The 57671-nt window shown below is 30.7% G+C and carries 47 protein-coding genes, 2 pseudogenes and 1 other annotated feature (2 of these 50 running past the window's edge); of the genes and pseudogenes, 6 read left to right on the top strand and 43 right to left on the bottom strand.

Features of this window, described 5'->3' with window-relative positions:
• Nucleotides 1–264, top strand: the final stretch of a protein-coding gene (locus J2Z76_RS12210) for a GerMN domain-containing protein (RefSeq protein ID WP_209512340.1). Its footprint begins 795 nt before the window's first position; only the last 264 of its 1059 coding nucleotides appear in the window; its start codon lies off the left edge, out of view; it ends in the stop codon at nucleotides 262–264.
• 61 nt (nucleotides 265–325) lie between these two features.
• Here the strand turns inward: J2Z76_RS12210 and epsC are convergent, their stop codons facing one another.
• From epsC to J2Z76_RS12175, 7 genes are all read right to left on the bottom strand, one after another.
• Nucleotides 326–883, bottom strand: a complete 558-nt coding sequence (gene epsC, locus J2Z76_RS12205; protein WP_209512339.1) for a serine O-acetyltransferase EpsC — start codon at nucleotides 881–883, stop codon at nucleotides 326–328.
• A gap of 104 nt (nucleotides 884–987) precedes the next feature.
• Entirely contained in the window at nucleotides 988–1881 is an 894-nt protein-coding gene (gene cysK, locus J2Z76_RS12200; protein ID WP_209512338.1) for a cysteine synthase A, read from the bottom strand.
• Nucleotides 1882–1966: 85 nt separating this feature from the next.
• Nucleotides 1967–2200 (bottom strand) — a binding site (T-box leader).
• A gap of 77 nt (nucleotides 2201–2277) precedes the next feature.
• Nucleotides 2278–2835 carry a DUF2238 domain-containing protein gene (locus J2Z76_RS12195; protein WP_209512337.1) on the bottom strand — a complete coding sequence of 186 codons (558 nt, stop codon included), beginning with the start codon at nucleotides 2833–2835 and terminating at the stop codon, nucleotides 2278–2280.
• Nucleotides 2836–3045: 210 nt separating this feature from the next.
• A complete protein-coding gene (gene hypD / locus J2Z76_RS12190) occupies nucleotides 3046–5418 on the bottom strand; it encodes a trans-4-hydroxy-L-proline dehydratase (protein WP_209512336.1) in 2373 nt (790 codons plus the stop codon).
• A 6-nt stretch (nucleotides 5419–5424) separates the two neighbouring features.
• On the bottom strand, nucleotides 5425–6327 hold the full coding sequence (locus J2Z76_RS12185) for a trans-4-hydroxy-L-proline dehydratase activase (protein ID WP_209512335.1): 903 nt from the start codon (nucleotides 6325–6327) through the stop codon (nucleotides 5425–5427).
• 218 nt (nucleotides 6328–6545) lie between these two features.
• Nucleotides 6546–7160, bottom strand: coding sequence for an NUDIX hydrolase (locus J2Z76_RS12180; RefSeq protein ID WP_209512334.1), 615 nt, complete (start codon nucleotides 7158–7160; stop codon nucleotides 6546–6548).
• 5 nt (nucleotides 7161–7165) lie between these two features.
• A complete protein-coding gene (locus J2Z76_RS12175) occupies nucleotides 7166–7843 on the bottom strand; it encodes a TMEM165/GDT1 family protein (RefSeq protein ID WP_209512333.1) in 678 nt (225 codons plus the stop codon).
• Nucleotides 7844–7990: 147 nt separating this feature from the next.
• Between J2Z76_RS12175 and J2Z76_RS12170 the strand changes: the two genes are divergently transcribed.
• On the top strand, nucleotides 7991–9091 hold the full coding sequence (locus J2Z76_RS12170; protein ID WP_209512332.1) for an MGDG synthase family glycosyltransferase: 1101 nt from the start codon (nucleotides 7991–7993) through the stop codon (nucleotides 9089–9091).
• Nucleotides 9092–9110: 19 nt separating this feature from the next.
• On the opposite strand, the gene J2Z76_RS12165 is transcribed toward J2Z76_RS12170, so the two are convergent.
• Nucleotides 9111–9587, bottom strand: coding sequence for a YaiI/YqxD family protein (locus J2Z76_RS12165; RefSeq protein WP_209512331.1), 477 nt, complete (start codon nucleotides 9585–9587; stop codon nucleotides 9111–9113).
• 315 nt (nucleotides 9588–9902) lie between these two features.
• Here J2Z76_RS12165 and J2Z76_RS12160 point away from each other — a divergent pair, with 315 nt between their 5' ends.
• A complete protein-coding gene (locus tag J2Z76_RS12160) occupies nucleotides 9903–10235 on the top strand; it encodes a hypothetical protein (RefSeq protein ID WP_209512330.1) in 333 nt (110 codons plus the stop codon).
• A gap of 154 nt (nucleotides 10236–10389) precedes the next feature.
• Here the strand turns inward: J2Z76_RS12160 and J2Z76_RS12155 are convergent, their stop codons facing one another.
• The 11 genes from J2Z76_RS12155 to J2Z76_RS12105 form a co-directional block, all read right to left on the bottom strand.
• Entirely contained in the window at nucleotides 10390–13821 is a 3432-nt protein-coding gene (locus J2Z76_RS12155) for a pyruvate carboxylase (RefSeq protein WP_209512329.1), read from the bottom strand.
• Nucleotides 13822–14086: 265 nt separating this feature from the next.
• Nucleotides 14087–15124 carry a tRNA 2-selenouridine(34) synthase MnmH gene (gene mnmH / locus J2Z76_RS12150; protein WP_209512328.1) on the bottom strand — a complete coding sequence of 346 codons (1038 nt, stop codon included), beginning with the start codon at nucleotides 15122–15124 and terminating at the stop codon, nucleotides 14087–14089.
• Nucleotides 15125–15142: 18 nt separating this feature from the next.
• Nucleotides 15143–15775, bottom strand: coding sequence for a histidine phosphatase family protein (locus J2Z76_RS12145; protein ID WP_209512327.1), 633 nt, complete (start codon nucleotides 15773–15775; stop codon nucleotides 15143–15145).
• Nucleotides 15776–15871: 96 nt separating this feature from the next.
• Complete coding sequence (locus J2Z76_RS12140) at nucleotides 15872–16468, bottom strand: LysO family transporter (RefSeq protein ID WP_209512326.1); 597 nt, start codon at nucleotides 16466–16468, stop codon at nucleotides 15872–15874.
• Entirely contained in the window at nucleotides 16469–16771 is a 303-nt protein-coding gene (locus J2Z76_RS12135; RefSeq protein WP_209512325.1) for a LysO family transporter, read from the bottom strand. It abuts the gene before it with no gap.
• A gap of 148 nt (nucleotides 16772–16919) precedes the next feature.
• Entirely contained in the window at nucleotides 16920–18764 is a 1845-nt protein-coding gene (locus J2Z76_RS12130; protein ID WP_209512324.1) for a heavy metal translocating P-type ATPase, read from the bottom strand.
• A 15-nt stretch (nucleotides 18765–18779) separates the two neighbouring features.
• The gene (locus tag J2Z76_RS12125; RefSeq protein WP_209512323.1) at nucleotides 18780–19001 is read right to left on the bottom strand and encodes a heavy-metal-associated domain-containing protein; all 222 of its coding nucleotides are present in this window, start codon (nucleotides 18999–19001) and stop codon (nucleotides 18780–18782) included.
• A 23-nt stretch (nucleotides 19002–19024) separates the two neighbouring features.
• Nucleotides 19025–19387, bottom strand: a complete 363-nt coding sequence (locus tag J2Z76_RS12120) for an ArsR/SmtB family transcription factor (protein ID WP_245210443.1) — start codon at nucleotides 19385–19387, stop codon at nucleotides 19025–19027.
• A 158-nt stretch (nucleotides 19388–19545) separates the two neighbouring features.
• The gene (locus J2Z76_RS12115; RefSeq protein WP_209512322.1) at nucleotides 19546–20121 is read right to left on the bottom strand and encodes a xanthine phosphoribosyltransferase; all 576 of its coding nucleotides are present in this window, start codon (nucleotides 20119–20121) and stop codon (nucleotides 19546–19548) included.
• Between the two features lie 61 nt (nucleotides 20122–20182).
• The gene (ligA, locus tag J2Z76_RS12110) at nucleotides 20183–22138 is read right to left on the bottom strand and encodes an NAD-dependent DNA ligase LigA (RefSeq protein WP_209512321.1); all 1956 of its coding nucleotides are present in this window, start codon (nucleotides 22136–22138) and stop codon (nucleotides 20183–20185) included.
• A 12-nt stretch (nucleotides 22139–22150) separates the two neighbouring features.
• On the bottom strand, nucleotides 22151–24502 hold the full coding sequence (locus tag J2Z76_RS12105) for an ATP-dependent helicase (RefSeq protein WP_245210442.1): 2352 nt from the start codon (nucleotides 24500–24502) through the stop codon (nucleotides 22151–22153).
• Nucleotides 24503–24927: 425 nt separating this feature from the next.
• Here J2Z76_RS12105 and J2Z76_RS12100 point away from each other — a divergent pair, with 425 nt between their 5' ends.
• Together J2Z76_RS12100 and J2Z76_RS12095 are read left to right on the top strand one after the other, a co-directional pair.
• The gene (locus J2Z76_RS12100; RefSeq protein ID WP_209512320.1) at nucleotides 24928–27168 is read left to right on the top strand and encodes a putative bifunctional diguanylate cyclase/phosphodiesterase; all 2241 of its coding nucleotides are present in this window, start codon (nucleotides 24928–24930) and stop codon (nucleotides 27166–27168) included.
• A 253-nt stretch (nucleotides 27169–27421) separates the two neighbouring features.
• Nucleotides 27422–27874: a universal stress protein gene (locus J2Z76_RS12095; protein ID WP_209512319.1), complete on the top strand. Its 453-nt coding sequence runs from the start codon at nucleotides 27422–27424 to the stop codon at nucleotides 27872–27874.
• A 78-nt stretch (nucleotides 27875–27952) separates the two neighbouring features.
• Here the strand turns inward: J2Z76_RS12095 and larC are convergent.
• The 20 genes and pseudogenes from larC to J2Z76_RS11995 form a co-directional block, all read right to left on the bottom strand.
• A pseudogene (larC, locus tag J2Z76_RS12090) lies at nucleotides 27953–29199 on the bottom strand (nickel pincer cofactor biosynthesis protein LarC).
• A gap of 45 nt (nucleotides 29200–29244) precedes the next feature.
• Entirely contained in the window at nucleotides 29245–30009 is a 765-nt protein-coding gene (gene larB, locus J2Z76_RS12085) for a nickel pincer cofactor biosynthesis protein LarB (RefSeq protein WP_209512318.1), read from the bottom strand.
• 1 nt (nucleotide 30010) lies between these two features.
• Nucleotides 30011–30838, bottom strand: coding sequence for an ATP-dependent sacrificial sulfur transferase LarE (larE, locus tag J2Z76_RS12080; protein ID WP_209512317.1), 828 nt, complete (start codon nucleotides 30836–30838; stop codon nucleotides 30011–30013).
• Nucleotides 30839–30932: 94 nt separating this feature from the next.
• Nucleotides 30933–31685 (bottom strand): energy-coupling factor ABC transporter ATP-binding protein, encoded by a 753-nt coding sequence (locus J2Z76_RS12075; RefSeq protein ID WP_209512316.1) that lies wholly within the window; start codon nucleotides 31683–31685, stop codon nucleotides 30933–30935.
• 2 nt (nucleotides 31686–31687) lie between these two features.
• A complete protein-coding gene (gene cbiQ / locus J2Z76_RS12070) occupies nucleotides 31688–32494 on the bottom strand; it encodes a cobalt ECF transporter T component CbiQ (protein ID WP_209512315.1) in 807 nt (268 codons plus the stop codon).
• 17 nt (nucleotides 32495–32511) lie between these two features.
• Nucleotides 32512–33564 (bottom strand): energy-coupling factor ABC transporter permease, encoded by a 1053-nt coding sequence (locus J2Z76_RS12065; protein WP_209512314.1) that lies wholly within the window; start codon nucleotides 33562–33564, stop codon nucleotides 32512–32514.
• A gap of 234 nt (nucleotides 33565–33798) precedes the next feature.
• Nucleotides 33799–33948, bottom strand: a complete 150-nt coding sequence (locus J2Z76_RS16700; RefSeq protein ID WP_342455047.1) for a DUF3842 family protein — start codon at nucleotides 33946–33948, stop codon at nucleotides 33799–33801.
• 305 nt (nucleotides 33949–34253) lie between these two features.
• The gene (gene bioB, locus J2Z76_RS12055; RefSeq protein ID WP_209512409.1) at nucleotides 34254–35210 is read right to left on the bottom strand and encodes a biotin synthase BioB; all 957 of its coding nucleotides are present in this window, start codon (nucleotides 35208–35210) and stop codon (nucleotides 34254–34256) included.
• Between the two features lie 56 nt (nucleotides 35211–35266).
• Nucleotides 35267–35770 carry a biotin transporter BioY gene (locus J2Z76_RS12050; RefSeq protein WP_342455043.1) on the bottom strand — a complete coding sequence of 168 codons (504 nt, stop codon included), beginning with the start codon at nucleotides 35768–35770 and terminating at the stop codon, nucleotides 35267–35269.
• Nucleotides 35771–36249: 479 nt separating this feature from the next.
• Nucleotides 36250–36680, bottom strand: a pseudogene (locus J2Z76_RS12045) (YolD-like family protein).
• Nucleotides 36677–38251 carry a Y-family DNA polymerase gene (locus tag J2Z76_RS12040; RefSeq protein WP_209512312.1) on the bottom strand — a complete coding sequence of 525 codons (1575 nt, stop codon included), beginning with the start codon at nucleotides 38249–38251 and terminating at the stop codon, nucleotides 36677–36679. The pseudogene J2Z76_RS12045 and the gene J2Z76_RS12040 overlap by 4 nt, the downstream one beginning before the upstream one ends.
• Nucleotides 38252–38263: 12 nt before the next feature.
• A complete protein-coding gene (locus tag J2Z76_RS12035) occupies nucleotides 38264–39700 on the bottom strand; it encodes a restriction endonuclease subunit S (protein WP_209512311.1) in 1437 nt (478 codons plus the stop codon).
• Between the two features lies 1 nt (nucleotide 39701).
• On the bottom strand, nucleotides 39702–41117 hold the full coding sequence (locus J2Z76_RS12030; protein WP_209512310.1) for a class I SAM-dependent DNA methyltransferase: 1416 nt from the start codon (nucleotides 41115–41117) through the stop codon (nucleotides 39702–39704).
• Nucleotides 41118–44384, bottom strand: a complete 3267-nt coding sequence (gene hsdR / locus J2Z76_RS12025) for a type I restriction-modification system endonuclease (RefSeq protein WP_209512309.1) — start codon at nucleotides 44382–44384, stop codon at nucleotides 41118–41120. It abuts the gene before it with no gap.
• Nucleotides 44385–44458: 74 nt separating this feature from the next.
• Nucleotides 44459–46675 (bottom strand): S8 family peptidase, encoded by a 2217-nt coding sequence (locus J2Z76_RS12020; RefSeq protein ID WP_209512308.1) that lies wholly within the window; start codon nucleotides 46673–46675, stop codon nucleotides 44459–44461.
• The gene (locus tag J2Z76_RS12015) at nucleotides 46668–47717 is read right to left on the bottom strand and encodes an ATP-binding protein (protein ID WP_209512307.1); all 1050 of its coding nucleotides are present in this window, start codon (nucleotides 47715–47717) and stop codon (nucleotides 46668–46670) included. The genes J2Z76_RS12020 and J2Z76_RS12015 overlap by 8 nt, the downstream gene beginning before the upstream one ends.
• Nucleotides 47718–48041: 324 nt before the next feature.
• A complete protein-coding gene (gene guaA / locus J2Z76_RS12010; protein ID WP_209512306.1) occupies nucleotides 48042–49574 on the bottom strand; it encodes a glutamine-hydrolyzing GMP synthase in 1533 nt (510 codons plus the stop codon).
• A 151-nt stretch (nucleotides 49575–49725) separates the two neighbouring features.
• Entirely contained in the window at nucleotides 49726–51039 is a 1314-nt protein-coding gene (locus J2Z76_RS12005; RefSeq protein WP_209512305.1) for a DEAD/DEAH box helicase, read from the bottom strand.
• A gap of 193 nt (nucleotides 51040–51232) precedes the next feature.
• A complete protein-coding gene (locus J2Z76_RS12000) occupies nucleotides 51233–52138 on the bottom strand; it encodes an MBL fold metallo-hydrolase (protein ID WP_209512304.1) in 906 nt (301 codons plus the stop codon).
• 185 nt (nucleotides 52139–52323) lie between these two features.
• Nucleotides 52324–54045: a methyl-accepting chemotaxis protein gene (locus J2Z76_RS11995; protein ID WP_209512303.1), complete on the bottom strand. Its 1722-nt coding sequence runs from the start codon at nucleotides 54043–54045 to the stop codon at nucleotides 52324–52326.
• A 336-nt stretch (nucleotides 54046–54381) separates the two neighbouring features.
• On the opposite strand from J2Z76_RS11995, the gene J2Z76_RS11990 reads away from it, so the two are divergent.
• Nucleotides 54382–54861: a flavodoxin domain-containing protein gene (locus J2Z76_RS11990; RefSeq protein ID WP_209512302.1), complete on the top strand. Its 480-nt coding sequence runs from the start codon at nucleotides 54382–54384 to the stop codon at nucleotides 54859–54861.
• A gap of 92 nt (nucleotides 54862–54953) precedes the next feature.
• Here the strand turns inward: J2Z76_RS11990 and J2Z76_RS11985 are convergent, their stop codons facing one another.
• The 4 genes from J2Z76_RS11985 to J2Z76_RS11970 form a co-directional block, all read right to left on the bottom strand.
• The gene (locus tag J2Z76_RS11985) at nucleotides 54954–56144 is read right to left on the bottom strand and encodes a sodium ion-translocating decarboxylase subunit beta (protein WP_209512301.1); all 1191 of its coding nucleotides are present in this window, start codon (nucleotides 56142–56144) and stop codon (nucleotides 54954–54956) included.
• Nucleotides 56145–56218: 74 nt separating this feature from the next.
• On the bottom strand, nucleotides 56219–56353 hold the full coding sequence (locus J2Z76_RS11980; protein ID WP_209512300.1) for an OadG family protein: 135 nt from the start codon (nucleotides 56351–56353) through the stop codon (nucleotides 56219–56221).
• Nucleotides 56354–56659: 306 nt separating this feature from the next.
• A complete protein-coding gene (locus tag J2Z76_RS11975; RefSeq protein WP_209512299.1) occupies nucleotides 56660–57136 on the bottom strand; it encodes a hypothetical protein in 477 nt (158 codons plus the stop codon).
• A gap of 125 nt (nucleotides 57137–57261) precedes the next feature.
• Nucleotides 57262–57671: the 3' portion of a TrmH family RNA methyltransferase gene (locus J2Z76_RS11970; protein WP_209512298.1), read on the bottom strand. Its footprint extends 313 nt past the window's final position; only the last 410 of its 723 coding nucleotides appear in the window; the start codon falls outside the window, past its right edge; the stop codon is at nucleotides 57262–57264.

Below are 57671 nucleotides of genomic sequence, written 5' to 3'. Positions count from 1 at the left end.
AATGTAAAAATTAACAAACTATATCTAGGTGATGATGGTATTGTTCATATAGATTTCTCTAAAGAACTAATTAGTGAAATGAATGCTGGGGCATACTATGAATCTATGATTTTGCAAAGTATAACAAATACACTTGGCATGTACTATGGAATAGAAAAAATATATATAACTGTAGATAGTAAACCTTATGAATCTGGTCACATTCAAAAAAACGAAGGAGAGCCTTTTACTATAGACTTTGAAAATGTAAAACCTGTTGAATAAGTTTAATAAGCAAAAAAATAAAGAGGACTAACCTCGTACGATTTATGTCCTCTTTATTACTTTATATTACATATTCCCCAAAATTTATTATTTTACTTTTTCTTTTAACTTCTACAGCTGGAATACCAACCACTGTTGAATTTGGATTAGTATCATGCAAGACTACTGAATTTGCTCCAATCTTTGTTCCTGAGGCAATATAAATATTACCTAATATTTTTGCTGAAGCACCAATTGTTACATTATCTCCTACTGTAGGGTGCCTTTTCCCTTTTTCATTTCCAGTTCCTCCTAATGTAACACCATGAAACATTGTAACATTATCTCCTATTACAGCAGTTTCTCCTATAACAACTCCCATACCATGGTCTATAAATAACCCTTTACCAATTGTTGCTCCTGGATGAATTTCTATACCTGACTTATGCCTAGCTATATTAGATATCGCCCTAGCTAAAAAGAAATGCTTCTTTTTATACAATTTATTTGCTATTCTATATGCTATTATTGCCTTCATATGAGGGTATAAAAGGAAAATTTCTAATCTATTTCTTGCTGCTGGATCTCTGTCAAAAACGGAATCTATATCACTTATTATTGATTTTATAAATTTTATCATTATTTACCTCCAATTTGCATAATTTAAGTTATTTAAATAAAATTCAAACTCTATATTTAATGAACTAAAAAAACAAAACACTGACCTTACAACGATTATTTTAGTTAGTTGTAATTTAATACAGACATATACTTTTCCCCACCATCTGGTGATATTGTCAATATTTTTTTGTTAGATCCATATTTCTGTGCAAGTTTTCTAGCTGAAGCTACATTAGCACCTGTAGATATACCTACTAATATACCTGTTTTAGCTGAAACTTCTATTGCAGTGTCCTCTGCTTCTTCATCTGTTACAGTAATAATTTCATCAACATTGTCACCCTTATATATTCCAGGTATAAATCCAGCACCTATCCCTTGTATTCTATGTGGAGAAGCTGTTCCACCTGATAAAACTGGTGATTTATGAGGTTCTACTCCAGCTACGATAATTTTTTTATTAAACTCTTTCAGTTTCCTTGACACTCCCACAAGAGTTCCTCCTGTACCTACAGCTGCTGTAAATATATCTAAGTCATTAAGCTGCATTATTATTTCTTCTGCCGTTGTCATATAATGGAATTCTGGATTGGCTGGATTATTAAACTGGTCAGGCATGAAATATTTTTTATCCTCTTTAACCATTTCTCCTGCCCTCTTTATAGCTCCTGTCATTCCTAATTTTCCTTCTGTTAATATTAAAGTTGCACCATAGGTAGCTATTAACTTACGCCTTTCAACACTCATTGTTTCAGGCATTGTTATAATTACCTTGTATCCCTTTAACCTACCTATTAGAGCCAATCCAATTCCTGTATTACCACTTGTAGGTTCAATTATTATACTGTCTTTTTTTAAATAACCTTTATTTTCTGCATCAAGTATCATCCCAAGAGATGCTCTATCCTTAATACTTCCACCAGGATTAAACTTCTCCATCTTTATATAAATGTTCTCGTTTGGTAGTTTCACTATGGGTGTATTTCCTATTAGTTTTAATGTACTATAATTTCTCATAAATTTTACCATCCTTTATTTTTTTATTAACCACTAAACAAGAAAATAACATTTTTTAATACAAAAAATCCGTCTCTAAAAAACTATTAGAGACGGATAATAATCCGCGGTTCCACTCTTATTGACAATAACTGTCCACTTAAAAGCACTATCATGCTCTCTTATTGTAACGGATAAGCTCCGCAGCAGCCTACTTAAATATTTCGGTGCTGTACTCAAAAGGGCACTTCATATATATTTCCAATAAGTATCCTTTCAGCCTTGAGATACTCTCTCTAAAAATTCTATATATATTACTTTCCTTCATCATGGTATTTCCTACTGTTTTAGTTGGGTTTAATTTCTTTTATTATATTATATAAATTTCAAAAAAGCAACTACTTTTTTAAAACTATTTTATTTTTTATTAGTCACTAAATAATATATGCCTATTCCTACTCCACCTAAAAAATCCATTACTAAATCCCACATTGTATCAGTAATTCCATATCCTTTTGCTAATTGTGTATCTAAGTTAAATAATGAATCAATTGCAAATTCATATATTTCCCATACTACACCTCCAATACATGCAATTCCAACAATAAATAAAAACATTAATAATTTTGTAATTTTAAGTTTCCCTGCATTCTTATTTAATATGACGTTTCCTATATTGCCTAGGATTATACCTGACAAAATATGCATCAGCATATCCCACCATTCAATTTTATCATAAAAATCCCACATGTTACCCATTACTAAACTAAAAATACAATACAAATAAACTGTGGAAGTTATAGTATATTCAATTTTATAAAATTTGTGATTTATATAATCAATAATAAAAGTTAATACCAAAACTATTGACCCACCTGCGGTTCCTACCCAATGTTTTATGAATATAGTATAAACAAGAGAAACAACTATTGAAATTCTTAATAACCATTTTGCAAACAATTCTATTTTTCTCATTCTTCCTCCCAACTTAATTTTCTTGCTCTTGAATATACGTATAAATTTTAAGTAATGCTTATCATATAGTATAGTATTTATTTAAAATTTTATTATAATTATTATATTAGAACAAATATGCTTTACAGCTAATTTTAAAAAAATACCCCAGAATAATGAGAGGGATTATCTGGGGTGTATCAGTGTATAAAATTTATAAACTTAATTAAATTAATTAAATGCTTGTTCTGTTCTATCTATTATTTCATCCTGTAAAGCTTTTTCAAGGTTATTGAAATGGTCTGAATATCCAGCTACCCTTACAATTAAATCTTTATATTCATCAGGATTTTTCTGTGCATCTAAAAGAACATCTCTATCTATAACATTAAATTGAATGTGGTGACCCTTCATATTAAAGTATGCCCTAATCAGTGAAGATACATTCACAAGTCCTTCTTCTCCAGCGATTGACGATGGTGCAAATTTTTGATTTAAAAGTGTTCCACCTGTTGATGTGTGATCCATTTTTGCACAAGATTTAATAACCGCTGTAGGTCCATTAGTATCTGCACCTTTCTCTGGTGAAATACCATCTGTTACAGGTTTATGAGCTAATCTTCCATTTGCAGATGCTGTCATTACAGATCCAAAGTATACATGACATGTTGTAGGTAACATATCTATTTGGTATATTCCACCACAAACAGCTTTTCTACCTTTTATTCTATCTCTAACATTAGTGAAAACATCAAGCATAATATCATCTGCATAATCATCATCATTTCCATACTTAGAAGTGTGATTTAGTACTAGATTTCTTGTCATTTCATGACCAACAAAGTTTGCATCAATTGCAGCTAGCATTTCCTTCATTGAAAATCTATTTTGTTCAAAAACATTATATTTAATAGCTGCTAGGCAGTCGGTTATTGTTCCTATTCCAACTACTTGAATATATCTAGTATTATATTTTGCACCACCAGCATTATAATCCTTTCCACTTTCTTTACAGCCGTTTGTTATAACTGACATAAATGTAGAAGGCATATACTTCTCAAATATTTTTTCTATAACATTGTTTCCTTCTATCTTAACATTTATAAAGTACTCAAGTTGCTTAAAAAATGCTTCTTTTAACTCATCATATGATTTAAAATCTTCTGGATTACCTGTTTCTAGACCAATTTTTTTGTTAGTGTAGTGGTCAAATCCATTATTTATTGTAATTTCAAATATTTTAGGTACATTTAAATAACCTGTCAAAACATATGCTTCCCTACCATGACATCCTGTTTCTACGCATCCGCTTGAACCACCATACCTTGCATCTTCTAATGTTTTACCCGCATTGAGAAGTTCTTGAATTAATTCCTCAGTGTTGTAAAATGCTGGTTGACCCCAACCTTTTCTTGAAATTTCAACAGCCCTTTTAACAAAATCATCAGGATTTTTTTCACTTACCTGTACGTTGGAACTTGGTTGCAAAAGTTTCATTTCATCCATTGTGTCTAAAATAATATACGATACTTCATTAACCCCATTTTCACCAGTAATTGGATCTATCCCACCAGTATTTATATTTGCAAAATCTGTATATGTTGCACTTTCTTTTAGCGTTATACCTACTTTTGGAGGCGCAGGCTGATTATTAAATTTAATCCAGAAACATTCAAGAAGTTCTCTTGCTTTATCATAGTTCATACTACCATCTGCAACTTCATTTTTATAAAATGGATGCAAGTATTGATCTATTTTTCCTGGTGAAAATGCATCCCAGGTATTTAACTCTGTAGTTGTTCCTATGTGTACAAACCAATACATTTGTAGTGCTTGTGCAAATGTTTCAGGTTTATTTGCAGGTACAACATCACAATTGTCCGCAATCCATAAAAGCTCTTCTTTTCTTTGTGGATTTTTTTCCTTCTCAGCTAGTTCTCTCGCATATGCTGCATATCTTTGACCATATATCATTATCGCATCACATGAAATAGCCATACCTTCTAACTGTGCCTTTTTATCGTATGCATCTTTATCATTTAAAAAATCTAATTTGTCAATTTCTTCTTCTATCTCTTTTTTAAAGTCAAGAAATCCTTTTTGATAAATCTTTCCATCTGCAACGGTGTGTCCTGGTGCTCTTTGTTCCATAAACTCAGTAAACATACCTGCAGCATAGCAATCTTTCCATTCAGGAGTCATTGATTCAAGTATTTTATCTCTTGTTGATTTACCCTTCCAATATGGAATGATTTTTTCAGCTTGAACTTCTTTATCTTTGTCATTAACCTTAAAGCTTATATATGTCCTGCTGTCCATGACAGTCATGTCCTCAACCGTGTGAGCGCACAGCTCTGGAAATGTTGGCACTACCTGTGGCCCTTCACTTTTTTCACCTACAATAAGCTCATGTTCACCAATATAAAGCTTTCTTTTTTCCATTAAGTTTTTAAAATTCAAAGCTCTAAGAACTGGAATTTCGATATTACCGTAATTTTTCTGATAAAACTCAGTTTCTAACAAAGCCCTTTCTAAACTTACTGATGGTTGTGTAGTAACACTTTCTTGCCTTAATATTTTAGTTCTTTCAGTATAACCTCTCATATAACACTAACCTCCTATTTTTACAATATAACCATTTTTTTTAAATATTTCTTTAAGATAATTCATTTTAGTTTCAGATGGAACTATCATTTTTTCATCTTCATAAACAAGTCCTAATTTTTCATATTTATGCTTAGCTATGCTGTGATATGGAAGTAAATTTACTTTTTTAATATTTAATTCTTTTAATAACTCTATAGTTTTCTCAATATGTGCTATATTATCGTTTATATTGCCAATAATAGGCATTCTCACATTTATATTAGAATGAATTTTAGATAATTTAACAAGATTGTCTATTATATCTTTATTCGAAGCACCTATATACTCCTTGTGTTTATCATCATCGATTAATTTTAAATCATATAGAAATAAGTCTGTATATTTTGCAGCTCTTTCTAAAATTTCAAAACTTACTGCTCCGCTGGTATCTATTGCAGTATGTACTTTTTCCTCTTTGAGTTTCCTTAATAATTCCTCAACAAATTCTATTTGAATTAAAGGTTCTCCTCCCGATAAAGTCACGCCTCCATTAGACTGATCATAAAAAATTTTATCTTTCATAACCTCTTTCATAACTTCATCAACACTATATCTTCTACCAACAACTTCTCTTGCACCATACATACAGTAAATAACACATTCACCACAGTAATTACACTTATCTTTATCTGTAGTCAACTTACCATCTTCAATTGTTATTGCATCAGTTGGGCATACTTCTTTACATTTTCCACAAAGCACACATTTTTTATTATCATAAAGTATTTCTTTATTTATATCTTGACTTTCAGGATTATGACACCACAAACATCTTAATGGGCATCCTTTTAAAAATACTGTGGTCCTAATACCTGGGCCATCATGAACAGAAAATTTCTGTATGTTAAAAATTAATGCATCATTCATCATCAGTTCTCCAAATTCTATTAGCAATTAATCCGTTTCATTAAATAACTAGCAATATATATGCCAAATATAGTTTATTGAAATTTACTTGTTTTTAAAACATTTTATTGTGTGATGTATAATTTTCCAGACATGTATGCGACAGTTTTTATGACAATTGTTGTATTTTTAATAAAAACAAATAATCCCTTGCGTTGTTATGCACAGCAAGGGATTATTTATGTTTTTATTTTTTTAATAAAATTATATGCAATTTTAGCAGTGAGCCCCCAAATGATATAATCATTATATTTATAAAAATATACAGGATATTTAATTTTATCCCATTTATAATTATTTCCTTGGATAATCATATGAAATGGAAAGTTTTCCTCAGCTTCAGGATGATAATTAACAAAATATCTTTCAGGTTCATTTTCAAGAAAAAATGATAAAGGAACATAAAAAAGTTCAGAAACTTCATCTTTGCTAAACTTAATATTTGTATGAACAATATCTTTTATATAACCTAAATAAGAGTAAACAAATGCTCCTTCTTTATGAGATGCATAATCAAGCTCTGCAATTATTTTAATATTCTCTTTTTCAATACCTATTTCTTCGGTTGTTTCTCTAACTGCTGCCTCAAGTGGGCTTTCTCCATCTTCAATTTTCCCCCCTGGGAATGATATTTCTCCAGGCTGCCTTTTAATTGACATAGATCTTACTTCAAAAATTAAATTCAATTCATTATTAATTTCAATTAGAGGGACTAACACAGAAAAATTCGTACCATCAACTATGGGTTTTGCCTTTATTCCTCTTAATACATTTTCAATTTGTTTTAAATTCATTTAATTTACCTATTATTCATTAAATTTGCTATTAGGAAAAACGAAATAAATCCTAAGACAATTATTAGTATGCCCTGATATAATTCATTTCCTATTAATATATTAGAAGTATTAAAAAGTTTTACTAAACCAAATAATATAAATACTAAACCTGATATTATTTTTATTATATATGAAGGAATTCTTTTAGTCAATGCTGTTCCAATAATTATTCCTACGCATCCTACAAAAATCATACCTGCAATCGACCCCATTAAAACAAAAAACGGATATTCAGATTCCATAGCAATTGTCATTGCAGTCAATTGAGTTTTATCACCTAACTCACCAACAAAAAAAGTTATTGCTACAGCTATTATTGGTCCACATTTTAACGTTGTAGTTTTCTTATCTTCATCAGTGTCATCTTCTAAAGCAAGCAGACCAAAAACAATAAAAATAACTCCAGCAAAAACTTGTAATAAATTAAAGTTTATTATATTTGATATGTAAGTACCTATAACAATTGCCAAGCCATGATTTAGTGCAACTCCAACTACTATTCCCAAAAGTACTTGTACAATAGAATATCTTGCTGCGCATGTCATGAGTAATATCTGAGTTTTATCACCCATTTCAGCTACAAAAATTAGTAAGAACGTCTTAATGAACTCATATATCATCTCTTCACCCCATGTTCCCATAATAAAAATATCAAAATATAAAATTAAACCTTTTTATATTTTGGTTTATATATTATAATATTTACTGTATCTAATTAAAAGAACCTAATTAATAAAATACTTATATATAAATATTAATTTACTATAAAGGTACTACCGGAGGAAAATATGGAATTAAATATTCTAATAACTACCGCACCATTTGGTAATGGTCACAAAATGGTTGCAACGGCTTTAAAGAATGCATTCACAAATAAAGGTTACTATAATGTTTCCGTTGTTGATGTTTTTACAGAAGCTCACCCCCGAATTACAGAAACAATTAAAAAAGCATATATAAAAAGCTATGAATTCGGTGATGCCTATTCACTATTGTATTATGGAACCGAAAAACTTGTAGATAAAAAAGTTATGGATGTTTACAGAAATTTTGGTTTTAGAAAGTTGAATCAAATCGCATTAGAATTTAAACCCGATATAATTATTAATACCTTTCCAATTCTAGCATCATTAAAAATTAAAAACAGTAGTGGAGAAAATATCCCTGTTTTTAATATAGTTACTGATTTTTATGTACATAAGCTTTGGCTAAGTGAAGAAATAGATAAATTTTATATAGCAACAAACGAATTACAAGAAGAACTTAGAAAAATGAATATCCCCATAGAAAAAACTGTTGTTACTGGAATACCTGTAAGAGACGCTTTCGAAGAGATGGAAAATTTAAATAATATATTTAAAAAGTACCGCTTCATAAAATCTAAAAAGATAGTTTTAATTAATGCCGGTGCATTTGGAGTTTTAAAGGATATTAAAAAAGTATGCGTTGATCTTTGTAGTCACAATAATATTCAAGTAGCAGTTGTATGCGGAAATAACAAAGAGCTTAAAGCTCAACTTGATTCATTAGATTATAGAAATCTAAAGGTGTTTGGTTTTACAGAAGATATTCATGAACTTTACAAAATATCAACATGCATGATAACTAAATCTGGTGGAATAACATTAAGTGAAGCACTAGCCGTACAGCTTCCTCTTATAATTTTTAAACCTGTACCTGGACAAGAAAAAGAAAATGCTCTATATTTTGAGAAAAAAGGAGCGGCGTTTATAGCTAATAATTCTAATGAAATAGTTAATCGGACATTAGATTTAATTTGTAACCATACTATATTAAATGCAATGAGGAAAAACATGAAGAAGATTTACAATAAATCTTCATCCGAAATAATTGTAGATGATGTAGTTAAAAATATTGAGTCACTGTAAAAAAAAGAACAGTATAAATTTATACTGTTCTCTTTTTCTTATTTAGTTTTACTCTACCAAATTTCTCACGAAGAACTTTATAAAGGCATTTTTCAAAGTTCTCATCTTGTTCTTTAGTACGCTTAGATGGGCCCTTAGTACGTCCCCCTGCCTTTCTTATTTTTTGTCCAATATGCCTTGATTCCAGAAGGGTATCTATATTATTATTATTAATAAAAAATCCTGCAGTATGAATTACAGCTGAAGCTTTTCCCAATACTAAGCTAGCTAAACCATAATCTTGAGTTACTAAAATATCTTCATTCTGAAAAATTTGTACTATTTTATAATCTACTGAATCTCTCCCTTGTTCAACAACCATAACCGTAAAATCACTTACAATATAATGAGCTATATCTACAACTATAATTAATTCCACATTATATTCATGAGCAGCACGCTCACATATTTCTTTTACTTGCTGAGGACATGCATCTCCATCAATTATTATTCGCATTTTTGCCTCCTATTATTTTATTTTAAATTACATTTATTTATAATTTTTATATTAAATTAAATCGTATTGTATAACATAGTATGTTTCTTAATAGTATTTTGACTATATTTAAAGAATTTAATTAAAGTGAGATCATGGTCAACCTAACAAATATTTATCTCCTGTATATTATACCCTATTTGTATTACACAGTCTATGAGTTAATATAAAGCTTTTTTTCTCTAATAAATTTCAAAGCTACCCTAATTTTTTTTATCATTGTTACGAATATATTTAGAGAAGCACTTTTTATAACAACTTATGGAGGGACAGTATATGAAATATAATTTTTTTCTACGATTGAAAACAAATGAAACCGAATGGATTAACATGGGAGGAAATCATATTATTTCTTGGAATGTACGAGACTTAATTGAAGCATCAAGTGGGTGGTTCATTTATAATGAAGAAAAATTAGGATTAGCATCAGACCTTGTTCCAACACTACAAAAAGGCATTTTTGAATTAAATCAGTCTTCTCAGGTCTATGCCGATTATGAAATATTGCACGGATTTGGTACAATTAAAAGTGTATTGAAATTTTATAAAGAACTATTGTATGACTGTCAACAATACCCATATACTGAACTTTGTGGATCCATTAGTTAAATAAACACAAAATGAGTTTTTATAATATCCCAACCATATTAAGCTACTCCGTAAGCTGCATGGATAATTTTTTTGCTTTTTTTAATATATACAAATAAAAATACCCCCTCCAGAAATCGATGAGGTATTTTCATAATTTTTACCTTGTATTCATTTACTCCAATTCTGCTATTAGCTCTCCTGCAACCACCCTTTGACCTTCTTTAACATGTATTTTATTAACAGTTCCAGCTAAGGGTGATATTACGTTGGTTTCCATCTTCATAGCCTCAAGCACTGCTATTGGCTGACCAGCTTCTACCTTATCCCCTTCTTTTACAAGAATTTTGAATATATTTCCAGGAATATTTGCACCAACTTCATATTGATTGCCCGAATCAGCCATGACTTTTTCTGAATCAATATGCTTTTGAATTACAGCATTTTTATCTTTAACAGTAACAATTCTTCTATTTCCATTTACTTCAAAAGCCAAATCTTTCGTTCCATCATCACTTGTATTCCTTATTTCAATAAGTTTTATAACAAGTTTTTTACCTTCAGCTATCTTTACTTCACAAGTTTCGCCTTCTTCTAGTCCATGAAAAAATATATCACTTCCCATTAGTCTAAGATTTCCATCATTTTTTAAATTGTTAAGATAATCTTCAAACACTTTAGGATATAATGCGTAACTTAGCGCTTCTTCGTCTGTTCCATCTATATCATGTTTTTCTCTAAGCATTTTTTTTATTGCTTCAAAATCTTCTGATGGCAACAATTCACCAGGACGACATTTAATAGGTTCTTTTCCTTTTAATACAAGGTTGCTAAGGTCTTCTGGGAAACCACCTTCCGGCTGACCCATCATACCTTCAAAATAAGAAACTATAGAATCAGGAAAATCCATATCCCTTGCTTTGTCATATATATTTTCTGAATTTAAATCATTTTGAACCATAAATATTGCCATATCACCAACAGCCTTAGAAGAAGGAGTAACCTTTACTATATCCCCCAACATTCCATTTACAGTTTTAAACATTTCTTTTACTTCTTCAAATTTATTACCTAGCCCAAAACTTTCAACCTGTGGCTTTAAGTTTGAATATTGTCCACCAGGTATTTCATATTTATATATTTCTGCTGTTCCAGTTTTTAAACCTGATTCAAATTTTTGATATACAGGCCTTACAGCTTCCCAATAATCAGAAATTTGCTGCATATTATCTAAAGATAACATAGTATCTCTCTCAGAATTATTTAAAGCAGCTATAATCGAATTAAGTGGCGGCTGACTAGTTAAACCAGCCATTGAATTAAATGCTGTATCAACTATATCAACACCTGCATTAGCAGCTGAATAAACTGTTACAACACCATTTCCACTTGTATCATGCGTGTGCAAATGAACAGGAATCGCTAGTTCATTTTTAAGTGCCCTTACAAGTTTATCAGCAGCCATTGGTTTTAAAAGTGCAGACATATCTTTGATTGCAAGAATATGCGCTCCTCTTTTCTCAAGTTTCTTTGCTAGATCAACATAATACTTAAGGGAATACTTGTCTCTAGTTTCATCTAATATATCTCCTGTGTAACAAATGCTTGCCTCAACAATTTTATTTTGATTTAGAACTTCATCTATAGCTATTTCCATACCTTCCATCCAATTTAATGAGTCAAAAATACGAAATACATCTATGCCAGCCTTTGAGGATGTTTTAATAAACTCTTTAATTACATTATCTGGATAATTCTTATATCCTACTGCATTAGCTCCTCTTAGCAACATCTGAAATAGAATATTTGGCATCTTTTCTCTGAGTGTTTTAAGTCTTTCCCAAGGATCTTCTTTTAAAAATCTATAGGAAACATCATAAGTAGCTCCGCCCCACATTTCTACAGAGAACAAATCATTTGCTAAGTGTGACATGGAAGGTGCTATTTTTTCCATATCTATAGTTCTGACACGTGTAGCCATTAAAGATTGATGAGCATCTCTCATAGTTGTATCTGTAAGCAAAAGCCTCTTTTGATTCAAAACCCAATTCGATACTTCTTTAGGACCTTTTTCATCTAACATTTGTTTCAACCCAGGTTTTATTTCATCCTTTTGAAACTGAGGAACTCTTGGAACATCAAATTGCTGCTTGATACCTTTTGTTTCATTAACAACTATATTTCCAATATAATTAAGAACTTTTAGTTCTTTATCCTCTCCACCTCTCACATTTAGCAAAGAAGGATTATCAGCTATAAATCCTGTATCACATTGTCCATTTCTAAATGTTTCATGATTTAATACATTTAACAGAAATCCAATATTAGTTTTTACACCAAGTATTTTTACTTCTCTTAAAGCCCTAGATGATTTACCTATAGCATCTTTGAAACTTCTTGACCAAGAAGAAACTTTAACTAGCAAACTATCGTAATATGGACTTATTACAGCTCCAGTAAAACCATTATCTCCATCCAGTCTTATTCCAAAACCTGAACCAGTCCTATATACATCTATTTTACCAGTATCAGGTGCAAAATTATTAGCTGGATCTTCTGTAGTAACTCTGCATTGAATAGCATAGCCCCTATGCTCTATAGAATTTTGTGATTTTATATTAACTTCTTCAGAATCTAATCTATGTCCCTCTGCTATAAGGATTTGAGATTGAACAATGTCTATACCTGTAGCCATTTCAGTAATAGTATGTTCTACTTGCACTCTTGGATTCATTTCTATAAAGTAGTGATTTCCATTTTTATCTACCAAAAACTCAACAGTACCTGCACTTCTATAATTAACAGACCTTGCAATTTCCAGGGCATCCTCACATATATTTTGTCTTTGCTCGTTTGTTATACATATTGCAGGTGTAAATTCAATAACCTTTTGATGTCTTCTTTGAATTGAACAGTCTCGCTCGTATAAATGTACGATATTTCCATAATTATCTCCAAGTACTTGAACTTCTATATGTTTTGGTCTCTCTAAATACTTTTCTATAAATATGTCATCTATACCAAATGCCTTTTTTGCTTCACTTTGAGCACTATTGAATTCCCTAATTAAATCTTCTTCTCTCCATACTATACGCATACCTCTTCCGCCGCCACCAGCAGAAGCTTTTAGTATTACTGGATAACCGCAAAAATCAGCAAACTTTCTTGCATCATCTTCTGATTTAACTGCTTCTTCAATTCCAGGAATTGTTGGTACCTTAACACTATGAGCAACCTTTTTAGACTTTATTTTATCTCCTAGCTTATCCATCATTATGTGATCAGGCCCTATAAAAACAATTCCTGATTCTTCGCATTTACGTGCAAATTCTACATTTTCTGATAGTAGCCCATATCCAGGGTGTATAGCATCAACACCTTTAGATTTTGCAATGCTTATTATTTCATCTATTCCTAGATATGCATCAACTGGTTTTTTATTTTTACCTATTTGATATGATTCATCTGCCTTTGTTCTAAAGAGAGAATTTTTATCCTCCTCAGAATAAATAGCAACACTTCTAATATCTAATTCACTACAAGCTCTAAAAATCCTTATAGCTATTTCTCCACGATTTGCAACTAAAACCCTTTTAAATTTTTTCATCTAGTCCTCCTATCCACAATGTACATACTGTTGTACTCTATGTGTAAACTTATGAAATTAGTTTAACATTATTTAATTAATTTTACAATCATTAAATTTAATTAAATTAAATTAAATTGTTTTTTACTTTATTTTATAAGTATTGGCTTATTATATGTCTTGTAGAATCGTTTTCTAGTTTATATTGTACTTCGGCTTATTTACAAAACAAAAAAAGACATATTTAATCCAAATAATCAAATATATCTTTTTATTTTTCTTATTATTACTTTAAAACAAATGATTCTAGCCATATTGCTATTTCCCGGGCAATTTCGTCACAATTCGTGTTTGCCTTAAACTTTGCATCATATTCAAATGCATCAGACTTAAATGTATACATAGGATCGTAATATTTTTGCATGAGCTCCCTAGCTACAAAATCAAAATTGCCTATATTTATCTCATTTTTTAATTTATCAAGGTTATCTTTTGAAATGTATTTATTTAATCGTTCAACTGCATTTATAGATTCAACCATCCAATTATCATCTTGTATATAGTCTTTTTTTAAACTTTTTACTCTATAATCTAAGTCTGCATCTATAAATATATGAATACCATTTTGCATTTTTTCACTTATATAATTAGGTATTACAACTTTTCCTATCTTACGACTTTCTGCTTCGACAAATACATACTGAGATTTACTACCGCTTAATTGGTCATATATATTTGTTTCAAATTTTTTTTGAGAATTACAAGCACCTATACCTATGCTACCAAGAAGCGAACCTCTGTGATTAGCTGCCCCCTCTAAATCAAGAATTGAATACCCCGAATTTTTCAAACTATGAAGTATATCAGTTTTTCCAACACCCGTATTACCATGAAGTACTATATATGTTGTTTTTTCATTTAATATAGGAATAGAAGTTATTACTTCTTTTCGATATTCTTTATATCCTCCCTCAAGTTGCGCAATTGGGATACCTATAGAGCTAAACACAGAAGCAAAAAATGTGCTTCGATAACCTCCACGTGCACAAAATGCTGCTATTTGAATATTTTTACTTTTCAGTTCAAGAACTTGTTCAAATAACTTTGGCATTTTAGGAGAAATGAGTTTTACTCCTAGCCTCTTAGCTTCATTTTTACCTATTTGTTTGTAAGTTGTTCCAATAGCCTTTCTTTCCTCATCATCCATCAATGGAATATTAATAGCATTTGGTATAGAGTCTTCTCTATATTCTGACGGGCTTCTAACGTCTATAAAAATATGGCTATTTTTTGCATTATCATATGTTACTTTATTTAAAATCATATTTATTACCTTTGCATATTATTGATTGTATGCAACTTTTCCTTTTAAATGTTCTATATCATTATAAAATAATTCTTTTATATTATTATTTTCATCTATTTCAATGCATGTTAAACTGCAATTACTAACTACATTTCCAATCCAATCTTTTTCGATTTTTATATTTTTATAGTAGCACTCTATACTTTTTATCGTGCCTCCATGTGCAACAACAAGAATATTTTTACCCTTATATTGTTGTATTATATTTTTAAAGGTTTTTTCAACCCTGTTGTAAAATTCAATTAGATTTTCTCCATTTGGATAGCGATTAGCAAATGGGTCTTTTTCTATTTTTTTTAATATATCGCCTCTTGAATTTTTTATTTCATCATATCTCATACCTTCAAATTCACCAAGGCTAATTTCTTGTAGTCCTGACTCCTTAATTATTTCAACATCTTTCATTCCTCTTACTATCTCTGCTGTTTGGTATGCTCTTTTAAGTGGACTAGCAATAATAAAATCTAAATCTAAATTTTCTATTCTCTCCGACAAAAGTTCTGCTGCTAACAAGCCTTTTTCCGTTAATTCAGAATTCAAACTTCCTTGAAATCTGCCTTGTTTATTCCATTCTGTTTCACCATGTCTTGTAATATATATTGTTGTCATTTTTACCCCTTTCATAAGTACTAATCTATAACCATTATCAAAATTTAAATTCTTAATTACTATTGTTTTCTTATTGTTCAATTACAACTATTATCTTTAATAAAACCCTATAAACAAAGTTACTAAAACCGGAACCATTAAAGACATAATAACTCCACTAATAAATGAAATTATAACAACCTCTTGATTTGTGTTTCTAGTTATAATTGGGAGTCCTGTATCCATACTTATTGCACCACCAACAGCTATTGTTTCTAAATAACCTATGTGCTTGGCTATAAATGGAATGAGTATAAAAGCCATTACCTCTCTAAAAATATTTGTTAAAAATGCTATAGCCCCATATTCAGCTGAGTGAGGTGTTATTATTATAGGTGCTAAGGTATACCAGGAAAGACCTGATGCAATTGCTAAGGACCCAAATATATTCATATCAAAAATAAAGCTGCATATAATTCCCCCAAATAAGCTACCTAAAATTGCAGCCACAGGAACAATAAGTGCCTTTAACCCTACACTTTTTAAGTTTTTAAATGTATCTTTATTATTACCTATATCTATCCCTACAAAAAATAAAAGACAACACAAACCAATATCTAATAGTAATCCTGTACTGTTATACATAGATTCAGGTACAATAAAAAAGCCTGATAATATACCACCTATTAATACTAAAATTATTTTTATAGTCACTTAATTGCCTCCTGTTATGTTTTCGTCAGTAATAAATTTCTTTCTAACTAGGAATACAAATACTACACTAAACCCTGCAGTAAGCAAAGTAAAAACAACTGATTTAAAACCTATTTGACCAATTGATGATACAACTTGTTCGTTCATTCCTAATCTAATGCCCATTACAAAAATAAGCAAAAATAAGAATATAGTTTGAATGCTTGATATCTTTGCAATTAATTTTTCATGAATAAAACCTTTGTTACTTAAAACCCATCCAACAGCTAATAAAGCAAAGTACAATAAAATTCTAAATGCCATGGTTCCCTCCAAGTTAAAAACTTATTATTCTATAATATTCTAACATATTTTTAATAAATAGTCACATAATATTTTACTGTACTTGATCCAAAATAAGTATTAATAAAAAAGATAGTGAGATCACTCAATGACCTTCACTATCTGTAAATCAAACATTTTTTACATTCAACGCTCTAAATGAATTAATTATTGCTATGACAGTTACCCCTACATCTGCAAATACTGCCGCCCACATAGAAGCTAATCCAACAGCACTTAAAATAAGCACAAGTACTTTTATGGAAATAGCAAACACTATATTTTGATAAGCAATCCTTAATGTTTTTTTCGAAATTTTAATTGCAGTAGCTATTTTTGATGGTTCATCCGTCATAATAACTATATCTGCTGCTTCTATAGCAGCATCAGAACCTAAACCACCCATTGCAATTCCAATATCTGCACGAGCTAAAACAGGTGCATCGTTTATCCCGTCACCAACGAAGGCAAGTTTAACTTTAGATGATTTTTGCATAAACAATTCTTCTAGTTTTTCAACTTTATCTCCAGGCAATAATTCTGAATAAACTGTATCTATTCCTAATTCTTTAGAAACCTTGTTGGCAACATTCTTATTATCACCAGTAAGCATAACTGTTTGTTTTATACCTGATAATTTTAAGTCTATTATTGCTTTTTCAGAATCTGATTTAACCTCATCAGCAATAACAATATAACCAGCATATACATTATCAACTGCAACATGTACAACAGTTCCAGTTATTTCTCCTTTAAAATAAGTAATATTCATAGTTTCCATTAGCTTAATATTACCCGCTGTTATTTTTTTGTTATCTACAACTGCCACAACACCATAACCTGATATTTCTTCAACATCTGTAATACGTTGATTATTAATTTTTTTATCATATGCACGTTTTAAAGATAAAGAAATTGGATGATTAGAATAACTTTCTGCATAAGCAGCTAATTCCAACAGTTCTTCTTTAGAAATTACATCCGAATGAATTTCCTGAACATTAAAAACTCCCTTTGTTAATGTTCCAGTTTTATCAAATACGATTATTTCTGTCTTAGATAGAATTTCTAAATAATTACTACCCTTTACTAATATACCTTTCCTCGACGCTCCTCCTATACCACCGAAAAAACTCAATGGAACCGAAATTACCAAAGCACAAGGGCAGGATACTACTAAAAACGATAGTGCCCTATATATCCATTCGCTAAACGTCTCAGTCCTTATTACCAAAGGTGGCACTATTGCAAGAAACACAGCAACAATTACAACAATAGGTGTATAATATCTAGCAAATTTAGTTATAAAACGTTCAGAATTAGATTTCTTGTTACTAGCATTTTCAACTAAATCTAAAATTTTACTCACTGTAGATTCACCATATTCTTTAGTTACTTCAACTGTAACTAATCCATTAATATTAATGCATCCACTTAATATCTCGCTACCAATCTCTACTTGGCGAGGAACAGATTCACCCGTAAGAGCTGAAGTATCAATCATTGAACTCCCATCAATTACCTTGCCGTCAAGTGGAATTCTTTCTCCTGCTTTTATTACAATAGTATCGCCAATACTTACTTCATCAGGATCAGTTTTTACAAGTTTATCTCCTACTTTAACATTTGCGAAATCAGGTCTAATATCCATTAAACTTGCAATTGATTTTCTTGACTTGTTAACTGCATAACTTTGGAATAGCTCTCCTATTTGATAGAAAAACATAACTGCAACACCTTCTGGAAACTCACCAATAAAAAATGCACCAATTGAAGCTATAGCCATTAAAAAGTTTTCGTCAAAAACTTGTCCTCTCAGTATGTTTTTAAAAGCTCTTAAAACTACATCACTACCAACGATTATATAGCTTATAACAAATAACGCTAACTGTATAAAATAATTATCTAAATTTATAATCAATGCGGATATATAAACTATGCCCCCTATGATTATTCTCAAAATATCCTTTCTCATCAAAATATACCCCTACTAAGATTTCTTTAATACAACATCTGGTTCTATCTTCTTAATAATCTTATCCGCTTCCGCTACAATTAGTTGCATTTTATCATTTTGACCCTCTATTATCATTTTGGTAGTCATAAAATTAATAGTCACATTTTCTACACCATCTAACCCTGCAATTGCTCTTTCCATTTTTGCAGCACAATTTGCACATCCTAATCCTTCAAGTCTAAACGTCTTCTTCATTATAAATCCTCCATAATACCAAATTATTTTTTCTCTCTTATATGTTCTAATCCCTTTTCAAAAATATCTTTTACATGGTCATCAGCCAATGAATAAAATACTATTTTTCCTTCTTTTCTATATTTCACTAAATTCGCCTGTTTCAGCGAACGAAGTTGATGTGATATTGCTGATTTAGTCATGTTTAAAAGCACTGCTATATCACATACGCACATTTCACTTTCATCAAGCGCCCATATAATTTTAGCTCTAGTACTATCACCAAGGACTTTAAAGAAATCTGATAAATCATATAGTTCACTCTCTTCAGGCATTTTCTTCTTTACACTATCAACAACATCTGCATGAATAACCTCGCAATCACAAAACAATTCATCCTTTGACAAAAAATCAACCTCCTTATTTATAGTTGAATAGTTGTTCAACTGTTATATTTATTATAGTTGAACAACTATTCAATTGTCAAGTAGTTTCTAAAATATTTTTGCAATAAAAAACTTGGATAATAAGCTTTGCTTTATCCAAGTAAATTAATTCACTACATTTAGTTTTCTCTAAAAACAACACTACCATTTTTCATTTCATCAACAATTGCAAGGCTCTTTAGATTGTACCCTTCCTCTCTAAGAAATTTGCCACCTTGTTGGAACCCCTTTTCTATAACAATTCCTATTCCTTTAATTTCAGCACCACTCTGTTTAGCTACATCAATTAACCCTTTCATTGCATTTCCTATAGCTAAAAAGTCATCTATAATAAGAAGTTTATCATTTTCATTTAAATATTTCTTACTTACCATAATGTTGTATTCCTTTTTTTTTGTATACGAATACACCTTGCCTGAATAAACATCCTTATCTAAATTTATACTTTCGGTTTTTTTAGCAAAAACTACAGGAACTTTAAAAAACAATGCTGCCATTGAGGCTATTGCTATTCCACTGACTTCAATAGTAACTATCTTTGTAATTCCTTCATTTCTAAAAAGTCTGTAGAATTCCTCTCCTATCTCATAAAGAAACTCAGCATCAAGTTGATGATTAAGAAAGCTATCAACTTTTAGGATATTTCCATCCCTAATTTCTCCTCGTTCGTTTATGATTTCCTTTAACTTATCCATTGCTATAATATCTCCTTCTCTTCGTACACCACATAATTATTACTTGTCCGACATAACAAAACTATCTTAGCATTTCTATAAACTGAGATTCAGTGACAATACTTATTCCCAATTCCTTCGCTTTTTTATTTTTAGATGATTGAGATAAATTATCATTATTAATAAGATAATTTGTTTTTGCCGATACCGAACCAGTAACTTTTCCTCCACGTTCTTCTATTATTTCTTTTATTTCATCTCTATTTTTAAATTGTTCTACCGAACCTGTAATAACAAAATTAATGTTTTCAAAGATTTGCTCTACATTTGATTTTTCAACAACTTCTAGTTCTATTTCTTTTAAAATATCCTTAACTATAACTTTTTTCTTCTCGTTATTAAAAAATTTGACATATGTATCAGCCATAATCTCGCCAATTCCATCTATTTCAACTAAATCATCATATGTTGCACTTTCTATAGCATCCCAATTATATTTAAATCTCTTAGATATTAATTTTGCATTTGATAAACCTACATTAGGTATGCCTAGACTATAAAGTAGTCTGGTTGTATTGGTTTTTTCTGATTTATTGACTGAAGAAACTAATTTATTAAACGATTTTTCACCGAATCCTTCCATTTTAACAATCTCTTCTTTATACCTTTCTATATGAAAAATATCTGCAAGCTCTTTTATTAATCCCTTAGCTATAAGTTTCTCTATTGTCGCTTCTGATAATCCTTCTATATTCATTGCATCTCTGCTTACAAAATGAGTAAAAAGTTTAATCTGTTTTGCAAGACAATCATCATTTATACAATATAATACTTTAACATCATTTTCATTTTTAATTGAAGTTTTGCCTCCGCATACTGGACATTGCTCTGGTACATGAACACTTCCGCTTCTAGTTAAATTACCAGATATTTGAGGTATAATCATGTTTGCTTTGTAAACATTTATTATGTCGCCTATTCCTAACTCAAGTCCTTCCATGATGCTTAGATTATGCACGCTTGCTCTGCTCACTGTCGTTCCTTCAAGTTCAACTGGTTCAAATATAGCTATAGGATTAATCAAGCCAGTTCTAGATGCACTCCATTCTATTTCTAACAGATGTGTTTCTTTTATTTCATCTCGCCATTTAAATGCTATTGAATCTCTAGGAAACTTTGCAGTTGTACCTAATGATTCTCCATATGATATATCATCATATGTTAAAACCAATCCATCAGATGGAAAATCATTTTCTATGATGTGTTCTTCAAACCATATAACTGTTTCTTCAATATTTAGGTGATTTACTTGTTTAAATTCTACAATATCAAACCCCTGGCTCTTTAACCAATTAATTTGTGATATTCTTGAGTTTTTAAAATCAACTCCATCTGCTTTTACTAGCGAAAATGCAAAAAAGTTAACATTTCTTTCTGCCGTAATTTTATTATTCAGCTGCCTCACAGAACCACTGCAAAGATTTCTCGGATTTTTATATTTAGATGCTACATCTTCTATAACATTGTTTATTTTTTCAAAATCAGAATAACGAATTACTGCTTCTCCTCTTAAAATCAGACTTCCCTTATATGGAATACTAAGAGGTATATTGGTAAACACTTTTGCATTATTAGTAATAACTTCACCAATTTCTCCATTTCCTCTAGTTACAGCCTTTATAAGTTTTCCATCTAGATAAGTCATCACTATAGTAAGTCCGTCTAATTTCCAAGAAAGAACACCTTCTTTTTTACCAAGCCAATCCTTTAAAGTTACTATATCCTTTGTTTTATCCAAAGACAACATAACTTTTTCATGACGCTCCTTTGGCAGGTTAGACAATAATTCATATCCAACATGTATAGTAGGACTGTTAGATAATGTAATGCCTGTTTCTTTTTCTAATTCCAATAATTCATCATAAATCTTATCATATTCTATATTAGACATAATTTCATTGTTTTCTTGGTAATATGATTTAGCTGCTTTATTTAATATTTCAACCTTTTCTCTCATCAATAATAACTTGTTATCCATACATATACCTCATTATACTTTTTCAATAGGTGCATAACTTAACATAACATTTTTTATTCCTTTATTCTCAAATGCAATTACTGCTTTCTGCCCTTCGCCTTCACCAGATAATTGAACTATAGTTCCTATACCCCATGCCTTATGCATAACTTTGTCTCCTGCTGCTAATTTATCTGATTTAAGTTTTGGAGAATCTACTCTTTTTTCACTATCATAATTTGTATTGTCACTGAAGCTTATGGCTCCTTTGAATAAATTTTTATTTTTTGCCTCAATAAAAGAATGCCCTGATTTTACTTCCCTATTACTATATGATTTGTTTTCGCTGAATAAATTATTCATTTCAAAAGATTTCATCTTCTTTTCAGCTATTGATTGAGGAGTGCTTTCTTCAAAGCATTCCGAAGGAATTTCGTCAAGGAATCTTGACTTGTGCCTTGATTCATGATGTCCGAACACCATTCTTTCATTTGAATAAGTTATATAAAGCATTCTTTTAGCTCTAGTTACTGCAACATAGAATAGCCTTCTTTCCTCTTCCGAATCTTCCTCTTCATCATCTTTTCGTATCATTGGAAACATACCTTCTTCTAGCCCTGTCACAAATACTGTATCATACTCTAATCCTTTTGCACTGTGAATTGTCAACAGTGTTACACAATCTTTTTCAGTATCATCAGTTTTATCAACATCTGCTAACAATGATGTATGAGATAGAAAATCTTCAAGACTGTTTTCTTCATATCTCTCCTCAAAGTCCTTTGCAGCTGATAGAAACTCTTCCATATTTTCAATCCTGCTTCTTCCCTCTACAGTAGTGTCTGTTAAAAGCATTTTCCTATATCCAGTATCTTCATATACCGCTTGAATAAATTCACTTAATGACATAACATCTTTTTTTATCATTAACATTTCAATCATAGCTACAAAATCCTGCACACTTTTAGTAGCTGCAGGAGTTAATCCTAATTCTAAAACGTCATATGATGCTTCAAACATCGGAACTTCACTTCTTCTTGCATGTTCATAAATAGTATCTACTGTTTTTTTTCCTATTTTTCTTCTAGGTACATTTATAATTCTATTGTAGCTTATATCATCTTTTTGATTTTGTATTAACATTAAGTATGACATTATGTCCTTAATTTCTTTTCTACCATAAAATTTGAGACCACCAACTATTTTATAAGGGATTCCTTCTCTTATTAAGCCCTCTTCTAGCGCCCTAGATTGTGCATTAGTTCTATAAAGAATAGCCATATCTGAATAATTAATTGAATTTTTATTATGTTCTTTTCTCATCAAAGCTGATATCATAAAAGCTTCTTCTTTTTCATTATCCGTTTCAATAAGATTGATTAAATTACCATCCTCAAAATCAGTGTATAAATTTTTACCTTTTCTCTGACAATTATTCTTAATAACTCCATTGGCGGCATTTAATATTATATTAGTAGAACGATAGTTTTTTTCAAGTTTTACTATTTTGGCTCCTTCGAAATCTTTTTCAAAATCAAGAATATTATTAATGTCTGCACCTCTCCATCCATATATGGACTGATCCTCATCGCCAACAACAAATATATTACTTTCACCAGTAGTTTTTTTAGAAAGGATTTTTACTAAATTATATTGAACACTATTTGTATCCTGATACTCATCAACCAATACATATTTGAATCTCTCGCGATAACTCTCTAGCACATCTTCATTCATTTCCAACAGCTTAAGAGCTTTCACAATCAAGTCGTCAAAATCAAGTGCATTTGCAATTTTCAACTTTTTCTCATAAAGAGAATAAACTTCACCTGTATTTCTAAGATTAAAATTGCCAAAATTTTCAGCAATAAATTTATCTGGCATATTTCTATTGTTTTTTTCATTACTAATAATACTTCTTATAACATTAGCATTATATGTTTTAGTGTCAAGATTCATTTCCTTTATACAATCTTTTATAAGAGTTTTTTGGTCATCCGTATCATATATAACAAAATTCTTATCATAACCTATTCTATCTATATCCCTTCTAAGTATGCGCACACAAATAGCGTGAAATGTGCCAATCCACATTTTATCTATAGAGAAATCAATAAGTTGTCCTATTCTTTCCTTCATTTCATTTGCTGCTTTATTTGTAAATGTAATCGCCAATATTTCCCATGGTTTGGCTTTTCCTGTTTTTATTATATTTGCAATTCTATGGGTTAAAACCCTAGTTTTGCCTGTACCTGCCCCTGCTATTACAAGTATAGGACCCTTGTCATGTTCTGCTGCTTGCCTTTGTTTATCATTTAATCCACTTAATAAATCCATATTTCCTCCATTTGCATTATATCTATGTTCATTAACTGAACTAATCATCATTTATAACATTTAATTACATCATAAAGCAAGCCAGATAACGGCTTGCATCACTACGATTCAATAAATACATCAAGACAAAGACGAATGTCTTTGTCTTGATGTATTTATTATATCATATAAAATAATTATCCTCAATAATTATAAATTATAATAAAATTAAACAAAAATAATTATATCAAAATAAATTATTAATTAATTGTAATATACTAACAATGGGGAATAATTGATTTTTATAAAAGCATATGTTAATATGTTTAAACAATTGTATGTATATATAAATTTACTGACAATGCATGAATTTCTGAAAGGAATGTTTCATTATGTATAATAAAAGCTTTATGAAAACAATTGCAATTACGTTCATTATATATGGTTTATATTTTATTACTACATTATTTCAATCCGATTTTTGGGGAAATATATTGTCGCCAATAGTTGGACTACATACATATAGTATATTATATAAAACTGTACTAGAAATTAAAGACAAGGAAACATTTGCTAACAAAACAATTTGGGTGATTTTTAGTTTAGCTTGCCTTACTTGGACAATAGCCGATACAATATGGGCATTTTATTATTTTTTGACAGCTTTCAACCCTGAAGATAGTATTTTAATTTCTACTTTGTATTCATCTACGAGTATATTTTTATTTGTACCAATATTTATTTTTGGCATAACCAGGTATAAAAAATGGAATATGCTTCAATTATTATTAGATTCAATATCCATCTCATTGTCAATATTACTTTTATTGTGGATTTTATTTTTTCATGAAGACCTACGGATTGTTAAAATAATTGTTACCCAAAGCCCAACCTCCATATTATTTATTGTTATTGATATTTTGATATTGGTTATTATTTTTATCTTTTATTTATCAGCAAAAAACTTAAAAATAGATACATATATTAACTTTATATTTGCTGGTGTATTGATTTATGTAATTTCAGACTTATATTTTTATCATCTTAACTTTAGTGATTCATATATACCAAACTCTTTAATTGATTATGCTTATATGTGTACATTTTTATTTCTTGCCACAGGTTCAATTTATAAAAGATATTTTACAAAACCTAAAAATAGTGAATCTAAAACTTATAACCATAATAAAAAACAAATGTTGCTTTTTATTTATCCGTTACTAGCAATAATAATTGAAGATATTAATATTCCAAAAATAACAAATTTCTTGATCATTATATTATTAAATAATATCTTAAGCACTTATATTCAGGCTTCTATAAAAAATGAACAACTTTTAGTAAAGGAAAAGGAAATGAACTTCTTACTTGAAGAAAAAATCAAACAAAGAACTAAAGAAATTACAGATAAAAATAATGAACTAGAAAACAAGAATAAAGAACTTGATTTTTTATCTAATAAAGATACCCTCACATGTCTTTATAATAGACGTTTCTTTATGGATAATTTAAAAAAAGAACTCGAATCATTAAAACCATTAGAAAGTGTCGCTCTTTTTTATATGGATTTAGACCGTTTCAAAACAATTAATGATATGTATGGACATCAAGTAGGAGATCAAGCTTTAATTGAAATATCTAAACGTCTCGAAATTTTAAGTGAAGGAAATTTTATTTTGGCTCGTTTAGGTGGAGATGAATTTGTTCTAGTTTATCGTGGCATATTAGATAATGCTGTCATTGAAGAGTTGGCTTTGGTAATTATAGATAAATGCAGTGAGCCTATTGAAATCGGAGAGTATATATTTTATGTTTCTGCAAGTGTAGGAATATCAATTTATCCTTTAGATGCAAAAGATAGCTATACGCTTATAAAAAATGCAGATATTGCAATGTATGAAGCAAAAGCTCAAGGTAAAAACAGATGTATCTTTTTTAATACTAAATTCAAAGACAGTCTCAATAGAAAAAATGAAATTGAAAATTTACTAAAAAAAATATCTTATGATGATGAATTTGAATTATATTATCAACCACAATATAGTATAAGAGATAAAAAAACAATTGGAGCAGAAGCACTTTTAAGGTGGAATAACAAAGATCTTGGTTCAATATCTCCTGTTGAATTCATTCCAATTGCAGAAGAAATAGATTATATTAACTCAATTGGTGAATGGGTTATGGAAAAAGCAATCAAGCAAATAGCAAAATGGAGTAATCAATCTATTTATCTTAAAGTTGGAATCAATATTTCTCCCAAACAACTGGATAATAAAAATTTTATTTCTAAGTTAAAAGGTTTTTTAGATGAAAACTCTGTTTCACCAGAATACATAGATATTGAAATAACAGAAAACATTACAATTGAAGGGGGATATAGGGTTAAGCAGATAGAATCATTATTTAGCTCATTAGGAATTTCTATTTCTATTGATGACTTTGGTACAGGCTATTCTTCCTTAAGCTACCTTAAAACATTTCCTTTTGAACGAATTAAAATTGCTAAACCATTAATTGATGTTATATCAACTGACAACTTCGACTTTCAAATTGTAAAAGCCCTAATTATGCTTGCAAAATCAATTGGTATAAAAACAATTGCTGAAGGAGTAGAATTCCAGGAACAATTAGATATTTTAACAGAATTAGGATGTGATGAGGTACAAGGATATTTACTTGGAAAACCAATGACAGTATCTCATTTAGAAGAATTGTTAAATACTCAAAACATATAATTTAGTTTTAAATAGTAAATGTTTAAATTTTAATATATAAACTATAATGTTACTCCAAAGTATATAATACTAAAATTAAATGCTTATTTACTTTGGTATTTATTTATGATATAATAAATACCATTAATGAAACAAAGACATTCGTCTTTGTCTTGATGTATTTATTGAATCGTTGTGATGCAAGCCGTTATCTGGCTTGCTTTATGATGTAGTGAAATCGATATCATTTGTAAAAAACTAATAGGAGGTAAAAATGAAAAAGATACTAGTACCTATAGATGGCTCCAAAGCATCAAGAAAGGCAGCCGAACAGGCTATTTCCATAGCAAAACAATTTGGAAGTGAAGTAAAATTAGTAACTGTAGTAAACCTACCATCTGAAGAAAAATATGCTTTTTTTGGAGTTAATGTTCAAAATGCTTTTTATGCAAATAGAAAAGAAATGCTTAAAGAATTGATAACTCAAGAAAGTAAAATGTTAAAATCAATTATAAATACTCTTGATTATGCTGATATTAAACTTGATAAAATAGTTTTAGAAGGTGTAGCATATGAACAAATTTTAAATTTATCCAAAGAAGAGAATTTTGACCTGATTGTTATGGGTCGCAGAGGTTTTTCACATATTGAACGTTTCTTTATTGGTTCAGTAACACAAAGAGTTATCTCTGATGCCCATTGCCCTGTATTAGTGGTTAATGAATAAAGTAATAATTAATATAATAATCTACATAATATTTATATGCGGGCGGACATATTGTTTTATAACATGTCCGCTACAATCTTATAACTCTAAATTTGTTATTTCATCATAAACTTCTTTAATAGGTATATTAAACTTAATTGCAGCTTTTTTCATATCCTCATACTCACCGCTATATTTTTTTATATCACCATATACTGCTTTTTTTACATGAATATCACCATATTTTGTTTTTATCAAACTAATGCTTCTTTTCATAGTAGATCTTTTTACTTCTATTTTTCTTATGCCTATTGTAGATGTTTCAGAAAACACAATTTTTTCTAAATTATCTATATCACTCTGTTTCGCCAAAAAAGTTAACTTTACAGCTGGTCGACATTTTTTCATATAAATAGGTGTAAAAAATACATCAAGTGCACCTGCATCTAAAAGTCTTTCAATAACAAACCCTAAAACTTCCCCAGTAGTATCATCAATATTAGTTTCAGCTAAAATGATTTTCTCTAAATCAGTTTTTTTTTTCCTAAAGTCAATCTAAGCATATTAGGAATTTCAAAATCTTTGAATCCAGAACCATATCCTATTTTTTCAATTTCCATATCAGGTTGATTTCCAAATTCATCGGCTAGTGCTGCAACTATTGCTGCTCCAGTAGGTGTTACTAATTCGCCTTCAATGCCTTTAGAATAAACTGGAATTTTTCCATTTTTAATTATTTCTAAAGTAGCAGGTGCTGGAATTGGCATTAATCCATGTTGACATTTAACAAATCCCATTCCTACATGAAGTTTAGAAACTACTATTTTATCTATATTTAGACTGTCTACACAAATTGCTGTACCAATTATATCAACTATTGAATCAATTGCACCAACTTCATGAAAATGGACTTCAGAAATTGCTTTACCATGCACTTTAGCTTCAGCTACTGCAACATAGTTAAATATCTTTTTAGATAATTTTTTTACTTTTTGTGATAATTCACTATCATCAATTATCTTTTCAACATCATAAAGATTTCTATGCAGATGTTGTTGATGATCATGGTGATGTGAATGCTCATGATCGTGATGGTCGTGATGGTCGTGTTCATGATGAGTATGGTCATGGTCGTGTTGAGCATGGTCGTGTACATGTTCATGTGAATGTTCATGTTCATACTCATGTTCTTCATTTTCAAGTAAAACATCGAAATAAGTACCTTCTATTCCATTTTTAATTTTTTTACTAATTTCAATTTTATAGCCATCAACATTTAATTTGTTAAGTTCATTAATGAGCATTTTTTCATCTACACCTAAATCTAAAAATGCTCCAATTGTCATATTACCGCTAATTCCAGAAAAACAATCCATATAAAGTATGTTCATTTAATCATCTCCATTTAATTTATTTATCATGCTAGCCGTATATCCAGCTCCAAAACCATTATCAATATTAACTACACTAGTACCTGATGCACAAGAATTTAACATTGATAACAAAGCAGCTACACCATTAAAACTTGCTCCATAACCAACGCTTGTAGGAACTGCTATAACTGGTACATCCACAAGTCCGCCTACTACACTACCAAGTGCTCCTTCCATGCCTGCTACACAAATTATTACATTTGCAGAACAAATTACATCAAGGCGCGCTAACAATCTGTGAATTCCAGCAACACCTACATCATATAGCCTTTCCACACTATTTCCTAAAACTTCAGCAGTTACAGCTGCTTCTTCAGCAACAGGAATATCTGCAGTTCCACCAGTCATAATTAGAATATTTTTTTTAGTTTTAATAATTTCTTTTCTTTTAATAACAATAATTCTCGCTAAATCGTAATATATTGCATGATCAGTTATTTTACAAACACTTTCATAAACTTCTTTGCTTGCTCTAGTTGCTAAAATATTATTTTCTCCTAATTCTAGCATTTTAGATATTATTCCATTAATATGTTCAAGAGATTTTCCTTGACAAAATATTACTTCTGGATAACCATTTCTAAGTGCTCTATGATTATCTATTTTAGCATAATCTCCAATTTCAGTAAATGGAAGTTCTTTTAATTTTTCAACAGCAGAATCCACTGATATCTCTTCATTTTTAACTTGCTCTAAAAAATATTTTAATTCATCTTTATTCAAATTATTTCACTCCCCAAACTTCTTTAATATCCTGACTTACTTCCTCATTGAAACTTCCTACTCTGTATCCTTGTAAATCTAAAGTTACATAATTAAATCCAAAGCTTTTAAAATTCTTAATTACATTTTCTCTGTCTTTTTCTATGAAATTCAGAATATCTTCCATTTTTAATTCGATTCTTGCAAGATTACCATGATATCTTACTCTGAAACCTGTATATCCTAAATCCAACAAGTAATTCTCACAGTTTTCAACCATTTTCAAATTTTCTTTTGTAATTTTAGTGCCATATGGAATACGAGATGCTAGACATGCCATTGAAGGCTTATTCCATGTCGGTACATTTAATTTCTTAGAAAGTTCTCTAATTTCAGCTTTTGTTAAGTTAGCTTCTTTAAGTGGACTTCTTACTCCCAATTCTTTTAATGCTTTCATTCCAGGTCTAAAATCTGCTGTGTCATCTGCATTAGTTCCATCAACTACATATTTAAACCCATTATTATTTGCTGTATTAATAATTGTTGAAAATACAGCAGTTTTACAGTGATAACATCTATCTGGCTCATTAGCAACAAGCCCTTCTATATTCCATTCATCTCCAATGATAGGAATAAATTTTGCATTTAATGATTTAGCTAAATTTTCGGTTTCATCGGTATCTTTTTTAGGATACATTGATGCACTTACATTGATGCCTGCTGCATTTTCTTTTAAAACGTCATTTGCTACAGCTAATAAAAATGTGCTATCTACTCCACCAGAAAATGCTACAGCAACACTGCCCATCTCATTTAAAATTTCTCTTAACTTTAGATATTTCTCGTCCATTATATACCTCTCAAAATATTTATAATTACCTTAATTTTATTAAACATGTCTCTCCACATATCATCTGCATTTCTAGTATTAATTCTTAAAATGTTCATCTTTTTGAACATATTGGACAACTTTGCAGTGCAAATGGTTTTTCCAATCCACATCTGTCTAGTAATTCTCCATCATTTAATATCTTTTGTGTGCTACCATCAGCTAATATTTGTCCATTACCTAAAACAATGGTTCTTTCACATACGTCTAAAACCAAATCTAAATCATGAGTAGCTATAATTTTAGTATGGGTAAAGTCTTTTAATAAATTTATTAATCTTCTCCTGCTTTTTGGATCTAATGCGGAAGAGGGCTCATCCATTAATAAAATATCAGGTTCCATTGATAAAACTGATGCAATTGAAACAGAACGTTTTTCTCCCCCCGAAAGTTTATATGGTGGTCTTTCCATCAAATGAGAAGCACCGACAATCTCCAATGCTCTTTCGACTCTTTTTTTCACTTCAATTTCTGATAATTTATAACTTCTTGGGCCAAATGCAACATCATCATATACGGTAGCATTAAATAATTGGTCGTCAGCATTTTGAAAAGTAAACCCAATTTTCTGCCTAATAGTTGAAAAATTCTTTTTTATTACAGCTAAATCTCCAATGCGAATATCTCCGCTATCAGGAGACAATATGCCCACCATAGATAAAAGTAGTGTAGATTTACCAGCACCATTTGACCCTACAATTGCGACTGACTCGCCATGATTAATCTCAAAGCTAATACCATTGATAGCTTTTTTACCATCAGGATATGTATAAAAAATATTTTTTAGAATAACCTTATGCTGACTCATAATTAAACTCCTGTCATTATACTACCCAACAATACTGGGATATTGTAAAACCTAACCAAAACCATAAAACAAATCCATATAAACAAATATATATAATCTTTTAAGTATAACTTCTCTTCTTCACTCTGATGATATTCTCCATTATATCCACGCAACACCATGCAATAGTAAATGCTTTGAGCTCTATCATATGTTCGCATCAACAGCTGTCCCAAGAGCGAGCCCCAAGATTTATAATGTATTCCTTTTTGTTTGGGAGCCCTTAGTGTATAAGCAGTCCAAATGTTTGCAAATTCTTCTATCAAAACATATATATAACGATAAGTCAATAAAAACTGTATTGTAAATATTTTTGGTACCTTCAACTTACTTAGAGACATAGCTATATTGTCAATGCTAGTTGTTGATATAAACAGCAATGCACATAATACTGTAAAAAAACATTTTATAACCAAACCTAAATATGAAATCCATCCCCTTGAAATAAATACATTTGCAAAGATAATAATTGGTTCTTTATCTATTATGGGATTAAAAATTCCCACACCCAATACTATTGGCAAAACAATCAAAGAACGTTTAAATACAGGCATAAATGGAATATCACCCAAATTAAAAATGACAATTGGATAAACGGCCAATGGAATCAAATTAATAATTTCATATTTATCGAACGAAACAGTTGTTATGATGTATACAATGCTTACAATTAGTTTAACCAGTGGATGAAGTTTATGTATAACGGTACACCTTTGAGACATTTCATCCAAAAACCTTATTTTATATATGGAACTTGTTATATTTGACATCTTGTTAAACCTATCATTTAATTTTGATTTGCACCTTTCTTAAGTTTCCTATAAACATTTGTTGTCACACCAATTAATATCGCTAAAACAGCTGTTAATAAACTGCCGATTATTCCTGAAACTGAGGTTCCAGCACTAACAGGGATATTAGACTTCATTTGTTCATTTGAACTATTTTTAAACCCATAATCGGGTAGAAATGCAATTTTTTCCTGTACACTTCCTATAAATTCATGAAATGCACCAGTATATTCCACTTCAGAACTACCAGTAATTTTTTCAATAGACCATTCTAACCCATCAGGATTTGAAGAAGCATACAAAGATACTACACCACCAATTAAAACAATAGCACATAATAAAACTATAATTATTTTTTTATATGATACTTTTTTATGTACTTGCCCGGATTTAATAGTTTCTAATATTTCTGGGCGCGCATTCCAAACAAAAGATATTACAGCAGATGTTATCAATCCTTCTATAATTCCAATAGCTAAATGAATAGGTTGCATTAACAGTAAAAATGGACCAAAAGGAAGCTCTGTTTTACCAGAAAAAGCTGTTTCTAATACTACACTAAAAGCACCTAACTGCAATCCAGTAATTACCGATAACAATGATGCAATAAATATTTTCTTCTTTGATATTTCGTTTTTTACTATTTTCTTATAAATTAAGTTGTAAGCAATAAAACATGTGTAAAATCCCATATTAAAAATATTGCATCCTAATGCCAATAATCCTCCATCTGCAAAAAATAATGCTTGTATAGTTAATATACATGCCATTGTCAAAAATCCTGCGTATGGACCAAGCAAGGCAGCTAAAAGGATACCACCTCCGATATGACCACTAGAGCCTGTACCAGGTATTGTAAAATTAATCATTTGTGCAGCAAATACAAATGCACCCATTACTCCCATTAATGGAATTTTCTTTTCATTTAATTCTAATTTTCCGTCAAATTTTGTTTGTACTTTTTTCACCGAATAGGATGCAATTCCTGCTGTAACAGCAAACATTGTACCCCCTACAACTGGTGAAATTAAAGCATCAGCCATATGCATAATTATCATCTCCTTTTTAATAACAAAAAAGTATCTACTCAACTTCTGCTAGGGGACCTATGTCCTCCTTCACTGAGCACACTCCTTAATGACAAAGGACACCCCGTCCTTTGCAACCCTTACTTTTATATACTAGGAAAAAACTTTCCTAGCATATAAGAAAACCACAAAGTAAGCACTCATTCTTAAGTGATTAAACCTTCGTGGTTTTATTTTTCATTTAATATTTTTTTTTTACTGTTGAAAACCATCTGCACCCGATTTTAACATACTTGAAGTCGCTTGAGAGTTCGTCCCCATAGCAATGATTTCAATATCACAGTTTTTCAAAGACTTCAGTCTTTCTACAACCTGACTTCCAATGCCTCCACCTTTACCATCAATTACAGCTATTCTTATAAATGGTATGCTCTTTTAATACTTTAAGAGATTTGAATCTACATGAAAATATAATCTTACTTTCATATATACAGCTCCTAAATCATATCCATATGATTATACAATATATTTAATCAATTTTCAAGCAATAATTATGTTGAATTATTTTCTTCGAATTTTTTATTTCCCCAATATATATATCGACCTATTAACATAACAAAAAAGCATAAAAAAATAACAATAAATATACACTTATTGCTATTTTTATTTATATATATATATCTTTGACATTAAGCTTGTTGTGATTATACTTAGCAACATATTTTAAATCCTATCTGAGTTAGCATTTCTTTGTCTTTGTCAATATTATTGCCGGATGTAGTTAATAAGTCTCCAGTTATAGTAGCATTGGCACCTGCATTGAAAGCCCGTATTCCAGAATTCTCCATAAGAATTCTTCCTGCTGCTAATCTAATCCTAGCTGCTGGATTAATAAAGCGGAACATTGCTACAGTTCTTAGTATTTCATCTTCCGTCAGGCATTCAAGATTTTCATAAGCAGTTCCACTAATTGGCATTAAGGCATTAATAGGAATGGATTGCACCCCTAGTTCTGCTAAACTAACAGCCATATCCAAACGATCTTCAAACGATTCTCCCATTCCAATAATTCCGCCAGAACAGACATTGAACCCTAACCTATGTGCAAGTTTAATTCCATTTATCTTATCTTCATATGTATGAGTTGTGCAAACATTAGGAAAATTTCTTTTTGATGTTTCTATATTTTCGTGATACATAGATACACCACTTTCTTTTAAAGCAATAAATGCTTCTTCCGAAAGCAAACCATGGGAAGCGCACAAATCTATATCGCATTCCTCATTCATTCTTTTATAGGTATTACAAGCTGCTTCTAAGTCTTTTCCTTTTAAGTCGCGTCCAGCTGTTACAATAGAATAGCGGTGTACACCTTTATCTGCATGCTTTTTGCAATCTGCTACAATCATATCCGTATCTAAAAAACTATATTTTTCGATTCCAGTATGGTGGTAACTGCTTTGGGCACAGAATTTGCAATTTTCACTACAACTGCCGCTTCTTCCGTTGATAATAGCACATAAATCAACATCATCACCACATAATGCTTTACGGATACTGTCAGCGGCTTGACAAAGTTCATCTAAATTTTCAGTAGCAAAAAAACTTAAATCCTCGTTACGCTTTAGTATTCTTCCCTCAATTATTTCCTGTGATAATTTTATGATATCCATAGTATTTTTGCCTTTCTTCTGATATATTAAGTTATTAAAGTCTCTAAAGATTATAGGTATCCAGCTCTTTGTACATGTTTTTTTATTGTAGATCCTAAAAGAGTTGCGATTATAATCTTTACAATATCACCGATGATGTATGGAATTACGCCTGCAAACAAAGCTTGATCAAAAGTCATGTTTGCTTGATAAGATAACCAGGCTGTCCCTAAAGCATATGTTACAATTGTTCCAAACATCATTCCCAATACATACATGTAGACTTTACCTGGGAATTTGTCAACAAAAGATCCGGCAATCATCGCCATAAAGATGAACCCAATTAGGTAACCTCCAGTTGGGCCTAACAACTTAGCAGGACCTGATGTAAAACCCGAGAAAACAGGTATTCCTACAAATCCAATTAGAAGATAAACTAAGTAGCAAATAGTACCCTTTTTCCCGCCAAGTAAAATAACAGTAAAGTAAATAGCAAGGTTAGTAAATGATATTGGAACTGGCGAAATAGGAATTATAATGGATAGTGGTCCTAAAATACAGGTAACTGCAGCCATAAGACCAATTAGAGTAAGATTAATTATTTTTTCATTTCTCATAATGTGCTCCCTTTTTATGTACTAGCGTTATTCTATTTCATGAATACATTATGTATTATACTTTACTCTAGTTTTATTGTCAACCAATTTTATTTTTAAGGTTAACGACATCTGATTAGCTGTCATAACTGCTTAATATATCACATTTAATAATTTTTTAGGATTTGCAGAAACTATGATAAATATCATTCAAAAAATTATATAAGTAACTCTGCTTCGCTGACACTTTGAGATCTATTTAATTCCCTTTTATTATCTAATGACCAAATCGTCTAATTAATTCCCATTACACTCTCCCATATTTATTTTTTGCTATAATATCATTATCACATAATACTATTGAATTGTTTAAAAAATACTCATGCCTATACTACTGGCTTATAACCTACTAATGTTGTAAAACAACTATACTCAAAATTAAATATCTAAATTTATCATTATTCGTCCTCACACTTGGTTTCAAATATCTGCCCCTCAATGCTGATGATTTCATCAATGGGAATTCTTGCGCCATCGGTCATAACAATAACTCGTTCATATTCGTCTATCTTTTTAGCCGTACCTATAACAGTAACATAGCCACCACCATTTTTCTTTTCATCTGACTGAAGTAGGTAATTGCTATTTCTGGATGCTCTTTGAGCTGGTCTACTATGATTTGAAGCCTATCCCTCAAAACATCCTTCATATATTTATCCAATTCAACTCTCTCATCAGTCAATCTTGCGGTTTCTTTTATAGCAGCATCATATCCAGTCAGTGCGGCGAATGGGGAAAACTGAGCTGCCCGGTCAATAGCTGGCATATGAGGGTGTGTCGCAGAGACATGGTGTGGTAGATTTATGATATCATCATATTTTTCCATCATGCCTTGTGCCCTCCTATCTGCTTATTCCGTTCTAATGTGGTAGCGCCTTCTTCCAGATTCATACCTTTTATAATGGCGTTCTTTCCGTATTTATTTTTTATCTCCAATATTGTCTTCTGCATTTTTTTCTCACGCATAAGTTCGACTTCTTCTTCCTCTTTTTTCTTTTTCATATCCTCGTAATCAGTAAAAAGATCAAGCTGTTCAAAGTTATCAGCCTTTTGAATAGTTGCCTCATCAACAACATGATTAGCAGTAATATTAACTCTCCTGATTAAAAGATTTTTATCAACAATGCGGTCAAATAATTCTGTAACGGCATCCATAATCAACATTGTAGAGGAGGTCTGTCTGTCAAGATTTGTTGTACCATGTGCTGACTTCGGAACTGAACGTCCGTAGTGATCAGTGGTAATCTCCCCATGATATGATTTCTTATTTTCAGGGTTTGTCAGATTTTCAATATCATATCCCACCGTTAAAACAAGTTGATCTGTCACAAGCCTTTTATCCACCAAGTCAAGGACAATCAAATCAGTCATTTCTCGCACAATCAATTTCGCTTTGTCAGAGGTATAGGCAGAGTGCAACACCTGCCCTGATCCAATACTGTTTGTGCTTGGCTTATATGCCTTAATATCAGCAATAGTACATGGTTCCCATCCCCACGCATGGTCAATCAACAACTCAGCATTTATGCCGAACATCTTGTATAGTAAATCCTCGTTATAGTAATCCTTAGCCTTACCAATAGAACATCTTGCAATATCTCCCATTGTAAAGAGACCTTGTTCTTCCAACTTCTTAGCATATCCTTTGCCAACGCGCCAAAAGTCTGTAAGAGGACGATGTGACCACAGTAAGCGACGGTAGCTCATTTCGTCCAATTCTGCGATCTTCACACCTTTTTCATTGGTTGGAATGTGTTTTGCCCTAATATCCATCGCAACCTTGCAAAGATACAGGTTTGTGCCAATTCCTGCTGTTGCTGTAATACCAGTCGTTTCAAGAACATCCAAAATCATTTTCATAGCAAGTTCATGCGCCGAAAGATTGTAGGTGTTCAAATAATTTGTGGCATCAATGAATACCTCGTCGATGGAGTAAACATGAATATCTTCAGGAGCAATGTACTTCAAGTAAATATTGTAAATCTGAGTGCTATACTCCATATAATATGCCATTCTCGGCGGAGCAGCGATGTAGTCCAATGCGATATCAGATGAAGATTTCACTTCAGTGTCGTTAAAGGAAGCGCCTGAAAAAGCTCGCCCTGGTGCTTTATTTAACCGTTTTGCATTTACTTCCTTGACTTTCTGAATCACCTCAAACAGCCTTGCTCTACCGGTAACTCCATATGCTTTTAGGGAAGGAGAGACAGCAAGACATATGGTTTTTTCAGTTCGACTTGCATCAGCTACAACTAGGTTAGTAGTCAATGGATCAAGCCCTCGTTCCATACACTCCACCGATGCATAGAAGGACTTCAAATCAATTGCTATAAATGATTTAATGAATTCAATCTTTTCATTTTTAGCCACTTTACCCCTCCTGACAATGATTTGGTACATCTATATTATTTACTATAATACTATACTCAATTCTTCTGGATCATTTGTTCCTAGTTCACCTCTAAAAGCTTTTGACAATATTGATTTCTTCAATAATTCAATATGGTCGCTTAATAAAGTAATCCCATCAATTTTTTCTTGCTCCTCAGTAAGACTGTCAAGGATATTAATAATTGCTTTCTGCTCTTCCACAGGAGGTATAGTAATAATGAAATTCTTGATATCCCTCTGAAAAAGATGAGGCGTAGTACTTCCTGTAATTCTCTCCCTAACAACTTGCTGCATATCAGGCCCCTTTAAAAAGTAATATAAGTATTTAGGAATCATTGAATTATCAGCTCTTATTAACAATAACGAGGAGTTAACTGTTGCCTTCTCTTCCAAACCTTTTACAAATCCTAACTTACCTATTCCGGCTCCATCTTTCGTCAATAATATATCATCATTTTGAACCATAATCTCCGGACTTTCAATATATCTTTCATCAGTAATCCTATTCACTTCCGAATAATCAACATAATCCCCATAATTCAAATTGTATACCGACAATAGCATAGGTCCGTCTTCAACATACTCGTCTGCTTTTAAACCTTTCCATCCAATTCGTCCTGCAAAATAAACAAGATTATCTAATTTTGATTCAACCCACCCTTCAGGTAAAACATCATTTCTCTCATAGGAAAAATCATAATCTTTTTTAGGCTTTTTTAGCCCTTCTTTTTTGGCAATAGCGATTAATGAGTTATATCTTTCTAACCTTTGACTCTTTAATGCCTCTAGTTCATTAGATGCATTAGAATACGTCCCATGCTCTTCACGCCATTTCTCAGTCAATTCCCCACGAAAAGCCTTAGCCAATATTGCTTCTTTTCGCTTTTCAAAACCTTCACGAGCTTCATTGATTAAAGTCTCTGCTTTATCAATTTTCTCAAATAAAGATTCAATTCGGTTGACGATACGTTGTTGTTCTGGTAAGGGCGGGAGTGGTACTAAAATATTATTGAATATAGTCTTTGTAACATGAACCATACCTGAACCATGTGTATTTCTATATAATTCTTCAATAACTTCTTGAACCAAATAATAGTGAAACTTCTTATTAATATAACTATCTACCTTGAAAATGTGTTGGTTGAGTAGAGCATTTTCACCTTGCCAGATAAATGCACCTAGTGTTGCTGACCATGAAATCAAAAAATCTCCACTCTGAACATAATACTTTTCATCGATTTCTCCATCAAAATAGTTATAGGTATTATTAGTACCTGTTAAATTCTGAATCCTTATTATAGGTTTTCCTTTTTCTCTCCAATCACTTGATTTAAATGCTTTTCCATTTATGTAATTTCCAATCACTCCTAATTTTGTCCATTTCCAATTTGAAGGGATTTGATACGGTTGATCCTTAGCTTCAATGTGAATATCTTCAAACTTCATTTCAACAGCCATACTACTCTCCCCCCAAGTGTCTAAGCTCTTTAACAACACTCATAAGAAGATCAGCTGCTTCTTCTAACTTACTTGCTGCTTCTTCAGCACTTTCAATGGGATCTGGAAGGTCTTCATACTCAGTCAACGAATCATCTCTAATCAAACCTAGATCTAATGAATTGTTTTTATCCTTTATTTCTTCTCTGGTAAACACATTAAAACGTTCATCATCAACCTTACTTCTATCCTCCGCTAAGTATGCTTTAATAAATCCTTCAAAGTGACTTTCATTCAATGGATTACGCTTACCAAAGTTATTCATATTAGTTCTTAAATCATAGAACCATACATTCTTAGTATTGTGCTCTTCTGTAATTCCACGCTCAAAAAATAACACATTTGTTTTAACCCCTTGCGCATAAAATATCCCTGTAGGTAAGCGAAGAATTGTATGAAGATTACATTTATCCATTAAGTCTTCACGAATCTTCTGTCCGTCACCATCTTGAAACAATACATTATCTGGTAATACAACTGCCGCTCTAGCCTTACCATCTTTCTTCAGCGATCTATATATATGTTGCAAGAAGTTCAATTGTTTATTTGACGTTAAGAACGTTAAATCATCTCTTGAAGCTCTCTCACCACCCTTTTTTGTCCCAAATGGCGGATTCGTTAATACCACATCAAAGTTCTTCATCTTAGTACCCAAACTAGTCAATGTATCTCCAAGATAAATATCACTTTCAATATCATGTAACATCGCATTCATTAGTGCTAATCTGTGTGTCTCTTGAACTAGCTCACAACCAGTAAATGCTTCTTTTTTTTGAAATTCTTGTTCTTTTTCACTCAAATCAAAAAGGTCATTGTTTTTATTCTTAATATGTTGATCTGCGGCAATCATGAAACCAAATGTACCAGCTGCAGGGTCATTACATTTTTCACCTGGTTGAGGATCTATGAGTTGAACCATAACATTGATTAGTGGTCTTGGTGTAAAATACTGCCCTGCTCCTGATTTTTTCTCATTGGCATTCTTTTCTAATAGCCCTTCATATAGATTTCCAAGACCTTCTTCTTTTGCACTATACCAGTCTAATTGATCGATAGACTTAATAATCTTTTCAAGGTTCTTTGGTTCATCAATATTGGAATTGGCATTGGTATAAATTTCTTTAATTCTGCCTTCGCTCTTAGTGCCAAGATCAAGTAAAAGTTGTCTGTAAAAGTTTTTTAGCTCTACACCATCTTTTTCAACCAATCTGTCCCAACGATATTCTTCAGGAATATTGGTCTCTACATCTCTTTCCTTTGACATCTTTAAGAAAAGAATATATGTTAATTCCGATACATACTGATGATAGGTAATCCCATCATCCCTTAATACATTACATAAGTTCCATAATTTGCTTACTATTTCATTGGTATTCATTTATGCCGTCTCCACTTCTGTGTATAGATTTTCATTTAATACTTTAATAATTGTATCTAGTTGATTACCTAAGAACTTGTTGATTCTATCATAGCCACCATTACTCTTAAATGCACCTTTTTCAAAGGATTCTCTGTCAATAATATTCTCTTTCATTAATTGTGACTCTATCCGATCCAACCACTGCATTTGGATTGGTTTCCATTGTTGCATTTTTCTTACTTTTCTCATGGCATTGCTAATACGCTCTTCATGACTTAATAAAGCATCTCCAAGAGCCTGCTGTCTAACAAAACTAATAATATCTGCAACAATATCTTCATTAGTAACTTTATTATATGCATGGTTTAGATTAATCTCTGTATAACCATGTTCCTTAAGCTCTAATTGTAATTGCCTTAATGATTCTCTTGTTAATTCTTGTGGCCTTTGACATACAATTTCTAGTGCCGGAATTTTATTCATATTGTCCATAATAAACTGACCAAATTCCTGTAGATAGTCTTCTGGTTTAGTTGTATCACCATAGCCAACACTATGTTCTCTGAGTTGATCAGCATGGGTTGAATATATTATTTGAGAAGGATTGTATATAACTTTATCCAGTAACACAACCGCTTCTTTGTAATCATTTAAAAGTTTCGTTGCTCCCTCTAAATCTGCATTTCTAACCTTTTCAATAAATTGATTTGGTGACAATCCATTAGCCTTACCCTTGAATAACTCAATGGTATCATCATCTAATCGCCTTTTTTTTCGTTGCATCTTAGCTATAACTGTGTCAATATGAAATTTCTTATGATCAGTTATTTCAAGTTGGTCTAGTTCATCTAATAACGTTTCTAAAGAAACTTTGGTCTTTGTGACCACTGGTTTCATATTTGACATATCTTGTAATCCTTCATATAGCTTCACTGCATCGTAGATATTAAAGTGTGTTTTCTTAATGTCATCACACAGCCTTGTTCCTCGTCCTATCATTTGCTCATACAGAATGCGAGATCTTACACGTCTTAAGAATACCAAGTTGCAAATTGCAGGCACATCAATTCCTGTGGTTAGAAGATCTACAGTTACTGCAATAACAGGATTTACTTCATTTTTAAATCTTTTTATCGCTTCTAGCGGATCATGAATAGATCCAGTAATTTTCATAATAGCATTATCATTAAGACTATACCCTTTTTCTTCATACTGATCTTTCATTATACGAACAATCATATCTGCATGAAGATCAGTTGCTGCAAATATTAATGTCTTTTCCGGACCAGTGGGGATAATGTAATCTGTAATCTCATCTAATACCACCTTGTTAAAATTCTCATTAACAACTTTCTTATTAAACTGCTCAACTTCAATCTTCATATCATCTGGAAGCTCTGCACTATTGGTTATTTCATTGGTTACTGGATCATAAATTGGCACAACATCACCAGAACTATACTGAATACCATCGTCACTTAAATCCGTTATGATTTTATGTGGTGGTTCATGATCAACCAAATAACCATCAATAACGGCTTCTCGATATGTGTATTGAAATACAGGTAATCCGAATATTGAACTTGTATGTAGCGCAGGTGTAGCTGTTAATGCGATTTTCACAGCATCAAAATATTCTATTACAGCTCTATATTTACTGATATAATCCTCTTGACTTCTAAACTCTTGCTCAACTTCACCCATTTCTTTATCAAGGATATAGCCTCTATGAGCTTCATCTACAACGATACAATCGTAGGTATCAATTGATGGTATATCCGTATCTGAATAAAGAATCCTTCTTACCATTCCTTGCACAGTAGAAATATGTAACTTTGTCGTTAATTCAGGCGTTTTCTCACCAAGAACTTTTACATCATAAATATTTGTAAATGTATCCAATCCTTCAATAAAGCTATCGTTAAAAGAATCTTCTGCTTGTTCTCCCAGCGAAGACCTATCTACTAAAAATAGCACTCTTCTAAAACGGTCGCTCTTAATCAACCGATAAATAAGACCCATAGTAGTTCTTGTTTTACCAGTTCCAGTTGCCATTGATAATAAAATGTTTTCTTGACCTTTATCTAGGGCTATTTCAACATTTTTAATGGCCTTGATCTGATAATCTCGAAGTCCTAAACCTTTTGGATCTTGCAAGTATACAAATGGCTCGTTTTTCAAATTCTCTTTAGCCTTCTCTAGGTCATGCTTAATCATATTCATAAGACCTTCTGGTGAATGCCAAGACATAAGGGCTTTAGGATGGTTTGTTGGTTTTCTAGCATCTAGAAACCATACCCCTGATTTTTCTTGAAGTTGCTTCAAATATTTTCTACCATTGGTAGCAAATAGGAAGGGCACTTTATAGTCATCCCATTTATCAATAACATATTCGCCATGTTCTTCTTTAATTGCTTTAGCATAGCCCTTAGACTGTTCTATATCAGCTTGAACATCCTTGCTACCTCGCTTAGCTTCGACGATCCCAACAAGTTGTTGGTCTATAAATAAGGCGTAGTCAGCCCAGCCTTTTGCTCTGGAACCTACTGCATTAGTTTCCCATTCTGCAATTGCTACACTTTTCTTCTTTAAGGGTAATGTTTTATTCTTCTTATAATTTAATTCAACTGAATCTACTTCCCAACCACTATCTCGAAGCTGTTGATCAATAATTACTCTTGTTTCAGCTTCGTTGAGTTTAATTAGAGATGCAGCTTTCGCTGATTTTTGTTTTCTATCGTTGGTTTCTTCAGCTGTAGCAGCTTTTCTGAACCGATCTAACTCATCTTTTAATTTTGCTAAATCTTCTTCGTATTGTTTGGTGATTTCATCAGATTCCGTTTTTAATTGATCGACAGTATATTGTTCTTGTACCTGAACCGGCTCAATGTATTTAGGTGCTTCAAAGTTCCAATCACCATATGTCTGCATGAACCATACAGCCAATTTAAAGGTAAGGCTTGTATTAGTTTTCGCCATTTCAACATCTTCATAAGCTACATGAGCTGCATCATTTCTTGACTTACGAATTGTATATAAAATCTGATCTATACTATAAGGAATACAACCATTTTGCTTTAAAGTACGAATCTTATTCACTTGGGTTGTATCATAAGGCATTTCAATATTATCGTATGCAAACATATAATCAACCAAACGCTCAGCAAACATACCCAACTTAATAAGCGTGGTGTTAGAATCTTGATATATATTCTTTTCAGCTAATTGACCAAGTTGTGATAATCCCGGCCATATTGACTCTAAAAATTTGAAATTATTGGACATTTAGTACCTCCCACAAATAATGCTTTCCCTATGTTAATATTATATACTAAATTGGTGAATAAAGGAAACTTCATTTACTCACTGAAATCAATTTCTTCTTCAGCTATATTATAAATGTCAATTCGTTGTTCGATATCAATCCTATTCACTAACCAGCCTCTTAGTGCACAGTTCTTAATAAACTCATCAATACGATTTACACCATCAATTTCTTTTAAAGTAACTACAATCCCAAATTTTAAACCTACTCCACATTTCTGTTCTAAACGCTCTTTGGTTTTTAAACTTAATCCCCATATCCCTTTATCATATGCTTTTTTTGCACGTCCACTAGGATTATAAACTTCTCTGATATGTTTCACATTATCCCATTTTCTAAAATATTTCCTAGCATCTTCTTCCCAGGTGTGATGTTGCGTATCAGCGCTTTGATAGTTATTATTTATTGGTTTTATACCATTTTCTTTTAATCTACCAAACTGTATATCCAACTCTGTATTGGTATAATCAACTCCTTGATTTCTAGAACATGCTGGGAAATAGCACATAGTCGCTTTGGCTATAAATGGATGCTTCTCTTTATTTATTGGAACCGGAATATTATAGTTGTAAGTATCATACTCCTCTGAAACACCATATAAAACGAATTGAATTTCATCATCTTGAGATTCTACAATATCGCTAATCTTTATAGGCACAACTCCATGCCCACTCAATAATAGATTTCCTTTATCCTCATTCCACCCAGTTGAAGAATCGATTAATAATGCTTTTGCTACTTCCCTACTCAAACCTAGTACATCAATTAAGTATGACAATTTTCTTGAAATCCAAGGAGCAGCAAAAGAAGTACCTCTCACAAAAGCCTCACCTGTAGGTGTACAAACTCTTATGTACTCTCCTGTATCTCCACCATAATAACTAACATCAGGTTTGGTAAAAAATGATAAAACTGGTCCTTTTCGAGTGTAAGATGCAGGTTGCCCATCATTTTTTACTGAATTTACAATAACAGAATTTATTGAGTCTGCAGGAGCACCAATTCTTAAGTTCTTATCTGAATTTGAATTATTAGTCCCTGCAATTACAAATATCACATCATTCTCATATTGAATCTTATCTAATATAGCAGCCTCAGGGGATATAAAATTCTGGTTTATTTCAAGTTTTGAACCTAAAGATAAGTTCCAAACTTTAATATCTTTATTATTTGATACTATTTCATTTATGTTTCTTAAAATCGTGAAGGAACTAAACTGATTACCTGCCGCAACTCCAAAATGTCTCACTCTAAACCTGCCACATCCATCGTCTAACTTGGGATTTGATGCTGGTCCATCTACAATGATAGACGATACTGCTGTTCCATGGTTATAATCACTTGGTGATAAAGTTATTTCACTTGGTAACATATTTTTGAATTCGACCCAATCTGAAAAATAGACATTTTGATCAAACATTGTATCTATCACACCAATAAACGGTTCAGTAGTCGGACTAGGGATTTTAATCAAACTTTCTTCAGCAAAATCGAAATCTTCGCTGTCAAGCTTTGTCAAATCAGTAACAGCCATAGAAATTAAATACGGCGCTTTACTCAAAAGAGTTCTTAATTCATCTGGTCTTAATAAAATAGTAGTATCATCTATAACTCTTGTAAAATGCAACTGAATCCCAATCTTTTCCATAATATTTGTTGCTTTGATATCTGTTTTATATATAGTTATGATTGACTCATCTTTTATCTCTTCTGTTTCAACAAGTATATCAAATTTATTTACATAAAACGCATCTACAATAACATTTACAAAAGTGGTTCGTGCGAGTTCTTCAGATTTTAAGAATATCTTCTTCTCATTTATCCCTACTATATCATCATAAGTTATTACCCCTTTAAACTCGTCAGACAATATATCTACACTTTTTTGTAGCAATGTGATTGATTTATCTATTAGATCCATTGAGACATAATGTGTTATTATATGTTTTGGTGATCCATCATCAGAAAATCTCGCTCCTACTATTGAGCTATTAGCTGTAACTCTACTTTTTGATAAAAGAGCTTTAATACGATTACTTTTTGCTGCTACTTTATTATAATATACACTGACCAATGCACCTGGAATTATATCTTCACTTTCCCAAAATCGTTTAAGTCTAATCAAATCTCTAGTCAAACTCTGTAACTTTTCCATTTTTACATGATGTCCTGATGGAAGTTTACTAGAAGCAGGTGTTGAACTATTTTTTGCCTGTTCAAATCTTCCTTTTAATTGTAATAAACTATTCATTTGCAGATATCTCCTTTATTTCTCTAGAGATTTGACTTTTTGAAACTCCTGTAAGTAGCTCCAATTCCCTAAGCGTAAATCCTTTAGCATGCAAGTCAATAATGTCAAGCTTCTGCTCACCTAATGCCGACTTATATAATCTTATTAAATAGTCAAATTCACTATTTGGATTACTGAATGCTAGAGAAGTCTTAATCATATTTTTAAGGTCGCCTGGATACGGAATATTATCCATGGTACCAATAATTTTTTTAAACAACCTCATATTTCTTCCGGCTGATTTGAACTTCGGCAAAAGCTCATTCAGAATAATCTCTGCAATTTCAACTAAGTCCTCTCGTGAATATCTTCCGTAGTCTACTACAGAATCAAATCTACGAATTAATGCTTTGTCAAAAGCATTAAATAAGTTTGTAGTCGCAATGATTATCACCTTATTATTAATAGAATCAAGCCCTTTAAGTACTGAAGATGTGGCTCTTCCCATCTCACGTAAATCATTTGAGTTTATTCTATCAACGGCTAAAATGTCAATTTCATCAAAAAGAACAACAACTTTTTCCGGATTAGGGACCTCTTGAATTTCATCAAATAACTCCGCTATATTCTTCCCAGTCTGTCCAAGCTTACTATCAATAACCTGATTAAAGTCAACAGCAAATAGCTCTCTATCAAGGATTCTAGCTATTTGTTTCACTGATTCAGTCTTACCAGTTCCTGGTGGTCCTTGAAATAGGAATTTATTAATTCCAACGTTATGCCCAACTGCATTCACTATTCCTAAAACATCATTTTTAATTTCTTCAGGTAAAGGTAATGACTCTGAAGATGTCTCCACCTTTCTAAAATAGTGACTTTTAGAATCATCTACCTGCGGAGAAAATGTATTAGTATTTGAAAGTAACCCCATGATATATTCTGATAGCTGGTAATTATTAATTTCATCAAAATACTTGGCTATCTCGTATGCCTCATTTCTAAATGCTGTATCATTTTTTTCTGAATAATATTTAATTAAGTTTAAAACGTTTTTCTTCTTCATTATTATCACCTCTAATACAATTATATCACTTTGGGACGCTATGTCAACATTTGAGACAAATATCTTTTTTTATTTTTGCAATTGATTTTCTTTTTCTAAATCTTCAATCTCTTTTTTACCAAAACTTATTATGGCCATCTTTAATCATCCCCTAAATGACGCCAAAATCTTGGGCTATATCACTGTCATCATCGTCATTACCGTCACAAATCGAAAGAATTCTCTTATAACTTTTTCTAATAAATTCAATATCAATTTAATATCATCCAAACATTAAAAAAGCGCCAAACCCTTTAAACATAAGGGTTTGACGCTTTAATTTTACTATTCCCACTCAATAGTTGAAGGTGGCTTGCTTGTAACGTCGTACACTATACGATTTACATTGTCCACTTCGTTTACTATTCTGTTTGATACTTTTTCTAACACATCGTATGGTATTCTTGCCCAATCTGATGTCATTCCGTCTGAAGATGTTACTGCTCTTAAGGCTACTGTGTGTGAGTATGTTCTAACATCACCCATAACTCCTACGCTTTTTATATTAGGTAAGCAAGCAAAGTATTGCCAAATTTTGTTTTGGAGTCCTGCTTTTTTTATTTCATCTCTGAATATAAAGTCTGCATCTCTAACTATTTTCAGCTTTTCTTCTGTAATTTCTCCTAGAACTCTTATAGCTAGACCTGGTCCTGGGAATGGTTGTCTTTCAACTACTTCCTCTGGAATTCCAAGCTCTCTTCCAACTTGTCTAACCTCATCCTTAAATAGTTGTCTTAATGGTTCTAATAGTTCAAAATCAACATCATCAGGAAGTCCTCCAACGTTATGGTGACTTTTAATTACTTGAGCTGTCGCAGTTCCACTTTCTATAACATCTGGGTAAATAGTACCCTGAACCAAATAATCTATATGTCCAAATTCTTCTTTAAGTCTTTGTTTTTCTTCTTCAAAGACTCTAATAAATTCATTGCCTATAATTTTTCTCTTAGTTTCTGGATCTGTTACTCCTGCTAATTTTCCTAGGAATCTTTCCCGTGCATTAACTCTAATTAAATTCATATTAAATTTGTCTTTAAATACTCTTTCAACTTCGTCTCCTTCATCTTTTCTAAGGAGTCCATGGTCTACAAATACGCATATTAAATTTGAACCTATTGCTTTGTGAACCATAACAGCTGCAACTGATGAATCTACGCCACCAGACATTGCACATAATGCCTTTTTGTCGCCTACCTGCGCTTTAATTTTGTCGATTGATTCTTGACAGTAATCTCCCATGTCCCAATCTTCTTTTAAATCGCATACATTGTAAAGAAAATTATTTATAACTTCTCTTCCTTTTTCTGTATGTTCAACCTCTGGATGGAACTGTAACGCATATACTTTCTTTTCTTCATTTTTCATAGCACATACCGGACATGTTTCTGATTTAGCAGTTATTTCAAAATTTTCTGGTGCTTTTTCAATATAATCTGTATGGCTCATCCAGCAAAGCGAATCTTGTTCTATATCTTTAAATAAACCATCATTCAAATTAATTTCAAGCTTTACCCTGCCGTATTCTCTTGAATCGGCCCTTTTAACTTTTCCTCCAAATTCCTGAGCTATAAATTGTCCTCCATAGCATATACCTAGAACTGGAATCCCTAAGTTGAAAATTTCACTTGAAACTTTTGGAGCATTTTCAACATAAACACTTGCTGGTCCACCTGAAAGTATTATCCCTTTAGGATTTTTTTCTTTGATTTGTTCAATTGAATAAGTATATGGAATTATCTCACAATAGACCTTCGCTTCTCTTACTCTTCTAGCAATAAGCTGACTGTACTGTGCGCCAAAATCAACTATTAATATCATATTATTCTCCTTTATAAATAAATATTTACCTATTTGACAATTTTAATTACAATGAGATTATCAAAAAATATTCTCATTGTCAATTATATAATTAGTTTTTATATTTGAATTTTATATTACTTGTAACTGCGTAAACAAGCAATAATACGTCTTAACCATTTCTACTATTTCTAGAGTATGGTTTTTTAGAACTCGTTTTGTTTCCCTTACCTTTAGAAGTAAATGAATTCTTTTTTGATGCATCTCTCTGATGCTTGTTTCTATCATTTTCTACTCTCGCAATAACTTGTCTACGTGATTGTTTCTCATTTTTTGGTACAACATAGTTAATTATCATAGGATATGGATTGTCATCTACTACTGTAATATTTTTGTTTATAAGCTTTTGTATATCTTTTAAATATGGTTTTTCTTCATATTCACAAAATGAAATAGCGGTTCCGCCGAGACCTGCTCTACCTGTTCTACCTATTCTATGAACATAGGTTTCTGGCATATTTGGTAAATTATAGTTTATTACATGTGATAATTCATCAATATCTATTCCTCTAGCTGCTATATCAGTTGCTACAAGAACTCTTATTTCACCTTTTTTGAAACTATTCAAAGCTGCCTGTCTATTATTCTGAGATTTATCTCCATGGATTGCCTGTGATTTTATTTTGCTTGCTTCTAGAATTTTTACAACTTTGTCAGCCTCATGCTTTGTTCGAGTGAAAACTAATGCCGATGTTATATCACTGTTATTCAAAAGGTGCACCAACAAATTTTTCTTATTTACCTTATCTACAAAGTATACATATTGTTTTATTATGTCAACTGTTGATGATACAGGTGTAACTGCAACCTTAACTGGATTAATCAATATTTTATTTATTAGTTTTGTAATCTCAGATGGCATTGTTGCTGAAAAAAGTAATGTCTGTCTTTCTTGTGGTATGCATGAAATTATCTTTTTAACATCATGTATAAATCCCATATCAAGCATACGATCTGCCTCATCAAGAACAAACATTTTTACATTTTGCAAATTAACTTGTCTTTGATTTATTAAATCATTAAGTCTACCAGGCGTAGCTATTAAAACATCCACACCTCTTCTCAATGCTTCCGTCTGTGGTTTTTGTGAAACGCCTCCAAATATTGCACAATATTTCAAATTTGTATATCGGCCATATGAGATAAAACTATCCTTAATCTGTACTGCTAGTTCCCTGGTTGGGGTCAATATTAAGGATTGTATTTGTCGTTTTGAGCCTTTGTTTTTTTGTTCATGTATTTTTTGTATAATTGGTATCGCAAATGCTGCTGTTTTTCCAGTTCCTGTTTGTGCACAACCAATTAAATCTCTTCCTTCAATAACCGATGGGATGGATTGCTCCTGTATAGGAGATGGGCTCACATATCCTTCATCATTTAAGGCTTTTAAGATTGGTTCAATTAAATTTAAATTTTCAAATTTCATATTTTATATTTTTCTCTTTTCTTTATTCCAAAATCTGCATAATAATTGCAAATTATTTAAACTTATTTCAGAATCCGATTTTTATTTATCTATATTGTACTATATTAACTTAATATCACTTAAAAAGCAATATAATTACTAATTTTACGCATGAAAATTTACTTTTGGCACTGTTTTTAAGTAATATCATCTATTATATGGCATTATGTTTATTAAAATTATATTTCAATGAATTATCAATGACTTCTATTTTAACAACACCATTATCAATCAAGTAATAAATATATGGTTTAATCATCTTTTCAGCAAGAATATATGTGCTGACATTATTACTTATATCTAATTTTTTAAATATTTTTTGTAAAATTTCACTCATTGTCATAGGTTTTTTAATTATTTCTATAATTAGTTTCATATGATTTTCCAAATAGTCTATATTGTCATCAATAATCTGATTAATATCATCATATATTCCTTTATGTGCTAAAATATATTTATCACATTTTATTCGCCTAAGTTTTTCTTTTGTTTCAAGATCTATCGCTATATCGTCAATATAGACTATTTTAGTATCATTTAATTCATCTCTTCCCATGAGAGAATCTCCTATATAAAAAACATCATCAGGTGTAATTATTCCTATGTGGTAATGTGTATGTCCATACAACTGAACTATCTCAAATTTCCTTTCACAAACTTCAACAAATTTATCTTTATCAGATATTTTTCTATCCGTCATACTTATATTTGTTTCTAATCTTTTTTCCATTCGTTTTGTAATGGAAGGTAACCGATATGCTCTAATATTATGCATTGAATTGCATGTCATACTTTCATATTCAGGCATTATTATTTCAGTATTATATTTTTCTTTAAGCCAAGAATTATTTCCTACATGGTCAATATGTGCATGGGTGCATATTACTGCTTTAACAATAAATTTGTATTGTGAAATTAATTCCTTTATAACTTTTTCATCCATATCATATGATCCTGAATCAAGCATAATTATTTCATTTTCATTGATTTTATAAAATGGCATATATGCAAATTTTGTTTCAAAATAATATGTATTTCCTTTTATATTGTATATTTTCATCTTTAATATTAACCTCTTGATATAATTTAAATGTTATTTTCATTTATCTATCAGTACATTATACAATGTATTTATATAAATTCCAATGTTTATTACTCAATTTAAAACAAAAAAGTAGGCTCTTTTAATTGAACCTACTAGCTATTTCTAGTAACAATTTACAAATATTGAAGTATTTGAATTTTTTAAACTAAATATTTTTTTGTTATTTTCTTTATTGTACCATCATTTTCTAACTCAAAATATTTTTTATTAAACAAATCAATAGCCTCTTTATTATTTTTAATCTTGCAAAAACCTAATCTAGTTTCTGTAGTATCCGCTTCTACATGTTTATAATTTTCTAACTTAATTTTATTACCAAGTCTCATTTTTTTAATTATGTAATCACCAGAATAAGAGTTTAAAATAATTACATCAATTTGACCCTTCAATAATTTTTTTAACATTATTTCTTCCTTAACACTAAAATCCCTATGGAATGTACCATTTTTATCAAAATCAGAATAATAAGTATATCCTGCTAAAACCCCTACTCGTTTATTGCTTAAATCTTTTATGCTTTCAATAGAAATATTATTTTCTTTACTTGTATAAAAGTTATATTTGCTTTCGGTTCTATAATTTATACTGAAATTTAAAAATTCTTCCCTTTCTTTGTTTATTGCTATCGTTGGAATAATGTCCGCTAATCCATTTTTTAGCATATTGATAGAAGTATCCCATGGTACAATTTTATACTCTATTTGATAACCTGAATCAGAATATATTTTATTGATTATATCAACATCAATTCCCGAAACAGTATCCTTCTCACTATCATAAATTATAAACGGCTCATACGGAGCAGTTGCTACTATAATTTTTTTACTAGAATTCTCTTGTTTTACTAATTCTAAAAATTCAAAGTTTACTTCTTCAAATTTACTTATATTACCATTTAAGTTGTCTACCGATTTAGTTTCTTCTACAACAGACTGATTTACATCTACAATCGATTTTGTTACTGATTCAACAGATAATATTATAGAATTAATGAATTCTTTAAGATTAGAAATCTGTTCTACTACCTTTTTAGAATTAAATGATATGTCATTAGTTTTACTATGCAATTCTTTAGAAATTTTTTCAACATTCTCAAAGCTACCTATACTTTTATCTATACTTATTGTTTGTTCTTCAATTTTATCAAGAACATCAATTAAACCATCTTTAGTATTCATAAATGAGTCTCTTAACTCTTTTATAATTTCAGATATAACATTGGTTACCTCACTTGTTTCAACTGCTAATTTCCTTATCTCATCCGCAATTACAGAAAAACCTTTTCCATATTCACCAGCTCTAGCTGCTTCAATAGAAGCATTTAGAGCTAGTAAATTAGTTTGCAAGGAAATATTATTTATTCGACCAATTAAAGATTCTGCACTCAAAGTTTTATCCTCTAAAACTACAATTGAACTGCTTGTTTCATTTAGTAAGCTTCTAACACTTGAAAGCTCATCAATGTTTTCTTTAAGTCCAATAATCTTAGCATATAACTCTTCATGACTTTTTTTTGATATTTCAGAGGACGCTTCTGAATTAGTAAGATTAATTTCAACATTGTTATAAATATCTTCTACTACGCCAGATATAGAAATCATATTTGAAGCCTGTTCTTCAGATTCTGACATAACACCCTCAACCTTATGAGATATTTCTTTCATTTCCATATATATTTCATCTACGGAAAATGAAAATCTACTTATTAGTTTTAAGTACTTGTCAGATAAATCCTTTTTCTTATCTATTTCTTTATTAGTTTCAACAATTATATTTCTGTTATTGTTTTTATTACTAACTTTATAAATGATTAAAGCTTCAACAAGGATAACTATTCCAAAAATAATTAATAAATACATCATATTATTAACCTCATTTCTATTTTTTCCGAACCTCATCCAGAAATACTTTTTTGCATTTTATTCATGGATTCTATAAATATCACTAAAGATAATTTTAGCATTATTTTATTCATTTGTAAATAGGCAAATGTTTTACTATGAAATAACGTAGTTTTGTATAAGCAAATACTCCGCTTTAAATAGAAAAACTGAATATTTATTTAATACTTTTCAACAATTAAAAATCTCCTTGACATTTATCCGCAGTCAAAGTATGATTTTATATATTAAAGGTACCTAACAATGTATTAAAATGATTTAATCACAAATTAGAAAAATTTTTAACAGGAGAAAATAATGAGTATTCTTATTGCATATGCAAGTAAAAATAATACAACAGAAACATGCGCTAAAATTTTAAATGAAAAGTTACCTGAATCTGAGGTTATAAATCTATCCCGAAAAAAACCTGATTTATCTTTGTATGATACAATTATTATTGGCAGCTGTATAAGATTTAATTATATTCATTCTGATGTAAAAAATTTTATTGGTGATAATATTGAAGAACTCCTAAAAAAAAGAACATCAATTTATCTATGTTGTGCATTTCCTGAAAAAGCTAACCAGTATATATTACATAATTTTCCCAAGAGGCTTCTTAATCATTCTACTTCTATAGAATGCTTTGGCGGAAAATTAAAGGTTAAACCTTATAAATTTTTTGATAAATTAGTTATGAAAACAGTAGTTAAAAATTACAAGCTTGACAACCGTAAACTTACAGAAATTGATACTGATAGTATTGAAAAAATGGTTAATGAATTGTCTTTATAAATAAATCAAAATGTTAAATACTAAAAAACGAAGCATATTAATTTTATATGCTTCGTTTTTTATATATTTATATAATATAAACCAATATTATCTTAACTGAAGAACATTAATAGTAATCCTGCTGCTACTGCTGATCCAATAACACCTGCTACGTTTGGTCCCATTGCATGCATTAACAAGAAGTTTGAAGGATTGTATTTTTGTCCTTCTTTTTGAACAACTCTAGCTGCCATTGGTACTGCTGATACTCCAGCTGCTCCTATAAGTGGGTTTATCTTTCCACCGCTTGTTTTATACATTATTTTACCAAACAATATTCCTGTCGCTGTTCCTACACTAAATGCAGCAAGTCCTAAGAATAATATCATTAATGTTTTAGTATTTAAAAATGCTACTGCATTTGCCTTAGCTCCAACTGTAATTCCTAATGCTATAGTTACAATATATAATAGTGAATTTGATGCTGTTTCAGTTAATTTTGGAACAACGCCAGATTCTTTGAATAAATTACCAAGCATCAACATACCTATTAAAGCAGCTGAAGAAGGTAATAATAGTATAGTAAATATTGAAACTACTATAGGGAATAAAATCTTTTCAGTTTTGCTAACTGGTCTCAATTGTTGCATCTTAACTTTTCTTTCTTCTTCTGTTGTCAATGCTTTCATAATTGGTGGTTGAATAATTGGAACCAATGCCATATATGAATATGCCGCAATTGCTATCGGTCCTAATAAATGTGGTGCTAACTTACTTGTTAAATAAAGTGCCGTAGGTCCATCCGCTCCACCTATTATTGCAATTGACGCTGCTTCTGCTCCAGAAAAGTCAACTATTCCTGAAGTATTAAGTATTATAGCTCCTAAAAATGTAAAAAATATACCAAATTGTGCTGCAGCTCCTAGCAATAAACTTCTTGGGTTAGCTATTAATGGCCCAAAATCCGTTCCAGCTCCTATACATAAAAATATAAGTGGTGGATATATTCCTAAATTAGTTCCTTGATATAAGTAATATAATAACCCTCCGTTTTGATCTCCAACAGGGTGATCCATAAGTCCTGCTAATGGAAGATTTACTAATAACATACCAAATGCTATTGGTATTAATAAATATGGCTCATAACCTTTTTTAATTGCTAAATATAAAAACGTACATGCAATACAAATCATTATTAAGTTACCTGGAAGGTTTACATTAAACCCAAATAACTCTAATTGTGTAAGAGTAAATAAATTGGCAAAGCCTGTACCTGCCCAAAATTGCTTAATTAATTCAAACATCGTTTGTCTCCCTTCATAACTACCCTACCAATACATAAAATTTTATATACAAAGAGGATAAATGCATTATTATTTTATTTTTTTGAAACCAAATTCTTCATTAAATCTACTGAATATGATATTACTATCAATGCAGTAAAAACAACACCCATGCTAAAAAGCGTTACTACCAAGCCCTCAGACAAGCCTATTTCTAATCCTTTATACATTTTTTCACCTCTATTCAATAATTATAATTACAAATTCTCTTGTTTTTGTAGTATAGACAATTTCTTTAGTAAAGTCAACCCTTTTTGTTAAATTGCAAGACAATTTAATTATAATTCATTATTTTATTATCTAATATATATATAATCCTTAATTTTAATAGTTTTTTAATTTCTAATAAAATAAACATATAAATAATGCTGCAAGTAGTTTTATTTTGTAGTCATGAGATTTTCGAACTTATTGTTTAATTTGCAATATAAAAGGTTAAGCTATAATTTTACAAGCTTAACCTTTATATTTATACTTTACTTAAATTTATTGTTGTTATTACTATCATTATTTCTATTATTTTGATTTTTATTATTAAATTCATTATTGTTATTTCTGTTTTTTGAATTGTTATTGTTTCTGTTGTTCAAATCATTGTTGTTTCTGTTGTTAAAATCGTTATTGTTTTTGTTATTTAAATCATTGTTGTTGTTTCTGTTGTTTAAATCATTGTTGTTGTTTCTGTTGTTAAAATCGTTATTGTTTCTGTTGTTTAAATCATTATTGTTGTTTCTGTTATTGAAATCGTTGTTGTTGTTTCTGTTGTTTAAATCATCGTTGTTGTTTTTGTTATTAAATAGATTATTGTTTCTAACAATACTATTTATTTCATTTCTCTTCATTTGTTCTTCCTTTTCATTTTTAAAATTTTGGTTATTAGACTTTGAATTTAAACCATTTTCGCTTTTTTCATTATTACGATTGTTATTTCTAAAATTGTTTATAATAATCATCCCTTCAGTTTATATTTAGCAATATCGCTATTACAAATATATTATCTGTAATTTAAAAATTATTATTACTGTTTTTTTTAAAATAAGATGATTATTTATATCATTTTTTTAATTTTTTCAAAGTGCTAACTACAAAATTCATACATTGCGATTCCAGCAGCTATTGTTAAATTTAAAGAATCTATTTCATCAGTATGTTTTATTATTACACTAGTTCCAATCTTAGCAAAATTTTCATCAAGACCTGTTGCTTCATTTCCAAACACCAAGCTAAAATTTTCATTTTTATTATGATTTAATTCCTTCAAAGATATAGCTCCATCTAGCATAAATGTATATAACTTATTCTTTGTGAAGGTAACTTGGTAGTCGGAAAAATTATCAAAATATTTAAAATTTATTCTAAACACTGATCCCATAGATGCTCTGATAACTTTAGGGTCAAATATATCTGCACCAGGACTGATTATCGCTAAATCCTTTAGCCCAAACCCAGTTAAAGTTCTTATAATTGTACCCATGTTACCCATATTAC

Origin of the sequence: Sedimentibacter acidaminivorans (assembly GCF_017873955.1) — a bacterium.
Lineage (GTDB): Bacteria > Bacillota > Clostridia > Tissierellales > Sedimentibacteraceae > Sedimentibacter > Sedimentibacter acidaminivorans.
Note: the sequence above shows the minus strand (reverse complement) of the source record. Positions and strands in the feature narration are given on the sequence as shown.

What these genes read in the sequence shown, in the direction of transcription:
- epsC (WP_209512339.1), bottom strand. Translation starts at nt 883, where the DNA reads ATGATAAAATTTATAAAATCAATAATAAGTGATATAGATTCCGTTTTT.
- cysK (WP_209512338.1), bottom strand. Translation starts at nt 1,881, where the DNA reads ATGAGAAATTATAGTACATTAAAACTAATAGGAAATACACCCATAGTG.
- J2Z76_RS12195 (WP_209512337.1), bottom strand. Translation starts at nt 2,835, where the DNA reads ATGAGAAAAATAGAATTGTTTGCAAAATGGTTATTAAGAATTTCAATA.
- hypD (WP_209512336.1), bottom strand. Translation starts at nt 5,418, where the DNA reads ATGAGAGGTTATACTGAAAGAACTAAAATATTAAGGCAAGAAAGTGTT.
- J2Z76_RS12185 (WP_209512335.1), bottom strand. Translation starts at nt 6,327, where the DNA reads ATGAATGATGCATTAATTTTTAACATACAGAAATTTTCTGTTCATGAT.
- J2Z76_RS12180 (WP_209512334.1), bottom strand. Translation starts at nt 7,160, where the DNA reads ATGAATTTAAAACAAATTGAAAATGTATTAAGAGGAATAAAGGCAAAA.
- J2Z76_RS12175 (WP_209512333.1), bottom strand. Translation starts at nt 7,843, where the DNA reads ATGGGAACATGGGGTGAAGAGATGATATATGAGTTCATTAAGACGTTC.
- J2Z76_RS12170 (WP_209512332.1), top strand. Translation starts at nt 7,991, where the DNA reads ATGGAATTAAATATTCTAATAACTACCGCACCATTTGGTAATGGTCAC.
- J2Z76_RS12165 (WP_209512331.1), bottom strand. Translation starts at nt 9,587, where the DNA reads ATGCGAATAATAATTGATGGAGATGCATGTCCTCAGCAAGTAAAAGAA.
- J2Z76_RS12160 (WP_209512330.1), top strand. Translation starts at nt 9,903, where the DNA reads ATGAAATATAATTTTTTTCTACGATTGAAAACAAATGAAACCGAATGG.
- J2Z76_RS12155 (WP_209512329.1), bottom strand. Translation starts at nt 13,821, where the DNA reads ATGAAAAAATTTAAAAGGGTTTTAGTTGCAAATCGTGGAGAAATAGCT.
- mnmH (WP_209512328.1), bottom strand. Translation starts at nt 15,124, where the DNA reads ATGATTTTAAATAAAGTAACATATGATAATGCAAAAAATAGCCATATT.
- J2Z76_RS12145 (WP_209512327.1), bottom strand. Translation starts at nt 15,775, where the DNA reads ATGACAACAATATATATTACAAGACATGGTGAAACAGAATGGAATAAA.
- J2Z76_RS12135 (WP_209512325.1), bottom strand. Translation starts at nt 16,771, where the DNA reads ATGGCATTTAGAATTTTATTGTACTTTGCTTTATTAGCTGTTGGATGG.
- J2Z76_RS12130 (WP_209512324.1), bottom strand. Translation starts at nt 18,764, where the DNA reads ATGAGAAAGGATATTTTGAGAATAATCATAGGGGGCATAGTTTATATA.
- J2Z76_RS12125 (WP_209512323.1), bottom strand. Translation starts at nt 19,001, where the DNA reads ATGAAGAAGACGTTTAGACTTGAAGGATTAGGATGTGCAAATTGTGCT.
- J2Z76_RS12115 (WP_209512322.1), bottom strand. Translation starts at nt 20,121, where the DNA reads ATGGATAAGTTAAAGGAAATCATAAACGAACGAGGAGAAATTAGGGAT.
- ligA (WP_209512321.1), bottom strand. Translation starts at nt 22,138, where the DNA reads ATGGATAACAAGTTATTATTGATGAGAGAAAAGGTTGAAATATTAAAT.
- J2Z76_RS12105 (WP_245210442.1), bottom strand. Translation starts at nt 24,502, where the DNA reads ATGATTAGTTCAGTTAATGAACATAGATATAATGCAAATGGAGGAAAT.
- J2Z76_RS12095 (WP_209512319.1), top strand. Translation starts at nt 27,422, where the DNA reads ATGAAAAAGATACTAGTACCTATAGATGGCTCCAAAGCATCAAGAAAG.
- larE (WP_209512317.1), bottom strand. Translation starts at nt 30,838, where the DNA reads ATGGACGAGAAATATCTAAAGTTAAGAGAAATTTTAAATGAGATGGGC.
- J2Z76_RS12075 (WP_209512316.1), bottom strand. Translation starts at nt 31,685, where the DNA reads ATGAGTCAGCATAAGGTTATTCTAAAAAATATTTTTTATACATATCCT.
- cbiQ (WP_209512315.1), bottom strand. Translation starts at nt 32,494, where the DNA reads ATGTCAAATATAACAAGTTCCATATATAAAATAAGGTTTTTGGATGAA.
- J2Z76_RS12065 (WP_209512314.1), bottom strand. Translation starts at nt 33,564, where the DNA reads ATGCATATGGCTGATGCTTTAATTTCACCAGTTGTAGGGGGTACAATG.
- J2Z76_RS12050 (WP_342455043.1), bottom strand. Translation starts at nt 35,770, where the DNA reads ATGGCTGCAGTTACCTGTATTTTAGGACCACTATCCATTATAATTCCT.
- J2Z76_RS12040 (WP_209512312.1), bottom strand. Translation starts at nt 38,251, where the DNA reads ATGTACCAAATCATTGTCAGGAGGGGTAAAGTGGCTAAAAATGAAAAG.
- J2Z76_RS12035 (WP_209512311.1), bottom strand. Translation starts at nt 39,700, where the DNA reads ATGGCTGTTGAAATGAAGTTTGAAGATATTCACATTGAAGCTAAGGAT.
- J2Z76_RS12030 (WP_209512310.1), bottom strand. Translation starts at nt 41,117, where the DNA reads ATGAATACCAATGAAATAGTAAGCAAATTATGGAACTTATGTAATGTA.
- hsdR (WP_209512309.1), bottom strand. Translation starts at nt 44,384, where the DNA reads ATGTCCAATAATTTCAAATTTTTAGAGTCAATATGGCCGGGATTATCA.
- J2Z76_RS12020 (WP_209512308.1), bottom strand. Translation starts at nt 46,675, where the DNA reads ATGAATAGTTTATTACAATTAAAAGGAAGATTTGAACAGGCAAAAAAT.
- J2Z76_RS12015 (WP_209512307.1), bottom strand. Translation starts at nt 47,717, where the DNA reads ATGAAGAAGAAAAACGTTTTAAACTTAATTAAATATTATTCAGAAAAA.
- guaA (WP_209512306.1), bottom strand. Translation starts at nt 49,574, where the DNA reads ATGATATTAATAGTTGATTTTGGCGCACAGTACAGTCAGCTTATTGCT.
- J2Z76_RS12005 (WP_209512305.1), bottom strand. Translation starts at nt 51,039, where the DNA reads ATGAAATTTGAAAATTTAAATTTAATTGAACCAATCTTAAAAGCCTTA.
- J2Z76_RS12000 (WP_209512304.1), bottom strand. Translation starts at nt 52,138, where the DNA reads ATGAAAATATACAATATAAAAGGAAATACATATTATTTTGAAACAAAA.
- J2Z76_RS11995 (WP_209512303.1), bottom strand. Translation starts at nt 54,045, where the DNA reads ATGATGTATTTATTAATTATTTTTGGAATAGTTATCCTTGTTGAAGCT.
- J2Z76_RS11990 (WP_209512302.1), top strand. Translation starts at nt 54,382, where the DNA reads ATGAGTATTCTTATTGCATATGCAAGTAAAAATAATACAACAGAAACA.
- J2Z76_RS11985 (WP_209512301.1), bottom strand. Translation starts at nt 56,144, where the DNA reads ATGTTTGAATTAATTAAGCAATTTTGGGCAGGTACAGGCTTTGCCAAT.
- J2Z76_RS11980 (WP_209512300.1), bottom strand. Translation starts at nt 56,353, where the DNA reads ATGTATAAAGGATTAGAAATAGGCTTGTCTGAGGGCTTGGTAGTAACG.
- J2Z76_RS11975 (WP_209512299.1), bottom strand. Translation starts at nt 57,136, where the DNA reads ATGATTATTATAAACAATTTTAGAAATAACAATCGTAATAATGAAAAA.